Annotated in this window: 49 protein-coding genes and 1 other RNA gene (1 of these 50 running past the window's edge); 36 read left to right on the top strand and 14 right to left on the bottom strand. The window is 59.6% G+C overall.

The genetic code is table 11. The annotated features are described in order from the left end of the window. The 7 genes from M5G26_RS26970 to M5G26_RS26940 form a co-directional block, all read left to right on the top strand. A protein-coding gene (locus M5G26_RS26970) for an MFS transporter (protein ID WP_273916962.1) crosses the window boundary here: on the top strand, window positions 1-1,101 show its 3' portion. It extends 84 nt beyond the left edge of the window; only the last 1,101 of its 1,185 coding nucleotides appear in the window; its start codon lies off the left edge, out of view; it ends in the stop codon at window positions 1,099-1,101. A 147-nt stretch (window positions 1,102-1,248) separates the two neighbouring features. Then, a complete protein-coding gene (locus M5G26_RS26965; RefSeq protein WP_150693155.1) occupies window positions 1,249-2,931 on the top strand; it encodes a fatty acid--CoA ligase in 1,683 nt (560 codons plus the stop codon). Between the two features lie 337 nt (window positions 2,932-3,268). Next, on the top strand, window positions 3,269-5,158 hold the full coding sequence (locus tag M5G26_RS26960) for a DUF1302 domain-containing protein (protein ID WP_038361021.1): 1,890 nt from the start codon (window positions 3,269-3,271) through the stop codon (window positions 5,156-5,158). 26 nt (window positions 5,159-5,184) lie between these two features. Further along, the gene (locus M5G26_RS26955) at window positions 5,185-6,549 is read left to right on the top strand and encodes a DUF1329 domain-containing protein (RefSeq protein ID WP_273916961.1); all 1,365 of its coding nucleotides are present in this window, start codon (window positions 5,185-5,187) and stop codon (window positions 6,547-6,549) included. A gap of 315 nt (window positions 6,550-6,864) precedes the next feature. Beyond that, window positions 6,865-9,597: a LuxR C-terminal-related transcriptional regulator gene (locus tag M5G26_RS26950; protein ID WP_273916960.1), complete on the top strand. Its 2,733-nt coding sequence runs from the start codon at window positions 6,865-6,867 to the stop codon at window positions 9,595-9,597. Between the two features lie 63 nt (window positions 9,598-9,660). After that, window positions 9,661-10,305 (top strand): MBL fold metallo-hydrolase, encoded by a 645-nt coding sequence (locus M5G26_RS26945; protein WP_273916959.1) that lies wholly within the window; start codon window positions 9,661-9,663, stop codon window positions 10,303-10,305. Window positions 10,306-10,422: 117 nt separating this feature from the next. Next, window positions 10,423-11,160 carry an OmpA family protein gene (locus M5G26_RS26940; RefSeq protein ID WP_273916958.1) on the top strand — a complete coding sequence of 246 codons (738 nt, stop codon included), beginning with the start codon at window positions 10,423-10,425 and terminating at the stop codon, window positions 11,158-11,160. Between the two features lie 225 nt (window positions 11,161-11,385). Here M5G26_RS26940 and M5G26_RS26935 read toward each other — a convergent pair whose 3' ends face one another. Then, window positions 11,386-11,820, bottom strand: coding sequence for a YhcB family protein (locus tag M5G26_RS26935; RefSeq protein ID WP_007917055.1), 435 nt, complete (start codon window positions 11,818-11,820; stop codon window positions 11,386-11,388). 144 nt (window positions 11,821-11,964) lie between these two features. Between M5G26_RS26935 and M5G26_RS26930 the strand changes: the two genes are divergently transcribed. The 3 genes from M5G26_RS26930 to zapE all read left to right on the top strand — a co-directional run bounded on the left by M5G26_RS26930 (window position 11,965) and on the right by zapE (window position 15,159). Next, on the top strand, window positions 11,965-12,594 hold the full coding sequence (locus M5G26_RS26930; protein WP_273916995.1) for an alpha/beta hydrolase: 630 nt from the start codon (window positions 11,965-11,967) through the stop codon (window positions 12,592-12,594). Between the two features lie 24 nt (window positions 12,595-12,618). Next, window positions 12,619-13,974 (top strand): tryptophan--tRNA ligase, encoded by a 1,356-nt coding sequence (locus tag M5G26_RS26925; protein WP_077574485.1) that lies wholly within the window; start codon window positions 12,619-12,621, stop codon window positions 13,972-13,974. Between the two features lie 90 nt (window positions 13,975-14,064). After that, window positions 14,065-15,159, top strand: a complete 1,095-nt coding sequence (gene zapE / locus M5G26_RS26920; RefSeq protein ID WP_034156483.1) for a cell division protein ZapE — start codon at window positions 14,065-14,067, stop codon at window positions 15,157-15,159. A gap of 191 nt (window positions 15,160-15,350) precedes the next feature. Here zapE and M5G26_RS26915 read toward each other — a convergent pair whose 3' ends face one another. Then, the gene (locus tag M5G26_RS26915) at window positions 15,351-16,247 is read right to left on the bottom strand and encodes a GlxA family transcriptional regulator (RefSeq protein ID WP_176091778.1); all 897 of its coding nucleotides are present in this window, start codon (window positions 16,245-16,247) and stop codon (window positions 15,351-15,353) included. Between the two features lie 250 nt (window positions 16,248-16,497). Between M5G26_RS26915 and M5G26_RS26910 the strand changes: the two genes are divergently transcribed. Then, entirely contained in the window at window positions 16,498-17,634 is a 1,137-nt protein-coding gene (locus M5G26_RS26910) for an acyl-CoA dehydrogenase family protein (RefSeq protein WP_273916957.1), read from the top strand. 157 nt (window positions 17,635-17,791) lie between these two features. Here the strand turns inward: M5G26_RS26910 and M5G26_RS26905 are convergent, their stop codons facing one another. Next, complete coding sequence (locus tag M5G26_RS26905) at window positions 17,792-18,832, bottom strand: NADP(H)-dependent aldo-keto reductase (protein ID WP_007917033.1); 1,041 nt, start codon at window positions 18,830-18,832, stop codon at window positions 17,792-17,794. Between the two features lie 245 nt (window positions 18,833-19,077). Here M5G26_RS26905 and rplM point away from each other — a divergent pair, with 245 nt between their 5' ends. From rplM to M5G26_RS26870, 7 genes are all read left to right on the top strand, one after another. Continuing rightward, on the top strand, window positions 19,078-19,506 hold the full coding sequence (rplM, locus tag M5G26_RS26900; RefSeq protein ID WP_007917032.1) for a 50S ribosomal protein L13: 429 nt from the start codon (window positions 19,078-19,080) through the stop codon (window positions 19,504-19,506). Between the two features lie 14 nt (window positions 19,507-19,520). Then, on the top strand, window positions 19,521-19,913 hold the full coding sequence (gene rpsI, locus M5G26_RS26895; RefSeq protein WP_008080273.1) for a 30S ribosomal protein S9: 393 nt from the start codon (window positions 19,521-19,523) through the stop codon (window positions 19,911-19,913). A 270-nt stretch (window positions 19,914-20,183) separates the two neighbouring features. Continuing rightward, window positions 20,184-20,777 (top strand): ubiquinol-cytochrome c reductase iron-sulfur subunit, encoded by a 594-nt coding sequence (petA, locus tag M5G26_RS26890; RefSeq protein WP_007917031.1) that lies wholly within the window; start codon window positions 20,184-20,186, stop codon window positions 20,775-20,777. Continuing rightward, window positions 20,777-21,988, top strand: a complete 1,212-nt coding sequence (locus tag M5G26_RS26885) for a cytochrome b (RefSeq protein ID WP_038361054.1) — start codon at window positions 20,777-20,779, stop codon at window positions 21,986-21,988. The genes petA and M5G26_RS26885 overlap by 1 nt, the downstream gene beginning before the upstream one ends. Beyond that, entirely contained in the window at window positions 21,988-22,770 is a 783-nt protein-coding gene (locus M5G26_RS26880) for a cytochrome c1 (protein ID WP_273916956.1), read from the top strand. Before M5G26_RS26885 ends, M5G26_RS26880 begins: the two co-directional genes overlap by 1 nt. 145 nt (window positions 22,771-22,915) lie before the next feature. Continuing rightward, the gene (locus tag M5G26_RS26875; protein WP_007917025.1) at window positions 22,916-23,533 is read left to right on the top strand and encodes a glutathione S-transferase N-terminal domain-containing protein; all 618 of its coding nucleotides are present in this window, start codon (window positions 22,916-22,918) and stop codon (window positions 23,531-23,533) included. A gap of 16 nt (window positions 23,534-23,549) precedes the next feature. After that, a complete protein-coding gene (locus M5G26_RS26870) occupies window positions 23,550-23,963 on the top strand; it encodes a ClpXP protease specificity-enhancing factor (RefSeq protein WP_273916955.1) in 414 nt (137 codons plus the stop codon). Between the two features lie 141 nt (window positions 23,964-24,104). Here M5G26_RS26870 and M5G26_RS26865 read toward each other — a convergent pair whose 3' ends face one another. From M5G26_RS26865 to M5G26_RS26850, 4 genes are all read right to left on the bottom strand, one after another. Beyond that, window positions 24,105-24,683 carry a BON domain-containing protein gene (locus tag M5G26_RS26865; RefSeq protein ID WP_007917023.1) on the bottom strand — a complete coding sequence of 193 codons (579 nt, stop codon included), beginning with the start codon at window positions 24,681-24,683 and terminating at the stop codon, window positions 24,105-24,107. After that, window positions 24,680-25,273: a phosphoheptose isomerase gene (locus M5G26_RS26860; protein WP_007917022.1), complete on the bottom strand. Its 594-nt coding sequence runs from the start codon at window positions 25,271-25,273 to the stop codon at window positions 24,680-24,682. Before M5G26_RS26860 ends, M5G26_RS26865 begins: the two co-directional genes overlap by 4 nt. A 104-nt stretch (window positions 25,274-25,377) precedes the next feature. Beyond that, window positions 25,378-25,740, bottom strand: a complete 363-nt coding sequence (locus M5G26_RS26855; protein WP_016985145.1) for a YraN family protein — start codon at window positions 25,738-25,740, stop codon at window positions 25,378-25,380. After that, a complete protein-coding gene (locus M5G26_RS26850) occupies window positions 25,740-27,551 on the bottom strand; it encodes a penicillin-binding protein activator (protein ID WP_273916954.1) in 1,812 nt (603 codons plus the stop codon). The genes M5G26_RS26855 and M5G26_RS26850 overlap by 1 nt, the downstream gene beginning before the upstream one ends. 177 nt (window positions 27,552-27,728) lie before the next feature. On the opposite strand from M5G26_RS26850, the gene rsmI reads away from it, so the two are divergent. The 18 genes from rsmI (at window position 27,729) to lpxC (ending at window position 47,303) form a co-directional block, all read left to right on the top strand. Then, a complete protein-coding gene (gene rsmI, locus M5G26_RS26845; protein WP_034156477.1) occupies window positions 27,729-28,634 on the top strand; it encodes a 16S rRNA (cytidine(1402)-2'-O)-methyltransferase in 906 nt (301 codons plus the stop codon). A gap of 73 nt (window positions 28,635-28,707) precedes the next feature. Next, an RNA gene (gene rnpB, locus M5G26_RS26840) (RNase P RNA component class A) lies at window positions 28,708-29,061 on the top strand. 402 nt (window positions 29,062-29,463) lie between these two features. Further along, on the top strand, window positions 29,464-29,919 hold the full coding sequence (mraZ, locus tag M5G26_RS26835) for a division/cell wall cluster transcriptional repressor MraZ (protein ID WP_103396242.1): 456 nt from the start codon (window positions 29,464-29,466) through the stop codon (window positions 29,917-29,919). Further along, window positions 29,916-30,863 (top strand): 16S rRNA (cytosine(1402)-N(4))-methyltransferase RsmH, encoded by a 948-nt coding sequence (gene rsmH, locus M5G26_RS26830; protein ID WP_166675004.1) that lies wholly within the window; start codon window positions 29,916-29,918, stop codon window positions 30,861-30,863. Before mraZ ends, rsmH begins: the two co-directional genes overlap by 4 nt. Then, complete coding sequence (gene ftsL / locus M5G26_RS26825) at window positions 30,860-31,153, top strand: cell division protein FtsL (protein ID WP_007917008.1); 294 nt, start codon at window positions 30,860-30,862, stop codon at window positions 31,151-31,153. The genes rsmH and ftsL overlap by 4 nt, the downstream gene beginning before the upstream one ends. Continuing rightward, the gene (locus M5G26_RS26820) at window positions 31,153-32,892 is read left to right on the top strand and encodes a peptidoglycan D,D-transpeptidase FtsI family protein (RefSeq protein WP_191625156.1); all 1,740 of its coding nucleotides are present in this window, start codon (window positions 31,153-31,155) and stop codon (window positions 32,890-32,892) included. Before ftsL ends, M5G26_RS26820 begins: the two co-directional genes overlap by 1 nt. Then, a complete protein-coding gene (locus tag M5G26_RS26815) occupies window positions 32,892-34,355 on the top strand; it encodes a UDP-N-acetylmuramoyl-L-alanyl-D-glutamate--2,6-diaminopimelate ligase (protein WP_134177974.1) in 1,464 nt (487 codons plus the stop codon). Before M5G26_RS26820 ends, M5G26_RS26815 begins: the two co-directional genes overlap by 1 nt. Further along, on the top strand, window positions 34,348-35,715 hold the full coding sequence (locus M5G26_RS26810) for a UDP-N-acetylmuramoyl-tripeptide--D-alanyl-D-alanine ligase (RefSeq protein ID WP_273916953.1): 1,368 nt from the start codon (window positions 34,348-34,350) through the stop codon (window positions 35,713-35,715). The genes M5G26_RS26815 and M5G26_RS26810 overlap by 8 nt, the downstream gene beginning before the upstream one ends. Next, complete coding sequence (gene mraY, locus M5G26_RS26805; RefSeq protein WP_273916952.1) at window positions 35,715-36,797, top strand: phospho-N-acetylmuramoyl-pentapeptide-transferase; 1,083 nt, start codon at window positions 35,715-35,717, stop codon at window positions 36,795-36,797. Before M5G26_RS26810 ends, mraY begins: the two co-directional genes overlap by 1 nt. Before the next feature lie 5 nt (window positions 36,798-36,802). After that, entirely contained in the window at window positions 36,803-38,149 is a 1,347-nt protein-coding gene (gene murD / locus M5G26_RS26800; protein ID WP_273916951.1) for a UDP-N-acetylmuramoyl-L-alanine--D-glutamate ligase, read from the top strand. Then, a complete protein-coding gene (ftsW, locus tag M5G26_RS26795; RefSeq protein ID WP_016987575.1) occupies window positions 38,146-39,363 on the top strand; it encodes a putative lipid II flippase FtsW in 1,218 nt (405 codons plus the stop codon). The genes murD and ftsW overlap by 4 nt, the downstream gene beginning before the upstream one ends. Further along, window positions 39,353-40,423, top strand: coding sequence for an undecaprenyldiphospho-muramoylpentapeptide beta-N-acetylglucosaminyltransferase (gene murG, locus M5G26_RS26790; protein WP_064392864.1), 1,071 nt, complete (start codon window positions 39,353-39,355; stop codon window positions 40,421-40,423). Before ftsW ends, murG begins: the two co-directional genes overlap by 11 nt. Next, complete coding sequence (gene murC / locus M5G26_RS26785) at window positions 40,416-41,876, top strand: UDP-N-acetylmuramate--L-alanine ligase (protein ID WP_038361090.1); 1,461 nt, start codon at window positions 40,416-40,418, stop codon at window positions 41,874-41,876. The genes murG and murC overlap by 8 nt, the downstream gene beginning before the upstream one ends. Then, on the top strand, window positions 41,873-42,832 hold the full coding sequence (locus tag M5G26_RS26780; protein ID WP_273916950.1) for a D-alanine--D-alanine ligase: 960 nt from the start codon (window positions 41,873-41,875) through the stop codon (window positions 42,830-42,832). Before murC ends, M5G26_RS26780 begins: the two co-directional genes overlap by 4 nt. Window positions 42,833-42,836: 4 nt before the next feature. Continuing rightward, complete coding sequence (locus M5G26_RS26775; RefSeq protein ID WP_134177978.1) at window positions 42,837-43,703, top strand: cell division protein FtsQ/DivIB; 867 nt, start codon at window positions 42,837-42,839, stop codon at window positions 43,701-43,703. Window positions 43,704-43,718: 15 nt separating this feature from the next. After that, window positions 43,719-44,978, top strand: a complete 1,260-nt coding sequence (gene ftsA, locus M5G26_RS26770; protein WP_273916949.1) for a cell division protein FtsA — start codon at window positions 43,719-43,721, stop codon at window positions 44,976-44,978. 104 nt (window positions 44,979-45,082) lie between these two features. Next, complete coding sequence (gene ftsZ, locus M5G26_RS26765) at window positions 45,083-46,279, top strand: cell division protein FtsZ (RefSeq protein ID WP_007916986.1); 1,197 nt, start codon at window positions 45,083-45,085, stop codon at window positions 46,277-46,279. A gap of 112 nt (window positions 46,280-46,391) precedes the next feature. Further along, window positions 46,392-47,303: a UDP-3-O-acyl-N-acetylglucosamine deacetylase gene (lpxC, locus tag M5G26_RS26760; protein ID WP_007916984.1), complete on the top strand. Its 912-nt coding sequence runs from the start codon at window positions 46,392-46,394 to the stop codon at window positions 47,301-47,303. Between the two features lie 148 nt (window positions 47,304-47,451). Here the strand turns inward: lpxC and M5G26_RS26755 are convergent, their stop codons facing one another. The 7 genes from M5G26_RS26755 to M5G26_RS26725 all read right to left on the bottom strand — a co-directional run bounded on the left by M5G26_RS26755 (window position 47,452) and on the right by M5G26_RS26725 (window position 57,445). Continuing rightward, a complete protein-coding gene (locus M5G26_RS26755) occupies window positions 47,452-48,957 on the bottom strand; it encodes a sensor domain-containing diguanylate cyclase (RefSeq protein WP_273916948.1) in 1,506 nt (501 codons plus the stop codon). Window positions 48,958-49,099: 142 nt separating this feature from the next. After that, window positions 49,100-50,416 (bottom strand): OprD family porin, encoded by a 1,317-nt coding sequence (locus M5G26_RS26750; protein ID WP_273916947.1) that lies wholly within the window; start codon window positions 50,414-50,416, stop codon window positions 49,100-49,102. Between the two features lie 194 nt (window positions 50,417-50,610). Next, complete coding sequence (locus M5G26_RS26745) at window positions 50,611-50,832, bottom strand: hypothetical protein (protein WP_016986472.1); 222 nt, start codon at window positions 50,830-50,832, stop codon at window positions 50,611-50,613. 313 nt (window positions 50,833-51,145) lie between these two features. Continuing rightward, window positions 51,146-52,510 (bottom strand): heavy metal sensor histidine kinase, encoded by a 1,365-nt coding sequence (locus M5G26_RS26740; RefSeq protein WP_273916946.1) that lies wholly within the window; start codon window positions 52,508-52,510, stop codon window positions 51,146-51,148. Continuing rightward, window positions 52,500-53,177, bottom strand: a complete 678-nt coding sequence (locus M5G26_RS26735) for a heavy metal response regulator transcription factor (RefSeq protein WP_007916978.1) — start codon at window positions 53,175-53,177, stop codon at window positions 52,500-52,502. The genes M5G26_RS26740 and M5G26_RS26735 overlap by 11 nt, the downstream gene beginning before the upstream one ends. A gap of 9 nt (window positions 53,178-53,186) precedes the next feature. Then, window positions 53,187-56,288 (bottom strand): multidrug efflux RND transporter permease subunit, encoded by a 3,102-nt coding sequence (locus M5G26_RS26730; RefSeq protein ID WP_273916945.1) that lies wholly within the window; start codon window positions 56,286-56,288, stop codon window positions 53,187-53,189. Continuing rightward, window positions 56,285-57,445: an efflux RND transporter periplasmic adaptor subunit gene (locus M5G26_RS26725; protein ID WP_273916944.1), complete on the bottom strand. Its 1,161-nt coding sequence runs from the start codon at window positions 57,443-57,445 to the stop codon at window positions 56,285-56,287. Before M5G26_RS26725 ends, M5G26_RS26730 begins: the two co-directional genes overlap by 4 nt. Window positions 57,446-57,671: the final 226 nt, after the last annotated feature.

Here is a 57,671-nt window from a genome sequence, read left to right as displayed (position 1 = left end):
GTGCTCGGTATGACCCAGGCTTTCGGCCTCGATTACGCCACACTGATCGGCTTGTCACTGGGCGGTTTCATTGCCTTCGGCGCTTGTTCACTACCCGCTGGTTGGCTGGGTGATCACTGGAGTCGGCGGCAGATGATGCTGGTGTTTTTCTTCGGCATTGGTGCTTCGGCGATCTTCACCGGGCTGAGCAACAGCCCGACGATGCTGGTGATCGGCCTGACCCTGATCGGTATTTTCGCGGCGATTTATCACCCGGTCGGCACGGCAATGCTGGTGGCCTATGCGCAAAACCGTGGCCGCGAAATCGGCATCAACGGCATGTGGGGCAATCTGGGCGTGGCGTTTTCGGCACTGATCACCGGCTTGCTGGTGGCGCAGTTCGGCTGGCGCTCGGCGTTTCTAATGCCGGGCGCAGTGGCGATTGTGCTGGGTTTTGGCTTCGCCTTGCAGGTGCGTGAGGAACCGATTCCGAAGCGTGCGCACACACCACTCAAAGGCGCCGCCGGTCAGCGCATCTCGATGGTGATGGTTTTCGGCGTGCTGGCGTTGGCCACAGCCACTGGCGGCGTGGTGTTCAACGCCACCACCATGACCTATCCAAAGCTGTTTCAGGAACGCTTGCATGAGCTGTTCGCTTCGCCGCAAACCCTCGGCGTGGTGGTCAGTCTGGCGTATGCCTTTGGTGCGGTTGCGCAGTTGAGCATCGGTCGAGTGCTGCATCGGCTCAGCCTGAAATGGCCGTTCATTGCCCTGACGCTGTGCCAGGCACCGCTGCTGTTTGCGCTGGCCTATGCCGACGGCTGGGCGGTGATCGCCCTCGGTGCAGCGTTCATGTTCGTGGTGTTCGGGCAGGTAACAGTCAACGATGCGATGGTTGCCAACTTCGTCGCCCCGCAATGGCAATCACGGGTGTTCGCCCTGCGTTACTGTTTATCGTTCGGTGCCAGTGCGACGGCGATTCCGCTGATTTCCTATGTTGAACCGCGCCATGGTTTTGTAGGCTTGTACTTGATTCTCGCGGGTTTCGGCGCATTGACCTTCCTTGCAGCGGTCGTATTCCCACGGACGCCTTCCGAGGAGGCTGTAGGGCAAACGGCCTGACCTGAGACGAAAACCGGCAAATGCTGGCGCAAAGCTAGCATTTGTACGGCTTTGCAAATCATTCCTTTGGCTGATTTGGCTGGCGTATAAGGGTTCTAGAGTACCGATCTCTACGCCCAACACCGTGCAGTCAGAAAAGGGATTCTTATGTTGCAGACTCGCGTCATTCCCCCGGCCGATGGGGCCTACCAGTATCCATTGCTGATCAAGCGGCTGCTGATGTCCGGCGCCCGTTACGAGAAAACCCGCGAGATCATTTACCGCGACCAGATTCGCTATAGCTACCCGACCCTGATCGAGCGCGTGGCGCGGTTGGCCAACGTGCTGACGGCGGCCGGTGTGAAGGCCGGTGACACGGTGGCGGTGATGGACTGGGACAGTCACCGTTATCTGGAGTGCATGTTCGCGATACCAATGATTGGCGCGGTGATCCACACCATCAACGTGCGTCTGTCGCCTGAGCAGATCCTCTACACCATGAACCACGCCGAGGACCGCTTTGTGCTGGTCAACAGCGAGTTTGTCGGTCTGTACCAAGCGATCGCGCCGCACCTGACCACGGTCGAGAAAACCCTGCTGCTGACCGATCTGCCGGAGAAGACCGCCGAGCTGCCGAATCTGGTTGGCGAGTACGAGCAACTGCTGGCCGCCGCGAGTGCGCAGTACGACTTCCAGGACTTCGACGAAAACTCGGTCGCCACCACGTTCTACACCACTGGCACCACCGGCAACCCGAAAGGCGTGTATTTCACCCATCGGCAACTGGTGCTGCACACCATGGGCGTGTCGACGATCATGGGCTCCATCGACAGCGTGCGCCTGCTTGGCACCAACGATGTGTACATGCCGATCACGCCGATGTTCCATGTTCACGCCTGGGGTCTGCCGTACGTGGCGACCATGTTGGGTCTGAAACAGGTTTATCCGGGACGCTACGATCCGGAATTTCTCGTGGAGTTGTGGCGCAAGGAAAAGGTCACCTTCTCCCACTGCGTGCCAACCATTTTGCAGATGCTGCTTAACGCCAAAGGCGCACAAGGCACCGATTTCGGCGGCTGGAAAATCGTCATTGGCGGCAGCGCGCTCAATCGCACGCTCTACGAAACCGCCAAGGCGCGCGGCATTCAGCTGACCGCCGCGTACGGCATGTCGGAAACGGGTCCGTTGGTGTCCTGTGCGCACCTCAATGACGAGTTGATGGCGGGCACCGAAGACGAACGCACCACCTATCGGATCAAGGCCGGTGTGCCCGGGCCGCTGGTGGAAGCGGCGATTGTCGACGCCGAGGGTAACTTTCTCCCGGCCGACGGCGAAACCCAAGGCGAATTGGTGTTGCGTGCGCCATGGCTCACTGAGGGCTATTTCAACGAGCCGCAGAAGGGCGCCGAACTCTGGGCCGGCGGCTGGCTGCACACCGGCGACGTCGCCACGCTCGACAGCATGGGCGTGATCGACATCCGCGACCGCATCAAGGACGTGATCAAGACCGGCGGCGAGTGGATCTCCTCGCTGGACCTCGAAGACCTGATCAGTCGTCACGTCGCGGTACGCGAAGTAGCAGTGGTGGGCATCGCCGATCCGCAGTGGGGCGAGCGTCCGTTTGCCTTGCTGGTGATCCGCGAAGGGCACGTGATCGGGGCGCGGGAGCTCAAGGAACACCTCAAGCCGTTCGTGGAATTGGGCCACCTGAGCAAGTGGGCGATTCCGAGTCAGATCGCCCTTGTTACCGAAATTCCCAAGACCAGTGTCGGCAAGCTCGACAAGAAGCGCATCCGCCTCGACATCACCGAATGGCAGGCCAACAACAGCACCTTCCTCTCGACACTTTAAGTGTCTGCTGGCGCGCCGAAAACGGCGCGCCAGACCCACCAAGCAAGCGCTTGGCTTGTGAAATCGAAAAAATCAGCCATCCTTGCCGTGCCGACATGCGTCGGACTGGCGAAAGGACTGTTCCAGAGTGGTTGGCAGCTGCAAATCACACTTTAGAGGGATCAAGCAGTACCACCTGCTGGCTATAGTCCGCTCAAGGATTTTTAAGAACGGGGCACACGCACAAAACGGGGCGATGCATTTTTGGAGTGATTTCGGGTTGTCTCTGGCACCCGGTCCTTCAGGCGTTTTTAAAAGTACTCACTGCCATAACAATAATGCACATGGAGTAGCGTCGATGACCTCAGTAAACCAGTTCTGGCGCCGGGCGAAACTGCCTCTGGCAGTCAGTCTTGCCTCTTCGCTCGCCGGGCCCGCATTCGGCGTCAGTTTCAACGTCGGTGAAATCGAAGGCCAGTTCGACTCGTCCCTGTCGATCGGTGCCAGTTGGTCTACTCAGAGCCCGAACAAGAACCTGATCGGCGTCAACAACGGCGGCCACGGTCTGTCGCAGACGTCCGATGACGGTCACGCCAACTTCAAGAGCGGTGAAACCTTTTCGAAGATCTTCAAGGGCATCCATGACCTTGAACTGAAATACGGCGACACCGGCGTGTTCGTCCGTGGCAAATACTGGTACGACTTCGAACTCAAGGATGAAAGCCGCGAGTTCAAGGACATCAGCGATTCGGGCCGCAAAGAGGGCGCCAAGTCGGCCGGCGGACAGATCCTCGACGCCTTCGTTTACCACAACTACGCAATCGCCGATCAGCCGGGTTCCGTACGTCTGGGCAAGCAGGTGGTGAGCTGGGGTGAAAGTACCTTCATCGGCGGCGGCATCAACTCGATCAACCCGATCGACGTTTCCGCGTTCCGTCGTCCCGGCGCCGAGATCAAGGAAGGCCTGATCCCGGTCAACATGTTCTACGTGTCCCAGAGCCTGACCGAAAACCTTTCGGCCGAAGCGTTCTATCAACTGGAATGGGACCAGACTGTCGTCGATAACTGCGGCACGTTCTTCTCGCAGCCGGACATCGTGGCTGACGGTTGCAACGACAACCTGCGCGTGCTGAACAAGCGTTCGCAAATCCCGGCCATCGCTTTGGGGCCATTGGCCGCCAACGGTGTCAACGTCAATGAAGAAGGTGTTCTGGTGCGCCGTGGTCCGGACCGCGATGCCCGTGACAGCGGCCAGTGGGGCGCGTCCTTCAAGTACATGTACGAGCCGCTCGACACCGAGTTCGGCGCCTACTTCATGAACTATCACAGCCGTGCGCCGATCTTCAGCGCCACCGGTGCTCCGCAATCGGTCTACAACACCGCGCGTGCGCTGCCGGGGCCGTTTGCCGCACTTGCACCACTGTTGGTCGCGGGTAACTCGAATTACTTCATCGAATATCCAGAAGACATTCGCCTCTACGGTCTGAGCTTCTCCACCACCCTGCCTACCGGTACGGCGTGGAGCGGTGAGATCAGCTACCGTCCGAACGCGCCGGTACAACTGAACTCCACTGACATTCTGTTCGCCGGTGTGCGTCCGATCGGCGGCGCACTGACCAACGCTTCGATCCTCAATGGCGTGCCGGGTCAGGATCTGCACGGTTATGAGCGCAAGGAAATCACCCAGATCCAGACGACGTTCACGCACTTCTTCGATCAGGTCATGGGCGCCAGCCGTCTGACCCTCGTCGGCGAAGTCGGCGCGACCTATGTCGGCGGGCTGGAAAGCCGTTCCGACATGCGTTATGGCCGCGATCCGGTTTACGGCCCGGGCGAGTTGCCAGCCACTGGCGGTGTGAATACCTGCGCCAACATTCTCAACGCCAGCACCATCAATGGTGCCGGGCCGGGTTCGCCGCAGAACAATCGCAGCCGCAATTGCGACAACGACGGCTTCACCACTTCGATGTCGTGGGGCTATCGCGGTCGCGCGATCTGGGAATACAACGACGTCTTCGCCGGTGTGAACCTCAAGCCGAACGTGGCCTGGTCCCACGACGTCAGCGGTTACTCGCCAGGCCCTGGCGGCAACTTCGAGGAAGGTCGCAAAGCGGTCAGCCTGGGTGTCGATGCCGAATACCAGAACACCTACACCGCGAGCCTGGCTTACACCAACTTCTTTGACGGCAAGTACACCACTGTGGATGACCGCGACTTCGTTGCGCTCAGCTTCGGCGTGAACTTCTAAGCACTGCATTCAGGACGAACGAATTTATGAAAATAACAAAGAGTCTGTTCCACGCCGGTGTTCTGGGCCTGTCGCTGCTGGCGACAGGTGTCATGGCGGCGGTTCCCGCTGCCGAAGCGGACAAGCTGGGTAAAAGCCTGACCCCGATGGGCGCGGAAATGGCCGGCAATGCCGACAATTCGATCCCGGCGTGGAAGCCGCTGCCGAAAAATGCCGGCAGCGTCGATGCGCGTGGCTTCCTGTCCAACCCTTACGCCAGCGAACAACCGCTGTTCACCATCACCGCCAAGGATGTCGACAAGTACAAGGACAAGCTGGCGCCGGGTCAGTACGCGATGTTCAAGCGTTACCCGGAAACCTTCAAGATGCCGGTCTACCCATCCCATCGCGGGGCGACCGTGCCGGATGACGTGTTCGCCGCCATCAAGAAAAATGCCACCACCACTAACCTGGTGTCTGGCGGCAACGGTCTGGAAAACTTCGACACCGCCGTACCATTCCCGATTCCTAAAACCGGCGTGGAAGTGATCTGGAACCACATCACCCGCTACCGCGGCGGCAGCGTGACCCGTCTGGTGACCCAGGCCACGCCGCAACCGAACGGCTCGTACAGCCTGGTGTACTTCCAGGATCAGTTCGTGTTCCGCGACAAGATGAAGGACTACGATCCGGCGAACCCGGGCAACATCCTGTTCTACTTCAAGCAGAAAGTGACTGCGCCGGCGCGTCTGGCCGGTGGTGTGCTGCTGGTGCACGAAACCCTCGATCAGGTGAAGGAACCACGTTCGGCGTGGGTCTACAACGCCGGCCAGCGTCGTGTGCGTCGTGCGCCACAAGTGTCCTATGACGGCCCGGGTACTGCGGCGGATGGCCTGCGTACCTCCGACAACCTCGACATGTTCAACGGTGCGCCGGATCGCTACGACTGGAAACTCGAAGGCAAGAAAGAGATGTACATCGCCTCCGACAGCTACAAGCTCGACGATCCGAAGCTGAAGTACGCCGACATCATCAAGGCCGGCCACATCAACCAGGACCTGGCGCGTTACGAGCTGCGTCGCGTCTGGCATGTGGTAGCAACCCTGAAGGAAGGTCAGCGTCACATCTACGCCAAGCGTGACTTCTACATCGACGAAGACACCTGGCAAGCAGCGGTGATCGATCACTACGACGGTCGTGGCCAACTGTGGCGCGTCGCTGAAGCACACGCGGAGAACTACTACGACAAGCAAGTGCCGTGGTATGCCCTGGAAACCCTCTACGACCTGCAGTCCGGCCGCTATCTGGCACTGGGCATGAAGAACGAAGAGAAGAGTGCGTATGACTTCGGCTTCACCGCCACCACCAGCGATTTCACCCCGGCCGCACTGCGTCAGGATGGCGTTCGCTAACCCGCTGTAACCCGAGGCCGCATCCTCGTGAAAACGCCCCGACTGGTTCGGGGCGTTTTTTTTGCTTTTTCTGGCGCACTGTTGAACCGCTTTTGTAGGAGTTGCCGAAGGCTGCGATCTTTTGACTTTGACTTTTCAACGGCAAAAGCCAGATCAAAAGATCGCAGCCTTCGGCAGCTCCTACAGGGGGGGAGCCACAGGAGGGTGTAGCCTTTTTGTAGCCATTTGTAGCAGCAACCTTCATAACCGGTTCGTTTAAGGCTAGTCTGCGGACATCTGCAACGCCGCCAACAGCAATTCGAACAAGAGCCGGCCATGACTGATCTGTCCCCACTTCCGGGTCCCGCAAGCGTTGCCGTCGCGGCATTGGACGGGCGTTTTTTTCGCCCGCCATTGCCCGACGGCTACGTCTTGCGACCACGCCTTTGCGAGCGCCTGCAGGCCGGGCTCGGTGGGCGCCTGTTGCTGGTCAGCGCCCCCGCCGGGTTCGGCAAGAGCTCGCTGGCGGTGGAGTTCTGTCAGAGTCTGCCGGCGCACTGGCAAAGCCTCTGGCTGGGCCTGAGTCCTCGCGACAGCGACCCTGGACGCTTTCTCGAACGTTTGCTCGAAGGCTTGCAGGACTACTTTCCGCAACTGGGCAGTCGCGCACTCGGCCTGCTGAAAATGCGCCAACGCCATCAGCCCTTTGCCTTCGAAGAATGGCTCGACGGCTTGCTTGATGAACTGACTTTGCACCTCGATCCCGGCGCACCGCTGCTACTGGTGCTCGACGATTACCATCTTGCGCAAGGCCCGGTGCTTGACCGTTGCCTGCAATTTTTCCTCAATCATCTGCCCGATGGCTTGCTGGTGATGGTCACCAGTCGCCAGCGCCCGGACTGGCATCTGGCGCGTTTGCGTCTGTCCCGGCAGTTGCTCGAGTTGCACGAGCAGGATCTGCGCCTGACCCACGACGAAGCCCTGACCTTGCTCGATCGCCACAGCAGCTCGTTGCGCGGTGAAGCACTGGAAAGCCTGATCCAGCGCAGCGAAGGCTGGGTCGCCGGTTTGCGTTTCTGGTTGCTGGCGGTGTCCGAAGCGGGCAGCGATGCGGCGCTGCCACAAGCGCTGAACGGCGGGGAAGGGCTGATCCGCGATTATCTGCTGGAAGAAGTCATCGATTGCCTGCCCGCCGAAGTGCAGGCCTTTCTCTACGACACCGCACCGCAAGAGCGTTTTTGCAGCGAACTGTGCGATGCCGTCCGTGAAGCTCACGACAGTGCCGAAATTCTGCGTTTCCTGTTGGCGCATCAAGTGTTTCTGGTGCCGCTGGACGAACACGGCCACTGGTATCGCTATCACCACCTGTTCTCGGATCTGCTGCGTAGCCGGCCGATTGCCCAGGCGATGGTGCCGACGGCCACGCTGCACCTGCGCGCCTGTCGCTGGTTCAACGCGCAGGGGCTGCTCGATGAGGCGGTGGAGCAGGCGTTGCGCGCCGGTCACCTCGATGTCGCCGCGAACCTGGTGCAGAACCTCTCGGAGGAGCAACTGCTGGCCGAGCAAAACGTCGGCATGCTGCTGCGCTGGAAAATGGACCTGCCAGACAGCCTGTTGATCAGCACCCCGCGCTTGATCGTGTTGTACAGCTGGGCACTGGGACTGGCCTGTCAGCTGGATGCCGCCGAGGAGTTGTCCAGCCATCTGAGCCGGTTCCTGCCGGCACCTTCCGCTACCGCGCAAAAGTCGATGCTGGCGCAATGGCTGGCGTTGAGCGGGATCATCGCTCGGGGGCGTGGGCATCGGGAGTTGACGATCAGATATTGCACCGAGGCCCTGGAAAGCCTGCCGGCCAAACGTTATGGCCAACGGCTGATGTGTCTATCGACCTTGTCCAATCTGGCCATTGCCGATGGCGATCTGTGGCGCGCACGCGGTCTTAACCGCGAATCCCTGGAGCTGGCGCAGCGGGTCGGCAATCCGCTGTTCGAAGCTTTGGCCCATTACGACCGTGCACGGGTGTTGCAATCGCGTGGCGAAATCCTGCGCGCACTCGATGAAGTCCATCAGGGCCTGGAGCGCTTGCGTGGCTTGTCGCCACAACGCCTGTACGCGGTGCGCGCTCGGCTGACGTTGTATGAGGGCTTTCTGTTGGCCATGCGCTTGCAGCCTCAGGCGGCACGCGTGCGGTTGTTGGCCGGAATCGGCGAGGCACGCGCCTGTCGCGATATCAGCGTGTTGATCGGCCATTGCGTGATCGCTCGACTGGATGGCAGCAGTGGCGATTTCGCCAAGGCCTTTGCCGAACTCGCTGAAGCCGAACGCCTGATGCACATCTGGGATGTGCCGCCGATCTACTATCTGGCGATGATCACGCTGGTCAAATGTGAACTGTGGCTGGCGCAGGGCCGAACCGATCTGGCCGAAGCGTGGCTGGCACGGTTGGGTCAGACTTACACGGGCGAACGTGCCGCCGCACCACCAGAGTTTCATCCACAGCTGCCGCTGCATGTGGAACTGCAACAAGCGCTGCTCGACCTGATTCAAGGGCAACCGATGCTCGCCGAAGGGCGGTTGAATGTGTTGCATGAGAATGGACAGCAAACCGGCCGGCAATTGCTTAGCGTGATGGCGTTGACCCAGAAGGTGGCGTTGCTGCTGGTGGGTGGGCGTGAGCCGGAGGCCAGAAAAACACTGAGTCAGGCGCTGGAGGCGGCGGCCGGAGGCGTGCTGCAGCCGTTCGATGTGTTGATGAAAGAACATGCCGACTGGTTACGCGGACAGTTAAAGGCTTCACCAGCGTTGGCGGGGCAACAGTTACTGGAACACTTTCCACCAGCCACACCCCGACCAGCCGTCGAGTCCGCCCCCACCGAACAACTCAGTAGCCGCGAACTCGCGGTACTGCGCCTGATCGCCCAAGGCTGCTCAAATCAGGAAATCAGCGAGCAGCTATTCATTTCCCTGCACACCGTGAAAACCCACGCCAGCCATATCAACAGCAAGTTGGGGGTTGAACGGCGTACGCAAGCGGTGGCACGGGCCAAAGAACTGGGGTTAATGATCTAGCGACGGTAAAATCCCGGTTTGTCCGGTTCCGACCGTTGTTGACTATTTTTCCAGGATTTCTCCATGACCGTTCCAGGCTCAGCGCTGATCCGTGAAACCTTCCCCGTCGGCCCGCTCCAGTGCAACTGCACGATCATCGGCGATCCAATCACCAAGAAAGCCATTGTCGTCGACCCGGGGGGCAACCCCGATCTGATCATGGCGCGGCTCGATGCGCATGGCCTCAAAGTCGTCAGCATCATTCACACCCACGCCCATCTCGATCACTTCCTCGCTTCCGGGCAGATGAAAGAAAAAACCGGCGCGACCCTGCATTTGCACAAGGAAGACCAGTTTCTTTGGGACAACCTCGAAATGCAGTGCCAGATGTTCGGTGTGCCATACACTCCGGTGCCATCACCGGATCGCTGGTTGAGCGACGATGAAGAGCTGGCCTGTGGTTGCGGCGTTGCCCTGCATACGCCGGGACATACACCCGGTTCCATGAGCTTCTGGTTTTCCGAGGCTAAGCTGTTGATTGCCGGCGACACGTTGTTTCGTCGCGGCGTAGGGCGCACGGATTTGTGGGGCGGCGATCAGGCGACCATCGTGCGTTCGATCAAGCAGCGGCTATATACGCTGGACGAGGATGCGACCGTGGTGACCGGTCACGGGCCGGATACGCGTCTGGGTGATGAAATGCGCGAAAACCCGTTTGTGCGCGCCTGAATATTTTGTCACGAGTGCTCCGCGGAATTTTTGTGCATTGTCATGATCCAACGCCCGCACAGGTCCATTACTCAGTGGCCGCTGCACCACAGAATGCAAAAAAAGTAGGAGCTCTCCATGTTCACCACGCGTCGTTTGATTATTGTCGCTACTGCCGTGGCCTTGCTGTCCGGCTGCGCCTCGCCCAACCCGTATGACAATCAAGGGCAGGCCGACGGTGGCTCGCAAGGCATGAGCAAAACCGCCAAGTACGGCGGCCTCGGCGCGCTGGCCGGTGCGCTGGCTGGTGCCGCGATCGACCACAACAATCGCGGTAAAGGTGCCTTGATCGGTGCCGCCGTGGTTGGCGCTTCTGCTGCCGGTTACGGCTACTACGCCGACCAGCAGGAAAAGAAACTGCGCGCGAGCATGGCCAACACCGGTGTTGAAGTGCAGCGCCAAGGCGATCAGATCAAACTGATCATGCCGGGCAACATCACCTTCGCGACTGATTCGGCGAACATCGCGCCAAGTTTCTACCAGCCGCTGAACAATCTCGCGAGCTCGTTGAAAGAGTTCAGCCAGAACCAGATCGAAATCGTTGGCTACACCGACAGTACCGGCAGCCGCCAGCACAACATGGATCTGTCCCAGCGTCGTGCGCAGAGCGTGGCGACTTACCTGACGTCACAAGGTGTCAGCGGTGCCAACCTCTCGGCCCGTGGCGCCGGTCCGGATAACCCGATTGCCAGCAACGGTGACGTGAATGGCCGGGCGCAGAACCGTCGGGTTGAAGTCAACCTGAAAGCGATTCCGGGTCAGCAGTATGGTGGTCAGCAGCAACAGCAGCCGGGTACGGTGCAACAGTATCCGTAAGCGCTTGCCCGAATGAAGAAATGCCCGGTCCTGTGATCGGGTATTTTTTTGTCTGGCCTGTGCCGGCCCCTTCGCGAGCAAGCTCGCTCCCACATTTGAAATGCATTCCCCTGTGGGAGCGAGCCTGCTCGCGAAGGGGCCGCTACAAACACCGAAGATTACAGACACAAAAAAGCCCCCGGACACATCACTGTCCGGGGGCTTTTTGTTTTCAGCGAAGACTGATTACTTCTTCAGACCATAGTGCTCATCGAGCATGCCCGGCGAGTTCGGGGTCTTCGGTGCGTAATCACGTGGCGGCTCCTGATCGCGCGGTGGCGTCAGGCGTTCGCGTGGCGCGACTGCCGCGTCGGCGTGCAGGGCAGCGATCAGGCGCTGGCGGGTCTGCTCGTCCAGGGCCAGACGATTGGCGCCCTCGGCGAGATGATCCTGCACTTCCTGATAGCTCTGGGTCAGCTTCTTGACCAGCATAGCGGTGCTGTTGAAGTGGGTGACCACCTCGTTTTGATAACTGTCGAAACGCTCCTGGATATCATCCAGTTGACGCTGCGTACGGCTCGGCGCGGCGTTCGGCGCAACGCGCGCGATCAGGAATCCAATGGCGACACCCACAACCAGGGCAAGAGTCGGTAACAACCAAACTAAGAGCGAGTGTTCCACGAGTCCTTCCTCTATAAACGGCTTTGCTTTACGTTAACGGCTCGAACCTGCGCTGTATACCGCGATTCACTCGCAATAGATTGGCACAGACAATTTGCTAGACGAGTCGACCCGATTCGAGGTCACGGAGTTCCTTCCTTGCTGATGCGTGAAACCCCTGTAGTGATTGACGGCCCGGTGGGTCAACTTGAGTCTCTGTACCTGGATAACGAGCAGCCAATCGGCATCGCGCTGATCTGCCATCCGAACCCGGTGCAGGGCGGCACCATGCTCAACAAGGTTGTCTCGACCCTGCAGCGCACCGCGCGCGACGCTGGTCTGATTACCTTGCGTTTCAACTATCGCGGCGTTGGTGCCAGCGAAGGTTCTCACGACATGGGCACCGGCGAGGTCGACGATGCTCAGGCTGCCGCTGCATGGCTTCGCGAGAAACATCCGGATCTGCCGCTGACCCTGTTCGGTTTCTCCTTCGGCGGATTTGTTGCAGCAAGTCTCGGCGGCCGTCTCGAAGCCCAGGGCGTGCAGCTCAAGCACCTGTTCATGGTCGCGCCAGCGGTGATGCGTCTGAGCGAGCAGGATCAACTCCCGCAGCACGGCGAACTCACCGTGATCCAGCCGGAAACCGACGAAGTCATCGACCCGCAACTGGTCTACGACTGGTCGGACAAACTCCAGCGCCCCCATGAGCTGCTGAAAGTGGCAGAATGCGGACACTTTTTTCATGGCAAGTTGACCGATCTCAAGGATCTGATCCTGCCGCGTCTCTCGAATTGATTGCAGTCTGACAAGCGATTACCCATGACGAACCGTACCCGTATCCTCACCGGCATCACCACCACCGGCACGCCGCACCTAGGCAACTACGCCGGCGCTATCCGCCCGGCGATACTTGCCAGCCGCGACAGCAATGCCGATTCGTTCTACTTTCTGGCCGACTACCACGCCCTGATCAAATGCGATGACCCGCTGCGCATTCAGCGCTCGCGTCTGGAAATCGCCGCGACCTGGCTGGCCGGTGGACTCGATGTCGACCGCGTGACTTTCTACCGCCAGTCCGACATCCCGGAAATCCCTGAACTGACCTGGCTGCTGACCTGCGTTGCCGCCAAGGGCCTGCTCAACCGTGCGCACGCCTACAAGGCGTCGGTCGACAAGAACGTCGAAACCGGTGAAGACCCGGACGCCGGCATCACCATGGGCCTCTACAGCTACCCGGTGCTGATGGCGGCGGACATCCTGATGTTCAACGCGCACAAGGTGCCGGTTGGTCGCGACCAGATCCAGCACGTTGAGATGGCCCGCGATATCGGCCAGCGTTTCAACCATCTGTTTGGTCAGGGCAAAGAATTCTTCACCATGCCCGAAGCGTTGATCGAAGAAAGCGTGGCGACGTTGCCGGGCCTCGACGGTCGCAAGATGTCGAAGAGCTACGACAACACCATCCCGTTGTTCTCCAGCGCCAAAGAGATGAAGGACGCGATCTCGCGCATCGTCACCGACTCCAAAGCGCCAGGCGAAGCCAAGGATCCGGACAACTCGCACCTGTTCACGCTGTTCCAGGCCTTCGCCACCCCGGCGCAGGCTGACGAATTCCGCAGCGAACTGCTCGGCGGTCTGGGTTGGGGCGAGGCGAAGAGCCGTCTGTTCCAGTTGCTCGACAACGATCTCGGCGAAGCTCGCGACAAGTATCACCAGTTGATCGAGCGCCCGGCTGATCTGGAAGACATCCTGCAGATCGGGGCCAAGAAGGCTCGTGCCGTCGCGACGCCGTTCCTCAACGAACTGCGCGAAGCGGTTGGCCTGCGTTCTTTCGTCAATCAGGTGCAAGTCGCTGCGACCACCAAGAAGAAAGCCGCGAAAGCCGCGCGCTTCGTCAGCTTCCGCGAAGACGACGGCAGCTTCCGTTTCCGTTTGCTGGCGGCTGATGGCGAGCAACTGCTGCTGTCGCGCAACTTCGCCGACGGCAAAACCGCCGGGCAGGTGACCAAGCAACTGCAATCCGGCCAGCCGCTGGACGTGCGCAGCGAAGACCTGAGCTTCAGCGTCTGGCTGGAAGGCGAGTGCGTCGGTGACAGCCCGGCGTTCGCCGACGCTGCTGCGCGGGACGCGGCCATCGAGGCTCTGCGCGTCGCGCTGACCCCGGTTCAGGACTAATCGGCGGCACGGTCCGACCAAGGGCCGATTGCCATTCCCACGGGCCGTCGCTACAGTGACGGCCCGTTTTTGTTGCCTTGCTAACGAATTATGACGCCCCTAGAACGATACCAAGCTGATCTGAAACGCCCGGACTTCTTCCATGACGCCGCGCAGGAAACTGCTGTGCGTCATTTGCAGCGTCTGTACGAGGATCTGATCGCCGCCGATCAGAACAAGCCGGGTCTGCTGAGCAAGCTGTTCGGCAAAAAAGATCAGACACCGGTCAAGGGCCTGTATTTCTGGGGCGGCGTAGGTCGCGGCAAAACTTACCTGGTCGACACCTTCTTCGAAGCGCTGCCGTTCAAGGAGAAGACCCGCACCCACTTCCACCGCTTCATGAAGCGCGTGCACGAAGAAATGAAAACCCTCGGCGGCGAGAAAAACCCGCTGACCATCATCGCCAAGCGCTTCGCGACCGAGTCGCGGGTAATCTGCTTCGATGAATTCTTCGTCTCCGACATCACCGACGCGATGATCCTCGGCACGCTGATGGAAGAGCTGTTCAAAAATGGCGTGACCCTGGTCGCGACCTCGAACATCGTGCCGGACGGTCTGTACAAGGACGGCCTGCAACGTGCGCGCTTCCTGCCAGCCATCGCCCTGATCAAGCAGAACACCGAGATCGTCAACGTCGACAGCGGTGTCGACTACCGTCTGCGTCACCTCGAACAAGCGGAACTGTTCCACTATCCGCTCGACGAAGCCGCTCACGAAAGCCTGCGCAAGAGCTTCAAGGCTCTGACGCCAGAGTGCACCGCAGCGGTCGAGAACGACGTGTTGATGATCGAAAACCGCGAGATCCGTGCGCTGCGCACGTGTGACGACGTGGCCTGGTTCGACTTCCGCGAACTGTGCGACGGCCCGCGTAGCCAGAACGACTACATCGAACTGGGCAAGATTTTCCACGCCGTGCTGCTCAGCGGTGTCGAGCAGATGAGCGTCACCACCGACGACATCGCCCGCCGCTTTATCAACATGGTCGACGAGTTCTACGACCGCAACGTGAAGCTGATCATTTCTGCAGAGGTCGAGCTGAAGGATCTGTACACCGGCGGCCGTCTGAATTTCGAGTTCCAGCGCACGCTGAGCCGTTTGCTCGAGATGCAATCGCACGAATTCCTGTCGCGGGCTCACAAGCCTTAAACAGATTCGGCAAATAAAAAGGGCCTGCAATTGCAGGCCCTTTTTTATGCGCTGAAGAAACTCGAATGCACTGCGATCCCTGTGGGAGCTGGCTTGCCAGCGATGGCGTCGTGTCAGGTGATATTTCTTTCTCTGACAAACCGCTATCGCTGGCAAGCCAGCTCCCACAGGTTTAGTACTTGCTTCGGGGGTTATGCAGCCTGCTGAAACTGCTGCCGATACTGGTTCGGCGACAGCTCCGTGTGCTGACGGAACAGCCGCGCAAAGAAACTCGCATCGTCGTAACCGACCTCATAACTGATGGTCTTGATGCTCTTGCGGCTACCGGACAGCAGGCCTTTCGCGGTTTCGATACGCAGCCGTTGCAAGTAATGCAGTGGCTTGTCGCCGGTGGCGGTCTGGAAGCGCCGCATGAAGTTGCGGATGCTCATGCCATGCTCGCGCGCCACGTCTTCGAAGCGGAACTTGTCGGCGAAATGCTCTTCGAGCCAGTGCTGGATCTGCAGGATGATCACGTCCTGATGCAGCTTCTGCCCACCGAAACCGATGCGTCCCGGCGCATAGCTGCGCTGTACTTCATAGAGAATGTCGCGGGCGACGGCTTGCGCGACATTGGCCCCACAGAAACGCTCGATCAAGTAGATGTAAAGGTCGCAGGCTGAGGTGGTGCCGCCGGCGCAGTACAGGTTATCGGCGTCGGTCAGGTGTTTGTCCTGATTGAGATAGACCTTGGGAAAACGCTCGGCAAAGGCATTGAAGAAGCGCCAGTAGGTGGTCGCTTCCTTGCCGTTGAGCAGGCCAGCCTCGGCCAGCCAGAACACCCCGGTGGCTTCGCCGCACAATACCGCGCCACGGGCGTGCTGTTCACGCAGCCACGGCAGGACTTGTGGGTAACGGCTGCACAGCGTGTCGAAATCGTCCCAGAACGCCGGGAGGATAATGACATCGGCGTTTTCCAGGCCGCCGTCGACCGGCATCACAACGTCACTGAAACTGTTCACTGGTTTGCCGTCGGGGCTGACCAGGCGCGTTTCAAACGCCGGTGTCAGGCCGTGGCCCAGCTGTTTGCCATAACGCAGGCTGGCCAGATGGAAGAAATCCTTGGCTTGCATGAGAGTGGAAGCGAAAACCCGGTCGATTGCCAGGATGCTGACGCGCCGCAAGGGCGTGGAGACTTGCTTGGACATAATTCAACTTTTGTTTTGTTTTTATAAGGGAAAGTGGTCACCAGACGGCTGGATCGTCTTATTTTTTGTCGGATGTGTCCAGTGTCCTGTGTCAGAGGGGAGGCTTAGTCTCTGAAGGTCATCTCCCTCCAACAAGAAAGAAAGGTGCCGCATGATCCCCAGAACCTTGTTCAGCTCCGAGCACGAATTGTTTCGCGACAGCGTACGAACCTTCCTCGAAAAAGAGGCGGTGCCGTTCCATGCGCAATGGGAGAAACAAGGCTATATCGACCGCAAACTCTGGAACAAGGCAGGGGAGGCGGGGATGCTCTGCTCGCACCTGCCGGAAGAGTACGGCGGGTTGGGGGCGGACTTTCTTTACAGTGCGGTGGTGATCGAGGAGGTCGGTCGACTGGGCCTGACCGGTATCGGTTTCTCGCTGCATTCGGACATCGTCGCGCCGTACATCCTGCATTACGGCAGTGATGCGCTGAAGCACAAGTATCTGCCGAAACTGGTTTCGGGCGAGATGGTAACGGCCATCGCGATGACCGAGCCGGGGGCCGGTTCCGATCTGCAAGGCGTGAAGACCACGGCCGTGCTGGACGGTGACGAATATGTGATCAACGGCTCGAAAACCTTCATTACCAACGGCTTTCTCGCGGACCTGGTGATCGTTGTTGCCAAGACCGATCCGAAGGCCGGGGCCAAGGGCACCAGTCTGTTTCTGGTCGAAGCGAATACGCCGGGCTTCGACAAGGGTAAGCGCCTGGAGAAGGTCGGCATGAAGGCGCAGGACACCTCGGAGCTGTTCTTCCAGGATGTGCGTGTGCCGAAGGAAAACCTGCTGGGCCAGGCTGGGGCTGGGTTCGCTTATCTGATGCAGGAGCTACCGCAGGAGCGTCTGACGGTGGCGATCGGTGGCCTGGCTTCAGCTGAAGCGGCGTTGCAATGGACGCTTGATTACACTCGCGATCGCAAGGCCTTCGGCAAAGCCATTGCCGACTTCCAGAACACCCGCTTCAAGTTGGCGGAGATGGCCACCGAGATTCAGATCGGCCGGGTGTTCGTCGATAAATGTCTGGAGCTGCACCTGCAAGGCAAGCTGGATGTGCCAACAGCGGCGATGGCGAAATACTGGGGCACCGACCTGCAATGCAAGGTGCTCGACGAATGCGTGCAGTTGCATGGCGGCTACGGCTTCATGTGGGAATACCCGGTGGCCCGGGCGTGGGCGGATGCGCGGGTGCAGCGGATTTATGCCGGCACCAATGAAATCATGAAGGAGATCATTGCGCGGTCGCTTTGATGATCGTTCCCACGCTCTGCGTGGGAATGCCGCCGGGGACGCTCCGCGTTCCGCTTTGGTGGTGCTCTGATCGGCCTCTTCGCGAGCAGGCTCGCTCCCACAAGGATCACGCTGTACCTGTGGGAGCGAGCCTGCTCGCGAAGCTTTTAGCGTTCAATCAAGGCGCAGGATTCGGATGATCCTTGTGAATCGCTTCGATCCCCGCCAGCACCTCATCCGACAGCTTCAGATCAAAACTGGCAATGTTGCTGTCCAGTTGTTCAAGCGTGGTCGCACCAATGATGTTGCTGGTGACAAACGGTTGCTGCGTCACGAACGCCAGCGCCATCTGCGCCGGATCCAGACCATGTTCACGGGCCAGCGCCACATAACGGCTGCAGGCTGCTTCCGACTGCGCATTGAAATAGCGGCTGAAGCGGCTGTAGAGGCTCAGGCGGCCTTTCGGCGGACGGGCGCCACCTTCGTACTTGCCTGACAGGAAACCAAACGCCAGCGGCGAATAGGCCAGCAGACCGCATTGCTCGCGAATGGCGATTTCTGCCAGACCGACTTCAAAGCTGCGGTTGAGCAGGTTGTACGGGTTCTGGATCGACACCGCGCGTGGCCAGCCACGGGCTTCGGCCAGCGCCAGAAAACGCATGGTACCCCACGGGGTTTCGTTGGACAGGCCGATGTGACGGATCTTGCCGGCCTTCACCTGCTCATCAAGCGCTTCGAGGGTATCTTCCAGCGGCGTCAGGTTGGCTTCGATCTTGTGTTTGTAGCCCAGCTGTCCGAAAAAGTTGGTGCTGCGCTCCGGCCAGTGCAGTTGGTACAGATCGATGTAGTCGGTCTGCAGGCGCTCGAGGCTGGCGTCCACCGCTGCGGTGATGTGCTGGCGGTTGTGGCGCAGGTTTTTGTCGCGGATGTAATCGATGGTGTTGCCGGGACCGGCAATCTTGCTGGCGAGGATCCAGTCGGCACGGTCACCGCGGCTTTTGAAGTAATTGCCGATGTAGCGTTCGGTGGTGGCGTAGGTTTCGGCTTTCGGCGGCACCGGGTACATCTCGGCGGTGTCGATGAAATTGATCCCGGCTTCTTTGGCCCGTTCGATCTGGGCGAAGGCTTCAGCTTCAGTGTTTTGCTCGCCCCAGGTCATGGTGCCGAGGCAGATTGCACTCACGTTCAGGTCGGTACGGCCTAGCTGGCGATAGTCCATCGGGTGCTCCTTGGGCAAAACAATCATAAAAGCAGGTTGAAATATTTTTCGCAATCTGCATAATTGCCGACCTCTTTCTGCAGTGGAAGTGATGCGCCGCCGCCGAAGAATCTTGCCGTTGAACGGACGCGCCGACCCGAGCCCCCGAAAGCGTCTGTATCCGGCTGCCTTTGACTTGTCAAAGTACGCACTATTCAGTAAGATCCGCCGTCTAATTTACAGGGCGGCCCCTGAGGCTATAAAGAATGAAAACTTTTACTGCTAAACCGGAAACAGTAAAGCGCGACTGGTTTGTCGTCGACGCTGCTGGTCAGACCCTGGGTCGTCTGGCCACCGAAATCGCGAGCCGTCTGCGTGGCAAGCACAAGCCTGAGTACACTCCTCACGTTGACACCGGCGACTACATCGTCGTAATCAACGCTGAGCAGATTCGTGTTACCGGTGCTAAAACCACTGACAAAATGTACTACTCCCACTCCGGTTTCCCGGGCGGCATCAAGTCGATCAACTTTGAAAAGCTGATCGCTAAAGCCCCTGAGCGCGTGATCGAGACCGCGGTTAAAGGCATGCTGCCTAAAAACCCACTGGGTCGCGACATGTACCGTAAGCTGAAAGTCTATGCGGGCGCTGCACACCCACATACTGCTCAGCAGCCCCAAGAACTGAAGTTTTAACGGAATAGTACATTATGTCGGCGACTCAAAATTACGGCACTGGCCGTCGCAAGACCGCAACCGCACGCGTTTTCCTGCGTCCGGGTACTGGTAACATCTCCATCAACAACCGTTCGCTGGAAAACTTCTTCGGCCGTGAAACTGCCCGCATGGTAGTTCGCCAGCCGCTGGAGCTGACTGAGACTGTCGAGAAGTTCGACATCTACGTCACCGTGATCGGTGGTGGTGTAAGTGGTCAAGCTGGCGCAATCCGCCACGGCATCACTCGCGCTCTGATGGACTACGACGAAACCCTGCGTGGCGCTCTGCGCAAAGCTGGCTTCGTTACTCGCGACGCCCGTGAAGTTGAACGTAAGAAAGTTGGTCTGCGTAAAGCGCGTAAGCGTCCGCAGTACTCGAAGCGTTAATTCCGCTTCCGCGTTCAAAAAGAACGCCCGCCTCCTCACGGAAGCGGGCGTTTTTTTATGCCTGCGATTTATCAAAGAATTGCGCTGCGACAACTTGCCACTTCCGTAGACCCCCTATACTGCAAGGCTTGAGGGTAGGAGCTCCGGGTAATTCCCTTGTCAGAATTGGGGCTTTTCATTACCATTCGGCAAAATTTTTATAAGTAGCATTTGATTTATTTAGTAGATGCCTGATTTAACAGGCCACAAAAGCTGATGGGAGAGGACTGAATGAGCAATGACGGCGTGAATGCAGGCCGGCGTCGCTTCTTGGTAGCAGCCACATCCGTGGTGGGTGCTGCAGGAGCGGTGGGGGCTGCGGTCCCGTTCGTGGGGTCATGGTTTCCCAGTGCCAAGGCGAAAGCCGCCGGTGCACCGGTGAAAGTGAATGTCAGCAAAATCGAGCCAGGACAGCAGATGATTGCTGAGTGGCGCGGCCAGCCGGTGTTCATTGTCCGCCGTACCGAGGAAATCCTGGGGAATCTCAAGAAGATCGAGGGCCAGCTCTCCGATCCGACCTCCAAAAACTCCACGCAACCCACCTATGTCGACCCTGAAGTGCGTTCGATCAAGCCGGAAATTCTGCTGCTGATCGGGATCTGCACACACCTGGGTTGCTCACCAACTTTCCGTCCCGAAGTGGCACCTGCGGATCTGGGCAAAGATTGGGTCGGGGGCTATTTCTGCCCTTGCCACGGTTCCCACTACGATCTGGCTGGCCGCGTCTACAAGTCGCAACCTGCGCCTTTGAACCTGCCAGTTCCCCCGCATTCCTATGAGACCGATGACCTGATTGTCATTGGCGTCGATACGGAGAAAGCGTGATGAGCAAGTTCATGGATTGGGTTGATGCGCGCTTTCCTGCGACCAAAATGTGGGAAGACCATCTCAGCAAGTATTACGCTCCAAAAAACTTCAACTTCTTCTATTTCTTCGGCTCCCTGGCGCTGCTGGTGCTGGTCAACCAGATCGTTACCGGTGTCTGGCTGACGATGAGTTACACGCCGTCGGCAGAAGAAGCCTTCGCTTCCGTTGAATACATCATGCGTGACGTCGAGTACGGCTCGATCTTGCGTCTGCTGCACTCGACCGGCGCCTCGGCGTTCTTCATCGTGGTTTATCTGCACATGTTCCGTGGTCTGCTCTACGGCTCATACCAGAAACCGCGTGAGCTGGTGTGGGTGTTCGGCATGCTGATTTACCTGGCGCTGATGGCCGAAGCCTTCATGGGTTACCTGCTGCCATGGGGCCAGATGTCGTACTGGGGTGCCCAGGTGATCATCTCGCTGTTCGGTGCGATTCCGGTTATCGGTAACGACCTGACCCAGTGGATTCGTGGTGACTATCTGATCTCAGGAATCACCCTGAACCGCTTCTTCGCTCTGCACGTTGTCGCGTTGCCAATCGTGATTCTCGGTCTGGTGGTGCTGCACATTCTGGCGTTGCACGAAGTCGGTTCGAACAACCCTGACGGCGTCGACATCAAGAAACACAAAGACGAAAACGGCATCCCGCTGGACGGCATTGCCTTCCACCCGTACTACACCGTGAAAGACATTGTCGGTGTCGTGGTGTTCTTGTTTATCTTCTGCTTCATTGTGTTCTTCTTCCCGGAAATGGGCGGCTACTTCCTAGAAAAACCAAACTTCGAGCAGGCTAACCCGTTCAAGACACCAGAGCATATTGCGCCGGTTTGGTACTTCACACCGTTCTACGCAATCTTGCGTGCGATCCCGGACAAGCTCATGGGCGTGATCGCCATGGGTGCGGCAATTGCGGTGCTGTTTGTATTGCCATGGCTGGATCGCAGCCCGGTGAAATCGATGCGCTATAAAGGCTGGATGAGCAAAATCTGGCTGGTGGTGTTCTGCATTTCGTTCGTGATTCTCGGCATTCTCGGTGTGCTTGCGCCGACGCCAGGGCGAACCTTGCTGTCGCAGGTCTGCACCTTCCTGTACTTCGCCTACTTCATTCTGATGCCGTTCTACACCAGGCTCGAGAAGACCAAACCGGTTCCGGAAAGGGTGACTGGCTGATGAAAAAGTTATTTTTTGCTCTGATTTTTGCTGCGTTGCCTGTCCTGTCTTTTGCCGCTGAACACGGTGGTCCGGAGCTGGAAAAAGTCGACATCGATGTCTCCGATAAAGCTGCCCTGCAGGATGGTGCGCGCACCTTCGCCAACTATTGCATGGGCTGCCACAGTGCCAAATTCCAGCGTTACGAGCGGGTTGCCGATGATCTCGGTGTTCCACATGAACTGATGCTGGAGAAGCTGGTGTTCACCGGCGCCAAGATTGGCGATCACATGAACATCGGTATGCAACCGGCTGACGCCAAGACCTGGTTCGGCGCAGCGCCGCCGGACCTGACTCTGGTGGCTCGTGTGCGTGGCACTGACTGGCTCTACGGTTACCTCAAGTCGTTCTACGAAGATCCGGCACGTCCGTGGGGCGTGAACAACAAGGTCTTCCCGAACGTCGGCATGCCTAACGTGCTGGTCGGTCTGCAAGGTCGCCAGGTTGTTGGCTGCAAGCAGGTACAGATCGTCGAAGACGGCAAGAAGCAATATGATCCGCTGACCGGTACGCCTTTGACTCATGAAGCGTGCGATCAACTGATCATCGTGCCGAAATCCGGTGCTCTGAACGAAGAGCAGTTCGATGAGAAGGTCAAGAATCTGGTAACCTTCCTGGCTTACTCGGCTAACCCGGTTAAGCTGCAACATCAGCGCATCGGTACTTACGTTTTGCTGTACCTGGCGTTCTTCTTTGTGTTCGCCTACCTGCTCAAGCGTGAATACTGGAAAGACGTGCACTGATACGCTTCAAGCATTGCTGTTAATCGCGCGCGCCCAAGGGCGCCTCCGATAGCGCAACTCTGGTCAGCCAGAGGTTGCGGGAGGCGCCCTCTGGGCGCGCGCGTTTTTCCGGTTCCGACAAATTCAACAAGCGAGGAGGATCGCCATGGGCGTGACCAATCGGTTGGCCTGTTACTCCGACCCCGCCGACCACTATTCCCACCGAGTGCGCATTGTGCTTGCAGAGAAGGGTGTCAGCGCCGAGATCATTTATGTGGAAGCTGGTCGCCAGCCGCCTAAACTGATTGAGGTAAACCCTTACGGCAGTCTGCCGACGCTGGTCGATCGTGACCTGGCGTTGTGGGAGTCGACCGTGGTGATGGAATATCTGGATGAGCGTTACCCGCACCCGCCGTTGATGCCGGTTTACCCGGTGGCGCGTGCCAACAGCCGCCTGCTGATTCATCGTATTCAGCGCGACTGGTGTGGTCTGGTGGATCTGATTCTGGATCCCAAGTCCAAGGAGGCCGCGCGTGTCGTGGCGCGCAAGGAATTGCGTGAAAGCCTGACGGGCGTGTCGCCGCTGTTTGCCGACAAGCCGTTTTTCCTCAGTGAGGAACAAAGTCTGGTGGATTGCTGCCTATTGCCAATACTCTGGCGTTTGCCGATTCTGGGTATTGAACTGCCGCGGCCAGCCAAGCCGCTGCTTGATTATATGGAGCGCTCGTTTGCGCGTGAGGCTTTCCAGGCGAGTCTGTCTGGTGTCGAACGCGATATGCGCTAAGGCTTAAGGAGCCGCTATGAACTCCAGTCGACCTTATCTGGTCCGCGCGCTCTACGAGTGGATTGTTGATAACGATTGCACACCGCACATGCTGGTCAATTCCGAATACCCGGCGGTGCAGGTGCCACAGGGTTTCGCCAGTGACGGGCAGATTGTCCTGAACATCTCGCCGAGTGCCGTGCGTCATCTGCATATGGACAACGACGTGGTGACCTTCGAAGGTCGCTTCGGTGGTGTCCCGCACAGCTTGTACGTGCCGATCAGCGCGATCCTGGGGATCTACTCCCGTGAGAACGGTCAGGGCATGGTGTTCGATCTCGAGTCGCCGATGGATGACGAGGAAGAGATCGAGTCGGATGACGACTTGCCGCCACCGGACAGCGAGCCGCCGCGCCCTAGCGGCCGGCCAAGCCTGAAAGTGGTGAAGTAATAAAAAAGGCGATCCAGATGGATCGCCTTTTTTATTGCCTGTTTTTCCCCTGTAGGAGCTGCCGAAGGCTGCGATCTTTTGATCTTGTTTTGAGAATCAAAAGATCGCAGCCTTCGGCAGCTCCTACAGAGGGAGGGTAAGTCAGTCGATGTACTCGAACAGCTTGACGATCTTCTGCACGCCGGAAACGCCCTGAACCAGATTGGTTGCCTGAGTGGCTTCCTGTTTGGTCAGCAGGCCCAGCAGGTAGACAATACCGTTCTCGGTCACGACCTTGATGCGCGAGCCAGGGATGCTGGCGTCGGTGAGCATCTGGGTCTTGATCTTGGAGGTCAGCCAAGTGTCGTTCTGGCGGGCCAGGAAGCCGGACGGCGGTATGACTTGCAGTTCGTTATGAACGGTTTTTACCCGTTGGACCGCCGCTGCTGCCTGTTCGGCTTTGGCTTTCAGGTCTGCGCGAGGTGTTTGGCCGGCCAGCAATACCACGCCGTTGAAGCTGGTGACGACGATGTGCGAGTCGTTGTCCAGTGCCGGGTCGGCCTTGGCCACGTTCACGCCCACTTTGGTTTCAATCAACGAGTCGTCGATCTTGCTGCCGAAGGTGCGGGTGCCACGATCGTCGTCGATCGGCGCCTCACGGCTGGCGTTTACCACCGAGGTGCAGCCGCTGATGCCGAGGCACAGGGTCAAGGCCAGAAGGCCAAGGCGATTAGGGGTCATTCTTCACTCCCGAACAGTTGGCTGTCGATCAGATCGCAAAGGCAATGGATCGCCAGCAAGTGGACTTCTTGAATACGTGCAGTGACATTGGCCGGGACGCGAATCTCGACGTCCTCGGGCAACAGCAGCGACGCCATGCCGCCGCCATCGCGTCCGGTCATAGCTACGACAATCATTTCGCGATCATGTGCGGCCTGGATCGCTTGAATAATGTTCGCCGAGTTGCCGCTGGTCGAAATCGCCAGCAAAACATCGCCTGGCTGACCGAGCGCACGGATCTGTTTGGAGAACACTTCGTTGTAGCTGTAATCGTTGGCGATCGAAGTGATCGTCGAGGTGTCGGTGGTCAGGGCGATGGCCGGCAGGCTCGGACGCTCGCGCTCGAAGCGGTTGAGCAACTCGGAGGAGAAGTGCTGGGCATCGCCGGCCGAGCCGCCATTGCCGCACGAAAGCATTTTGCCTTCGTTGAGCAGGGCGTTGACCATGATCTGGCTGGCTTGCTCGATGTGCGGTGCAAGTACGTCCATCGCCTGTTGCTTGGTGTCGATACTGGCCTGGAAAAGCTGGCGAATTCGGGATTGCATGTCCATCTGTGTGACCTTAAGTAGCGCGGCTGTCCGGCACATGAATGTGCAGCCCGCAAAGCAAAGAGCAAAATTTGTCGGTGGGATTGTCCGGGTCGCAACGCCGACGATCAACTGTCGAAAGCATTCTGCAACCAGTTCAGCTGATCCGGATGGCTGTCGATGGCCACCACGTCGAAGCGGCAAGGGGAATTGGCCCAACGCGACTCGCGCTGAAGAAAATACTGTGCAGCGAAAATCAGTTTCTGCTGCTTGCGCCCATCGATGCTAGCGAGCGCGCCACCCCATTGAGTGTTTTTTCTGTAGCGAACTTCAACGAATACTACTGTATCGCCATCAAGCATGACCAGATCAAGCTCGCCGCGTTTGCATAACCAGTTCTGCGCCAGCAGGCGCAGACCTTGTTGTTGCAGATGCTCGAGCGCCTGGCGCTCGGCATCCTTGCCGCTTTGCGAGCGTGACCTGTCAGGCATCAGCGCGGGGTGTCCGGCAGGCGCTGCACCTGGCCGCTGACGAACTGTGCCCAAGGCAATTGACGCACGACGCGTTGGGTCTGGGTCATGCCGAGGCTGCCCGACTCACCGTCGATGCGGCTGTCTGGCAGGGCCTTGAGTTGACCCAGACGCGGAGCCAGGCGATAGGCATCCACACCCATCGCGTACAGGCGCCCGAGGCTGCCGGCGGCTTGCGGCCACTGCGCAACCACTTGCTGACGCAGTGGATCGCTGGAGTCCAGCAGCCATGGGGTTTCGCAGAAGCGAATGCCGTTCATGTCGTTGTACTGATTCACGTCGCCGCTGGCGCTGTAAACGTGCGAGGTCGCGTAAACCGGAACGTCACCGGCGTACTGGAAGTTCAGGGTCGGTTTGATCTGTTGCGCCTGTTGCGGCGTGGCAGCGAGGAAGATGAACTCGATGTCCTGACGACGCGAAGGCTGCGCGGCTACGTTGGTGCCGGCGGCATTCTGCAGGCTCTTGGCGCGGGCTTCGCTCTGACGCAGCTGGAACATGTCGGCGATCTGCTGGGCCAACTGCACTGGCTGATCAACACGTTCGGTGGCGACGATGCTGCCACCATTGGCCTGCCAGTCCTGACTGAACGCGCGCAGTACGCGGTCGCCCCATTCGCCTTTCGGCACCATGATCGCGGCGCGGTGCAGGCCATCGGCACGGGCGCGGCGCGAAACTTCGCGGGCTTCGTCTTCAGCGGCCAGACCAAACTGGAACAGTTGCGCCGGACCTTGATCGCCTTCGCTGTAGTTCAGGGCGAGGGTGGTGATCGGCAGTTGCGGGCGGGTGCTCAGTTGTTTGACCAGTGGTTTTTCCAGCGGGCCGACGACCAGTTGCACGCCATCAGCCTGAGCCTTGCGGTAGAACTCGTCCATCGAGGTCAGCTTCGAGCTGTCGTAGAACTCGATCGCTGGCGGCTTTTGCCCGGCCTGTTGAGCCTGGTAGTGCGCAGCCATGAAGCCCTCACGCAGTGCCTTGCCGACGGCGGCCAATTGACCGTCCTGCGGCAGCAGCAGGGCGATTTTGCTCAGCGGCTGGCTGGCCAGTTCCTTGAGTTTGGTCAGCGGCAGCGGCAGGTTGATTGCGGCCGGGTGTTTTGGATTCTGCGCACGCCAGGTGTCGATCGCGGCTTGCTGCTGTTCCAGGGTGCCTGCGGATTTCACCGCCATGGCCAGGCCCATCCAGCCGCCGAGATCGTCGGTGCTGTTCGGTTGCAGTTGGTCGGTCGGCAGCGAACCAATCAGGGTCCAGATCGCTTCGTGGTTCTTGCTCGCGGCTTCGCCTTGCAGCATTGGAGCGATAAATACGCGCTCGCGGGCGGCGGCGAGTGTCTGGCCATCGGCTTCAAGGGCGCGGGCATGCACGGTGCCGGTGCGTACTTGCTGCTCTTCAGGCATCTCGCCCAAGTGTTGCAGGCTTGGATGGCTCAGGGCCGTCAGCGCGGCTTTCGGCTGATTGCGGGTCATGGCCAGTTCAGCATTCAGCGTGCTGGCAAAAATCTGCTGGCCGGGCTTGAGTTGCTCCATCGGCACTTGTTGCAGGATTTGCGCGGACTGACCGGCATTGCCTTGGCGATAAGCCAGATCTGCAGCGCTGAGGCGCAACAGGGCGGCTTTTTCCGGGGTTTTCGCCTGGGTAGCCTGTTCGAGCAATTGCTCGATGCTGGCATCCGGAGTCCGTGGAAGTTCGCCAAGGCTGGAGGAAGGGGAGCTGGCGCAAGCCGCCAACAGGGCAGCGAGGCAGAAGGCAGTGAACAGCCGCAGGCAAGCGATCATGTAAGTGTTCCTGATACTCGATCAAATTAGCGTCGAATTGTACCCAAGCACTGGCCGGGGCGCGATGTTACTGGTGTGAATCGGACGATTTAGCTGGAGTAAATGTTGCGGCGGCGCACAACTGCGCGCAAAACCAGGGTGGCTCGAAGCGCGTCGCAAGCCTCGTGTCGCGCTACAATGGCCGCTTTTACCGATCACGAGGTGTGCGCTTTGACTGCTCCAGGTTCCCTGAATTCCGCTGCTGGCTCGCTTTATGTGGTGGCGACGCCCATCGGCAACCTGGACGACATCAGCGCCCGGGCATTGAAGATCCTCCGTGAAGTCGCCTTGATTGCTGCCGAAGACACCCGTCACTCGGCGCGCCTGATGCAGCACTTCGGGATCGGCACGCCGTTGGCCGCGTGTCACGAACACAATGAACGAGATGAAGGTAGCCGCTTTATTACCCGCTTGCTGGCCGGTGACAACGTCGCGCTGATTTCCGATGCCGGTACGCCGCTGATTTCCGATCCGGGTTATCACCTGGTGCGCCAGGCGCGCGCAGCCGGGATCAATGTAGTGCCGGTGCCGGGTGCTTGTGCGTTGATTGCGGCACTGTCGGCTGCGGGGTTGCCGTCTGACCGTTTCATCTTTGAAGGCTTTCTGCCAGCCAAGTCGGTTGGGCGCAAGGCGCGTCTGGAAGCGGTTAAAGAAGAGCCGCGCACGCTGATCTTTTACGAAGCTCCGCACCGCATTCTTGAATGTCTGCAGGATATGGAAGCAGTGTTTGGAGGAGAGCGTCAGGCATTACTCGCCCGGGAAATCACCAAAACCTTTGAGACGCTAAAAGGTCTGCCGCTGGCTGAGTTGCGTGCGTTCGTCGAATCCGACAGCAATCAGCAACGCGGCGAATGCGTGGTGTTGGTGGCTGGCTGGACCGCGCCGGAGTCTGAAGACGCTGTGAGTAGCGAGGCGATGCGCATCCTCGATCTGCTCCTCGAAGAAATGCCGCTCAAGCGTGCCGCCGCGTTGGCAGCGCAGATCACCGGTGAACGTAAAAACGTCCTGTATCAGGTCGCGCTGGATAAACAGAAAGGCGTGTAAGCCGTCGCCCATAGCGGTCTTGAGGCTTTTAGCGCTTGTTCTTCGGGCGCTCTGCCGTTAACCTTCGCGGCGGAGAGTCGATCGGACAGTCGCTGCCCTCTATGGAAATTAGGGGGGGGAGGAAAGTCCGGGCTCCATAGGGCGAAGTGCCAGGTAATGCCTGGGAGGCGTGAGCCTACGGAAAGTGCCACAGAAAATAACCGCCTAAGCGCTTCGGCGCCGGTAAGGGTGAAAAGGTGCGGTAAGAGCGCACCGCACGTCTGGCAACAGTTCGTGGCTAGGTAAACCCCACTTGGAGCAAGACCAAATAGGGTCCCAAGGCGTGGCCCGCGCTGGGACCGGGTAGGTTGCTAAAGATGTCCAGTGATGGCCATCGTAGACGAATGACTGTTCAAGACAGAACCCGGCTTACAGATCGACTCTCCACCTTTTTCTTTCCCTGCTTGAATCAATGGCAACAGGGCTGTGTAATATCAGCAGGCCTGGGCTGAAAGTTCGGCAGCGGCAAACGCAGTAATAGCCATTTCCCACCTTGCTTCAATCAACAGCAGAAGCGCTTTTGTAATACCGAAAAAATCTTACTCTTAACAAATTACTTTAACTTTCGAGCGCAGCTATCAGTGCTGCATCAAGTTATGGGTCGAAAGTCTCCGCCAGATTGTCGTTACTCCTCCTTTTATGCTCCTAAATCTCCGTTCTGTAAGGGTTTTCCTTTAATCCGCGCCTTGACGGTGTGGTGGGCGCATTCCTATAGTGTGCGCAAGTGGCGGAAAGTGGCATGAAGTGGGTTTTTTGAGCTCAAAACGATAAAAATTGGAGAAACGCAGACGTGTTTCGCGGAGCTAACGCTATCAGTCTCGACGCAAAGGGCCGTCTCGCTATGCCGAGCCGGTACCGTGACGAGCTCGATTCGCGCAGTTCCGGCCAATTGATCGTGACCATTGATGCCGTTGATCCGTGTTTGTGTGTCTATCCGCTCGACGAGTGGGAAATTATTGAAACCAAGTTGCGTGCGCTTCCTTCGCTTCGCGAAGAGAACCGTCGCCTGCAACGTTTGCTGATTGGTAATGCCGTCGACCTCGAACTCGATGGCAGTGGTCGTTTTCTGGTTCCACCGCGTCTGCGCGAATACGCCAAGCTCGATAAGCGCGCGATGCTGGTAGGCCAACTGAACAAGTTCCAATTGTGGGACGAGGATGCATGGAACGCGGTATCTGCCGCTGACCTTGCTGCTATTCAACAACCGGGCGCGATGCCTGAAGAACTGCGTGATTTGATCCTGTGACTATTGATAGCGGCTTTAACCACATCACCGTACTGCTTGACGAAGCCGTCGAGGCTCTCGCCGTACGTCCTGATGGCTGCTATCTGGACGGCACGTTCGGGCGCGGCGGACACAGCCGGCTGATCCTCAGCCAGCTCGGCACGGACGGTCGGCTCATCGGATTCGACAAAGATCCACAAGCGATTGCCACCGGGCAAACGCTAGCGGCCGAAGACGGCCGCTTTGTCGTTGTGCAGCGCAGCTTTGCCGAGCTCGGTTCGGTGGTTGCCGAGCAAGGTTTGAGCGGCAAGGTCAGCGGCATTCTGCTTGACCTCGGCGTGTCCTCGCCGCAGCTCGACGACGCCGAGCGCGGCTTCAGTTTCCTCAACGACGGCCCGCTGGACATGCGCATGGATCCGTCCCGTGGCATCAGCGCTGCCGAATTCGTCAACACCGCGCCGGCTGAAGAAATCGCCCGGGTGTTCAAGGAGTATGGCGAAGAACGTTTCTCCGGTCGCATGGCGCGCGCCGTCGCCGAGCGCCGCGATATCAAACCGTTCGAGCGCACCGCCGACCTGGCTGAAGTGTTGAAAGTCGCCAACCCGGCATGGGAAAAGGGCAAGAACCCGGCCACCCGTGCATTCCAGGGTTTGCGTATTCACGTCAACAACGAACTGGGTGATCTGGAAGCCGGTCTCGAAGCCGCACTGGATGCTCTGGAAATTGGCGGCCGTCTGGTGGTGATCAGCTTCCACTCGCTGGAAGACCGCATCGTCAAACTGTTCATGCGCAAGCTGGTGAAAGGCGAAGCCGACAACCTGCCGCGCAACCTGCCGGTTCGCCACGTGGCGTTCGAACCGAAAATCAAAATCCATGGCAAAGCGCAGACGGCCTCCGACGCCGAACTCAAAGCCAACCCACGTTCCCGCAGCGCCGTCATGCGCGTCGCGGAGAAGCTGCGGTGAGCAAGCTTTTCGCCAAGCCACTGCCCGGCGGCAGCTTTCTGATGCTGCTGCTGTTTATCGGCGTGCTCGTGTCGGCCATCGCCGTGTCGTACAGCGCGCACTGGAACCGGCAGTTGCTCAACACCCTGTATAACGAACTCAGCGTGCGAGACAAGGCGCAGGCCGAGTGGGGTCGCTTGATTCTCGAGCAAAGCACCTGGACCGCGCACAGCCGCATCGAAGTGCTGGCCACCGAACAACTGAAAATGCATATCCCCGGCGCGGCTGACGTGAAGATGGTGGCGCCATGATGAAACTCGAAGGCGCACTGTTCCCATGGCGCTTCCGCCTGATGGTGGCGCTGCTTGGCGTGATGGTCGCGGCGATCTGCTGGCGCATCATCGACCTGCAAGTGGTTGACCGTGACTTCCTCAAAGGTCAGGGCGACGCGCGCAGTCTGCGTCACATTCCGATTCCGGCTCACCGTGGTCTGATCACCGACCGTAACGGCGAGCCGTTGGCCGTGAGTACCCCGGTGACCACCCTGTGGGCCAACGCCAAGGAAATGCAAACGGCGAAAGAGAAGTGGCCGGCACTCGCCGCCGCGCTGGGTCAGGATCCGAAAGCCCTGACCGAACGCCTCGAAGCCCAGGCCAACAAAGAATTCATTTATCTGGTGCGCGGGCTGACCCCCGAGCAGGGCCAGGCTGTGCTCGATCTGAAAGTGCCGGGCGTTTATGGCATCGAAGAATTCCGCCGGTTCTATCCGGCCGGTGAAGTCACCGCACATATGGTCGGTTTTACTGACATCGATGACCACGGTCGTGAAGGTGTCGAACTGGCCTATGACGAATGGCTCGCCGGGGTGCCGGGCAAACGACAGGTCATCAAGGATCGGCGCGGACGGCTGATCAAGGATGTCCAGGTCACCAAAAACGCCAAGGCCGGCAAGCCCTTGGCGTTGTCCATTGACCTGCGTCTGCAATATCTGGCCAACCGCGAACTGCGCAACGCGATCATCGAGAACGGCGCCAAGGCCGGCAGCCTGGTGATCATGGACGTCAAGACCGGCGAGATTCTGGCCATGGTCAACCAGCCGACCTACAACCCGAACAACCGCCGCAACCTGCAACCGGCGATGATGCGTAACCGCGCGATGATCGACGTGTTCGAACCGGGTTCGACCATGAAAGCCATCTCGATGGCTGCCGCGATCGAAACCGGTCGCTGGAAACCGAGCGACACCGTCGAGGTGTATCCGGGTTCCCTGCAGATCGGCAAGTACACCATCAAGGACGTTTCCAAGAGCGAAGGTCCGGTGCTCGACCTGACCGGCATTCTGATCAATTCCAGTAACGTCGGCATGAGCAAGGTCGCGTTCGATATCGGCGGCGAAACGATTTTCCGCCTCGCGCAGAAAGTAGGCCTAGGCCAGGACACCGGCCTTGGCTTCCCGGGCGAACGTGTCGGCAACCTGCCGAACTACCGCGATTGGCGTAAGGCTGAAACTGCGACCCTGTCCTACGGCTACGGTATTTCCGTGACCGCGATCCAGCTGGTTCACGCGTTCTCGGCATTGGCCAACAATGGTCGCCTCGCACCGCTGACGCTGATCAAAACCGACAAGCCGCCGCAGACCACACAAGTGCTGCCGGAAGCCGTGGCGAAAACCCTGCAAGGCATGCTCACTCAGGTGATCGAAGCGCCGCGCGGCGTGTTCCGTGCGCAGGTGCCGGCCTATCACGTGGCGGGCAAGTCGGGTACTGCGCGTAAGACCTCGGTCGGTACCAAGGGCTACGCGGAAAATTCTTATCGCTCGCTGTTCGCCGGTTTCGGCCCGATGAGCGACCCGCGTTACGCGATTGTTGTGGTGATCGATGAGCCAAGCAAGGCCGGTTACTTCGGTGGTCTGGTTTCCGCACCGGTGTTCAGCCGTGTGATGTCCGGCACCCTGCGTCTGATGAACGTGACGCCGGACAATCTGCCGACGACGCAACAAGCCAATGCCACCCCGGTCGTTCCGCTGAAAGCCAATGGAGGGCGCGGCTGATGTCATTAAGTCTGAACAAGATATTCCCCCACGCCGGCCACGATCTGTTGATCCGTGAACTGGCGCTGGACAGCCGCAACGTACGCGCCGGCGATCTGTTCCTCGCCGTGCCCGGCGGCAAATTCGATGGCCGTGCGCACATTGCCGATGCCCTGCAACGTGGCGCAGCTGCGGTTGCTTATGAAGTCGAAGGCGCCACCGTGCTGCCGATCACTGACGTGCCGCTGATTCCGGTCAAAGGCCTGGCAGCGCAGCTGTCGGACATTGCCGGGCGTTTTTACGGTGAGCCAAGCCATCATCTGAATCTGATTGGCGTGACCGGCACCAACGGCAAGACCAGCGTGACCCAATTGGTCGCGCAGGCGCTGGATTTGCTCGGCCAGCATTGCGGCATCGTCGGCACCTTGGGGTCAGGTTTCTATGGCGCACTGCAAAGCGGTCTGCATACCACGCCGAATCCGATCGCCGTACAAGCGACTCTGGGCGACCTGAAAAAGGCCGGCGCCAAAGCCGTGGCCATGGAAGTCTCGTCCCACGGTCTGGATCAGGGCCGCGTCACGGCGCTGGCGTTCGACGTCGCGGTGATGACCAACCTGTCCCGCGATCATCTGGATTACCACGGCAGCATGGAGGCCTACGCAGAGGCCAAGGCCAAGCTGTTCGCCTGGAATGATCTGAAATGCCGCGTGGTCAACCTCGACGACGATTTCGGCCGGCAACTGGCCGCTGAAAAACGTGAATCGCGCTTGATCACCTACAGCCTGCTCGACAGCAGTGCCTATCTGTTCTGCCGTGAAGCGCAGTTCGACGACCATGGCGTGCGCGCCACACTGGTGACGCCGCAGGGCGAACATCATCTGCGCAGCACCTTGCTCGGTCGTTTCAACCTGAGCAACGTTCTGGCGGCGGTCGGCGCCTTGCTCGGTCTGGATTACGCGCTCGACGAAATTCTCAAAGTACTGCCGAAACTCGAAGGCCCGGCCGGTCGCATGCAGCGTCTTGGCGGTGGCACTCAGCCGTTGGTGGTGGTCGATTACGCCCACACCCCGGATGCATTGGAAAAGGTTCTGACCGCGCTGCGCCCGCACGTCAAAGGTCAATTGCTGTGCCTGTTCGGCTGCGGCGGTGACCGTGATCGCGGCAAGCGTCCGTTGATGGCTGAAGTGGTCGAGCGTCTGGCCGATCAGGTGCTGGTCACCGACGACAACCCGCGCACTGAAGATCCGGCAGTGATTTTCGATGACATCCGCGCCGGTTTCACGGCTGTGGATAAAGTCACCTTCGTCGCCGGCCGTGGTCAGGCGATTGCACAACTGATTGCCGGCGCCTCGGCCGATGACGTGATTGTTCTGGCCGGTAAAGGTCATGAGGACTATCAGGAAATCAACGGCGAGCGCCACGCTTTCTCCGATCTGGTCGAGGCTGATCATGCCCTGACCGCTTGGGAGGTGGCCCATGCTTAAGGCCCTGAAACTCAGCGAACTGACCAACGCACTCGATGCGCGTTTGATCGCCGATGATGCCAGTTTCGACGGCGTCAGCATCGACAGTCGCGCGATCCAGCCCGGCCAACTGTTTATTGCGTTGACCGGCCCGCGATTCGATGGTCATGACTATTTGAACGACGTCGCCGGCAAAGGCGCCGTTGCCGCGCTGGTTGAGCGTGAAGTTGCCGACAGCACGCTGCCGCAACTGCTGGTCAAAGACACCCGTCAGGCCCTCGGCCAATTAAGTGCCTTGAACCGTGCCGCGTTCACTCAGCCAGTCGCTGCCATCACTGGCTCCAGCGGCAAGACCACGGTCAAGGAAATGCTCGCGAGCATCCTGCGCACGCGCGGTCCGGTACTTGCGACCCGTGGCAACTTGAATAATGACCTCGGCGCGCCGCTGACCCTGCTCGAACTGGCCCCGGAGCACACTTCGGCGGTCATCGAACTGGGCGCCTCGCGTCTCGGCGAAATCGCTTACACAGTCGGGCTGACCAAACCACACGTGGCGATCCTGAACAATGCCGGCACCGCGCACGTTGGTGAGTTTGGCGGTCCGGAAAAAATCGTCGAAGCCAAGGGTGAAATCATCGACGGCCTCGCGGCTGACGGCATCGCCGTGCTCAACCTCGATGACAAGGCTTTCGGCATCTGGAAGACCCGTGCGGGCGCGCGCAAAGTGCTGACCTTCGCCCTGAGCAACACTCAGGCGGATTTCTACGCCAGCGATCTGACCACTGATGCCCGTGGTTGCCCGGCCTTCAATCTGCACACGCCTGAAGGTGTCGAGCGCGTTCAACTGAACCTGCTCGGCACCCACAACGTCGCCAATTCCATGGCCGCCGCTGCTGCCGCTCACGCCTTGGGTGTGTCGCTGTTCGGCATCGCCACCGGGCTTGGCGCCGTGCAACCGGTCAAGGGTCGCACCGTCGCGCAACTGGCGAAAAACGGCATGCGCGTGATCGATGACACTTACAACGCAAACCCCACCTCGATGTGCGCGGCCGTTGATATACTCGCCGGCTTTTCCGGCCGCACCGTCCTGGTGCTCGGAGATATCGGCGAGTTGGGCGATTGGGCGGAGCAGGGGCACCGCGACGTGGGCGAGTACGCCCGGGGCAAGGTTTCCGCGCTTTATGCCGTCGGGCCAAACATGGTTCACGCCGTAAACGCTTTCGGTGAACAGGCGCATCACTTCGGCACGCAAGCCGAACTGATTCAGGCCCTCGACGCCGAGCAGGACACAAACACCACCATTTTGATCAAGGGTTCGCGCAGTGCAGCGATGGAAAACATCGTTGCGGCTCTGTGCGGGTCCAGTCTGGAGAAACATTAATGCTGCTGCTGCTAGCGGAGTATCTGCAACAGTTCTACAAAGGCTTCGCGGTCTTTCAGTACCTGACCCTGCGCGGGATCCTCGGTGTGCTGACCGCGCTGGTTTTGTCGCTGTGCTATGGCCCGTGGATGATCCGCACTTTGCAGAACCGTCAGATCGGTCAGTCCGTTCGTAATGATGGCCCGCAATCGCACCTGTCCAAATCGGGCACACCGACCATGGGCGGCGCACTGATTCTGTCTTCGATCGGCGTCAGCACTCTGCTTTGGGCTGACCTGAGCAACCGCTACGTCTGGACTGTTTTGTTGGTGACTCTGTTGTTCGGCGCCATCGGCTGGGTCGACGATTACCGCAAAGTCATCGAGAAGAACTCCCGTGGCTTGCCGAGCCGCTGGAAGTATTTCTGGCAGTCTGTGTTCGGCCTCGGCGCGGCGATCTTCCTTTATATTACCGCATCCACTCCGGTGGAAACCACGCTGATTCTGCCGATGCTCAAGGACTACAGCATTCCGCTGGGCCTCGGTTTCATCGTGCTGACTTACTTTGTGATCGTCGGTTCGAGCAACGCGGTCAACCTGACTGACGGCCTCGACGGTCTGGCGATCATGCCGACGGTGATGGTCGGCGGTGGCCTCGGCATCTTCTGCTACCTGTCGGGTAACGTGAAATTCGCTGAATATCTGTTGATTCCTTATGTGCCGGGCGCGGGCGAGCTGATTGTGTTCTGCGGCGCGCTGATCGGTGCCGGGCTCGGCTTCCTCTGGTTCAACACCTATCCGGCGCAAGTGTTCATGGGCGACGTCGGTGCACTGGCACTCGGCGCGGCACTGGGCACCATCGCGGTGATCGTCCGTCAGGAAATCGTCCTGTTCATCATGGGCGGCGTGTTCGTGATGGAAACCCTGTCAGTCGTCATTCAGGTTGCGTCCTTTAAGCTGACCGGTCGCCGTGTGTTCCGCATGGCACCGATACACCACCATTTTGAACTCAAGGGCTGGCCCGAGCCGCGCGTGATCGTCCGTTTCTGGATCATCACCGTGATTCTCGTGCTGATCGGCCTTGCCACCCTGAAGCTGAGGTAGAACGAGTGTCTCTGATCGCTTCTGACCACTTCCGCATCGTTGTCGGCCTCGGCAAGAGCGGCATGTCCCTGGTTCGCTTTCTGGCGAACCGGGGCACGTCGTTTGCTGTGGCGGACACGCGGGAAAATCCACCGGAACTGGCCACGCTCAAGCGTGACTATCCGCACGTGGAAGTGCGTTGTGGCGAGCTGGACGTCGAATTCCTGTGCCGCGCCGACGAGCTCTACGTGAGCCCCGGCCTGGCGCTGGCGACCCCGGCCCTGCAAGCCGCTGCGGCCCGTGGCGTGAAACTGTCCGGCGACATCGAGCTGTTCGCGCGTAACGCGCGGGCGCCGATCGTGGCCATCAGCGGTTCCAACGCGAAAAGCACCGTCACCACCCTGGTCGGCGAGATGGCGGCTGCGGCCGGCAAACGCGTCGCCGTCGGCGGCAACCTCGGCACCCCGGCGCTGGATCTGCTCAGCGACGACGTCGAGCTGTACGTGATGGAGCTGTCGAGCTTCCAACTGGAAACTACCGACCAGCTCAACGCTGAAGTGGCCACCGTACTGAACATCAGCGAAGACCACATGGATCGCTACAGCGGTCTGCCGGCGTACCACCTGGCCAAGCACCGGATCTTCCGTGGTGCCAAGCAGTTCGTGGTCAACCGTCAGGATGCGCTGACCCGTCCGTTGATGGGCGAGGGCCAGCCGTGCTGGACCTTCGGTCTGAGCAAACCGGATTTCAAAGCCTTCGGTATCCGCGAAGAAGACGGTGAGAAATACCTGGCCTTCGAATTCCAGAATCTGATGCCGGTGCGTGAACTGAAGATTCGCGGCGCGCACAACCAGTCCAACGCCCTCGCGGCGCTGGCGCTGGGGCATGCGGTCGGCCTGCCGTTCGACGCCATGCTCTCGGCCCTGCGCACGTTCGCCGGCCTCGAACATCGCTGCCAGTGGGTCCGTGATCTCAATGGCGTGGCGTATTACAACGACTCCAAAGCGACCAACGTTGGCGCCGCATTGGCCGCCATCGAAGGCTTGGGCGCGGACATCGACGGCAAGGTCATCCTGATCGCCGGTGGCGATGGCAAGGGTGCCGAATTCAACGATCTGCGTGATCCGGTGGCGGCCAACTGCCGCGCCGTGATCCTGATGGGCCGTGACTCCGACAAGATCGGCGATGCCATCGGTGATGCCGTGCCGTTGATTCGCGCGACCTCACTGGTCGACGCCGTTGCGCAATGCCGCGCCGCCGCCCAACCGGGTGACGTCGTGCTGCTGTCGCCGGCCTGCGCTAGTTTCGACATGTTCAAGAATTACGAAGACCGTGGTCACCAGTTCGTCCGCGCTGTGGAGGATCTGGCATGAGTCTGTTCAATATCATCAAGCCGTACCCGTCGCCGATCATCACCGGACGCGGCATCGATCTCGATTTCCCGATGCTCGCCGGTTGCCTGGCGCTGCTCGGTCTCGGCCTGATCATGATTGCCTCGGCGTCCACCGAAGTGGCAGCCGCGCAGTCGGGCAGTCCGCTGTATTACATGATTCGCCACCTTATTTATGTGGTGCTGGGCCTGGGCGCGTGCATCGTCACCATGATGATCCCGATCGCCACCTGGCAACGCCTCGGCTGGCTGATGCTGATCGGTGCGTTCGGCTTGCTGGTGATGGTGATCATCCCCGGCATCGGTCGCGAAGTGAACGGTTCGATGCGCTGGATCGGTTTCAGCTTCTTCAACGTGCAGCCGTCCGAGATCGCCAAAGTATTCGTGGTGATCTACCTCGCCGGTTATCTGGTGCGGCGTCAGAAGGAAGTGCGCGAAAGCTGGATGGGCTTCTTCAAGCCGTTCATCGTGCTGCTGCCGATGGCCGGTCTGTTGCTGATGGAGCCGGACTTCGGGGCCACCGTAGTAATGATGGGTGCTGCGGCGGCCATGCTGTTCCTCGGTGGGGTCGGACTGTTCCGCTTCTCGCTGATGGTGGTGTTGGCGGTCGGGGCCGTGGTCTTGTTGATTCAGATGCAGCCGTATCGTATGGCGCGTCTGACCAACTTCGCTGACCCGTGGGCTGACCAGTTCGGCGCCGGTTATCAATTGTCGCAAGCGTTGATCGCCTTCGGTCGCGGTGAATGGCTCGGCGTCGGTCTGGGCAACAGCGTGCAGAAGCAGTTCTACCTGCCGGAAGCGCACACCGACTTCGTGTTCTCGGTATTGGCCGAAGAACTCGGCGCGGTGGGTTCGCTGTGCACCGTGGCGCTGTTCGTGTTCGTGTGTATTCGCGGCATGTACATCGGCTTGTGGGCGGAGAAAGCCAAACAGTTCTTCGCCGCTTATGTGGCGTACGGTTTGTCGTTCCTGTGGATTGGTCAGTTCCTGATCAATATCGGTGTGAACGTCGGCCTGTTGCCAACCAAGGGTCTGACCTTGCCGTTCCTCAGTTATGGCGGCAGTTCGCTGGTGATCTGCTGTGCCTGCCTTGGCTTGTTGCTGCGGATCGAGTGGGAGAGTCGAACCCACCTAGGCAGTGAAGAGATGGAATTCCATGAGAGCGACTTCGCCGAGGAGCCGAATCATGGGCGCTAACGTATTGATCATGGCCGGCGGTACCGGCGGCCACGTGTTCCCGGCGCTGGCTTGTGCCCGCGAGTTTCAGGCGCGCGGCTACACCGTTCACTGGCTCGGCACGCCACGCGGAATCGAAAACGAACTGGTGCCGGCCGCAGGGCTGGAGCTGCACCGGATCAACGCCACCGGCCTGCGCGGCAAGGGCAAACTGTCGCTGCTCAAGGCGCCGTTCATGCTGCTGAAATCGGTATGGCAGGCGCGGGCGATCATTCGTCGCTTGAAGCCAGTGTGTGTGGTCGGCTTCGGTGGTTATGTGACTGGCCCTGGTGGTCTTGCCGCGAAACTGGCCGGCGTGCCGGTGATCGTTCATGAGCAGAACGCCGTGGCCGGCACCGCCAATCGGTTGCTGGTGCCGTTCGCCGCCCGGGTGTGTGAAGCGTTCCCCGACACCTTTACTCTGTCGGACACCCGCCGTACCACCGGAAATCCGGTGCGCAGCGAGCTGTTCCTCGACACATCGCGACCTGCGCTGGCCGGTCGCAAAGCACGTTTGCTGATCCTCGGCGGAAGCCTGGGCGCAGAACCGTTGAACAAGTTGCTGCCTGAAGCCCTGGCCCAAGTCGCTGCCGATTTGCGCCCGGAAGTGTTTCATCAGGCCGGCAAAAACCACGATGAAGTGACTGCAGAGCGCTACCGCGCCGCCGGCGTGGACGCGCAGGTGCAGCCGTTCATCAAAGACATGGCCCAGGCCTATGGCTGGGCTGACCTGGTGGTGTGCCGCGCAGGCGCGTTGACCATCAGTGAGCTGGCTGCCGCCGGTCTGCCCTCGATGCTGGTGCCTTTGCCCCACGCGATCGACGATCACCAGACCCGCAACGCCGATTATTTGGCCCGTGAAGGCGCTGCCTTCCTGATGCCGCAAAGAACGACTGGTGCCGCGGACCTTGCCGCGCGCCTGACAGAGGTCTTGATGCAACCGCAACGACTCGAAGATATGGCCCAAGCGGCCCGCCGTCTGGCGAAACCCGATGCCACCCGTAGCGTGGTCGATACCTGTCTGGAGGTGGCTCATGGTTGAGAATCAGAAAGCCATGCCGCAACCGGAAATGCGCCGCATCCGTCGCATCCACTTCGTCGGCATCGGCGGCGTGGGCATGTGCGGCATCGCCGAAGTGTTGTTGAACCTGGGCTACCAAGTGTCCGGTTCCGACCTGAAAGCGTCGCCGGTGACCGAGCGTCTGGAATCGTTCGGCGCGCAGATTTTCATCGGCCACCGTGCCGAGAACGCCGCTGCCGCCGACGTGCTGGTGGTGTCGAGCGCTGTAAATACCTCGAACCCGGAAGTGGCGAACGCGCTTGAGCGTCGTATTCCGGTGGTGCCGCGTGCCGAGATGCTTGCCGAACTGATGCGCTATCGCCACGGCATCGCCGTCGCCGGTACGCACGGCAAAACCACCACCACCAGCCTGATCGCTTCGGTGTTCGCCGCTGGTGGTCTGGACCCGACGTTCGTTATCGGTGGTCGTCTGAATGCAGCGGGCACCAATGCCCAGCTCGGCACCAGCCGTTACCTGATCGCCGAAGCCGATGAAAGCGATGCGAGTTTCCTGCACCTGCAACCGCTGGTGGCCGTGGTCACCAACATCGACGCCGACCACATGGCGACCTACGACGGTGACTTCAACAAGCTGAAGAAAACCTTCGTCGAGTTCCTGCACAACCTGCCGTTCTACGGTTTGGCAGTGATGTGCCTGGACGATCCGGTGGTGCGGGAAATCCTGCCGCTGGTGAAACGTCCGACCGTAACTTACGGCTTCAGTGAAGACGCTGACGTCCGCGCGATCAATATTCGCCAGCAAGGCATGCAGACGTTCTTCACCGTGCTGCGCCCGGATCGCGAGCCGCTGGACGTATCGGTGAACATGCCCGGCAACCACAACGTCCTCAACTCGCTGGCGACCATTTGCATCGCCACCGACGAAGGCGTCAGCGATGAAGCCATCGTTCAGGGCCTCTCGGGTTTCCAGGGTGTTGGTCGACGCTTCCAGGTTTACGGCGAACTGCCAGTGGACGGCGGCAACGTGATGCTGGTCGATGACTACGGTCACCACCCGACCGAAGTCGCTGCAGTGATCAAAGCCGTGCGCGGTGGCTGGCCGGAGCGCCGTCTGGTGATGGTGTATCAACCGCACCGCTACAGCCGCACCCGCGACCTGTACGACGACTTCGTCAATGTACTGGCCGACGCCAACGTGCTGCTGCTGATGGAAGTCTATCCGGCCGGTGAAGAGCCGATCCCTGGCGCCGACAGCCGCAAACTGTGCAACAGCATCCGCCAGCGCGGTCAGCTCGACCCGATCTACATCGAGCGTGGCGTCGATCTGGCGCCGCTGGTCAAGCCACTGCTGCGCGCGGGCGACATCCTGCTGTGTCAGGGCGCTGGTGATATCGGCGGTCTCGCGCCGAAGCTGTTGAAAAGTGAATTGTTCGCTGGCGCCGTGGCGGCGTCGGTCGAGGGGAAGTTGAAATGACTGCTGCCTACGCCAACCTGTTCTCCACTATCGCGCCGAAAGACTTCGGCCGTGTCGCCGTGCTCTTTGGCGGCCTGAGTGCCGAGCGTGAGGTTTCGCTGAAATCCGGTAACGCCGTGCTCGACGCACTGCAAAGCGCTGGCGTGGACGCGTTTGGCATCGACGTTGGCGACGACGTTCTGCAACGTCTGCTCAGCGAAAAGATCGACCGCGCCTTCATCATTCTTCACGGCCGTGGCGGTGAAGACGGCTCCATGCAGGGCCTGCTCGAAGTGGCGGGCATTCCGTACACCGGCAGTGGCATTCTGGCCTCCGCACTGGCCATGGACAAACTGCGCACCAAGCAGGTCTGGCACAGCCTCGGGATTCCGACGCCGCGTCACGCCGTGCTGTGCAGCGAAGCCGATTGTATTTCGGCCGCGACGGAACTGGGCTTCCCTTTGATCGTCAAACCGGCGCATGAAGGTTCAAGTATCGGGATGGCCAAAGTGAGTTCTGCGTCCGAGTTGATCGACGCATGGAAAGCGGCCAGTACCTACGATTCGCAAGTCTTGGTTGAGCAATGGATTCAAGGTCCGGAGTTCACCATCGCCACCCTGCGTGACCAGGTGTTGCCTCCTATTGCCCTGGGTACACCGCACACGTTCTACGACTACGACGCCAAGTACATCGCCAACGATACCCAGTACCGCATTCCGTGCGGGCTGGATGCCGCCAAGGAAAAGGAACTCATGGATCTCACGGCCAAGGCTTGTGAGGCGCTGGGTATTGCCGGTTGGGGCAGGGCGGACGTGATGCAGGACGCCGACGGGCAGTTCTGGTTCCTGGAAGTGAACACCGCACCGGGCATGACCGATCACAGTCTGGTACCGATGGCCGCGCGTGCGGCCGGTCTGGATTTCCAGCAACTGGTTCTGGCCATTCTGGCCGCCAGTGTTGAAGACGCTCGAGGTTAAGACGATGCAAGGCGCTCAGCTCAGACATCAGCCTCCCGCACCCGGCCGCAAGCCGGTGCCGCGGGGTGCCAGCCGAATGGTGGCGAAAGAGCCGATGTCCGCGCGCCTGCCGAAAGCCAATTTTGGTTTTCTGAAAAGTCTGTTCTGGCCGGTGCTGCTGGTGGCGCTGGGCTTTGGTACTTACGAAGGCGCGCAGCGTTTGCTGCCGTACGCCGACCGGCCGATCGCCAAGATCGCCGTGCAGGGCGACCTGAGCTACATCAGCCAGCAAGCGGTGCAGCAGCGAATCGCCCCGTATGTGGCGTCGAGCTTCTTCACCATCGACCTGGCCGGTATGCGCACCGAGCTTGAGCAGATGCCGTGGATCGCCCACGCCGAAGTCCGTCGCGTGTGGCCGGACCAGGTGGTGATCCGCCTCGAAGAGCAGCTGCCAGTGGCGCGTTGGGGCGACGAGTCGTTACTGAACAACCAGGGCCAGGCGTTTACGCCAAAGGAGCTGGCGAACTACGAACACCTGCCACAGCTGTTCGGCCCACAACGGGCTCAGCAGCAAGTCATGCAGCAGTATCAGGTGCTGAGCCAGATGCTGCGGCCGTTGGGCTTCTCGATTGCGCGCCTGGAATTGCGTGAACGCGGGAGTTGGTTCCTGACCACCGGTGCCGGCAGTTCCGGCCCCGGCATCGAGCTGCTGCTGGGACGCGGCAACCTGGTGGAAAAGATGCGCCGTTTTATCGCCATCTATGACAAGACACTTAAAGACCAGATTACGAACATTGCGCGCATCGATCTGCGCTACGCCAACGGCCTCGCTGTTGGCTGGCGGGAACCAGTAGCGCCGACGACAGCCCAACCCGCTGTCGCAAAGAATTAAGAAGAGGCAGGACCCATGGCAAACGTGCAAAGCGGCAAAATGATCGTCGGTCTCGATATCGGCACCTCCAAGGTGGTGGCGCTGGTCGGCGAGGTCTCCGGCGACGGCTCGCTGGAAATCGTCGGGATCGGTACCCACCCGTCCCGTGGCCTGAAGAAGGGCGTGGTGGTCAACATCGAGTCCACCGTGCAATCGATCCAGCGCGCGATCGAAGAAGCCCAACTGATGGCGGGCTGCCGCATTCACTCGGCGTTCGTCGGCGTGGCGGGCAATCACATCCGCAGCCTGAACTCCCACGGCATCGTCGCGATTCGTGATCGCGAAGTCAGCTCGGCCGACCTTGAGCGCGTGCTCGACGCCGCTCAGGCCGTGGCGATCCCGGCTGACCAGCGCGTGCTGCACACCCTGCCGCAGGATTACGTGATCGATAACCAGGAAGGCGTACGCGAGCCACTGGGCATGTCCGGCGTGCGTCTGGAAGCCAAGGTTCACGTGGTCACCTGCGCCGTCAACGCTGCACAGAACATTGAAAAATGTGTGCGTCGCTGCGGTCTGGAAATCGACGACATCATTCTCGAGCAACTGGCCTCGGCCTACTCGGTGCTGACCGACGACGAGAAAGAACTGGGCGTGTGCCTGGTCGACATCGGCGGCGGCACCACCGACATCGCGATCTTCACTGAAGGCGCGATCCGCCATACCGCGGTGATCCCGATTGCCGGTGATCAGGTGACCAACGACATCGCCATGGCGTTGCGCACCCCGACCCAGTACGCCGAAGAGATCAAGATTCGCTACGCCTGCGCCCTGGCGAAACTGGCCGGTGCCGGTGAAACCATCAAGGTGCCGAGCGTCGGCGACCGTCCACCGCGCGAACTGTCGCGTCAGGCCCTGGCCGAAGTGGTCGAGCCGCGTTACGACGAACTGTTCACCCTGATCCAGGCCGAGCTGCGTCGCAGCGGCTACGAAGACCTGATCCCGGCCGGCATCGTCCTCACCGGCGGTACGTCGAAGATGGAAGGCGCCACTGAACTGGCCGAAGAAATCTTCCACATGCCGGTACGCCTCGGTGTGCCGCACGGTGTGAAAGGCCTGGATGACGTGGTGCGCAACCCGATTTATTCCACTGGCGTTGGCTTGTTGATGTACGGCCTGCAAAAGCAGTCCGACGGGGTTTCGTTCTCCGGCATCGGCAGCCGCGACAGCTACAGCAACGAAGAACCACAGGCGCCGTTGCTGGACCGATTGAAGAAGTGGGTTCAAGGCAACTTTTAAAAGCAGCTGGAAGCGACAAGCTTCGAGCGGCAAGCAGTAGCAGTAGATGCACCGCAACAAAAATGCAGTAGGCGAAAAAACTAGAGAATGTAAGGAGAGGGAAAATGTTCGAACTCGTAGACAACATCCCCGCAAGCCCGGTAATCAAAGTTATCGGTGTTGGCGGTGGCGGCGGCAACGCTGTCAATCACATGGTCAAGAGCAACATCGAAGGCGTTGAATTCATCTGCGCCAACACGGATGCTCAAGCGCTGAAAAACATCGGCGCGCGTACCATTCTGCAACTGGGCACCGGCGTGACCAAAGGTCTGGGCGCTGGCGCCAACCCTGAAGTAGGTCGTCAGGCCGCTCTCGAAGATCGTGAGCGCATTGCCGAAGTCCTGCAGGGCACCAACATGGTGTTCATCACCACTGGCATGGGCGGCGGTACCGGTACCGGTGCTGCGCCGATCATCGCCGAAGTGGCCAAGGAAATGGGCATTCTGACCGTTGCTGTCGTAACGCGTCCGTTCCCGTTCGAAGGCCGCAAGCGTATGCAGATCGCCGATGAAGGCATCCGCATGCTCTCGGAAAGCGTCGACTCGTTGATCACCATTCCTAACGAGAAGCTGCTGACCATCCTCGGTAAAGACGCAAGCCTGCTGTCGGCTTTCGCCAAGGCTGACGATGTACTGGCCGGTGCCGTTCGCGGTATCTCCGACATCATCAAGCGTCCGGGCATGATCAACGTCGACTTCGCCGACGTACGTACCGTGATGAGCGAAATGGGCATGGCGATGATGGGCACTGGCTGCGCCAGCGGTCCGAACCGTGCACGTGAAGCCACCGAAGCGGCGATCCGCAACCCGCTGCTGGAAGACGTGAACCTGCAAGGCGCACGCGGCATCCTGGTGAACATCACCGCCGGTCCTGACCTGTCCCTGGGTGAGTACTCCGACGTGGGTTCGATCATCGAAGCCTTCGCTTCCGAGCACGCGATGGTCAAGGTCGGTACTGTTATCGATCCGGACATGCGTGACGAGCTGCACGTGACTGTGGTTGCCACTGGTCTGGGCGCGAAAATCGAGAAGCCTGTCAAGGTCATCGACAACACCGTTCACACCTCCATGGCTTCCGCCCAGGTGCAACAACCGGCTGCGGCCCGTCAGGAAGCGCCAGCGGTCAACTACCGTGATCTGGACCGTCCGACCGTCATGCGCAACCAGGCTCAGGCCGGTGCTGCGGCTGCCGCGAAGATGAATCCGCAAGATGATCTGGACTACCTGGACATCCCGGCTTTCCTGCGTCGTCAGGCCGATTGATGGAATGTATCAGGGCTATGAAGGTGATTGGTGTTCAGCAAAGGCATGGTCTGCTATCATCGCCAGCCTTTGTTGATACCAGTTCGCAATTTGCGCTGAAGCGGCCCAAGCCATGATTAAACAACGCACACTGAAAAATATTATCCGTGCCACAGGTGTAGGCCTGCACTCCGGTGAGAAGGTCTATCTGACCCTCAAGCCTGCGCCTGTCGACACTGGCATTGTGTTTTGTCGCGCTGACCTCGACCCTGTGGTGCAGATTCCTGCCCGCGCGGAAAACGTCGGTGAAACCACTATGTCGACGACGCTGATTAACGGCGACGTGAAAGTGGACACGGTAGAGCACTTGCTCTCGGCCATGGCTGGCCTGGGCATCGATAACGCCTACGTCGAGCTCTCCGCGTCCGAAGTCCCGATCATGGATGGCAGCGCTGGACCCTTCGTATTCCTGATTCAATCGGCAGGCCTGGAAGAACAGGACGCCGCCAAGAAATTCATCCGCATCCTGCGTGAAGTGACAGTGGAAGACGGCGACAAGCGCGCCACTTTCGTCCCTTTCGAAGGGTTCAAGGTGAGCTTCGAGATCGATTTCGATCACCCGGTATTCCGGGACCGCACCCAAAGTGCAAGCGTGGATTTTTCCAGCACTTCGTTCGTAAAAGAAGTCAGCCGCGCCCGTACCTTTGGTTTCATGAGTGATATCGAGTACCTGCGCAAGCACAACCTCGCACTCGGCGGCAGCGTTGAAAACGCAATCGTGGTCGATGCCGATGGCGTGTTGAACGAAGACGGCCTTCGCTATGAAGACGAATTCGTGAAGCACAAGATCCTCGATGCCATTGGCGACCTGTACCTGCTGGGTAACAGCCTGATTGGTGAGTTCAAAGGCTTCAAGTCCGGCCACGCACTGAACAACCAGCTGCTGCGCAAGTTGATTGAGCAGACAGATGCCTGGGAAGTGGTGACGTTCGAAGACGCCAGCACCGCACCAATCTCTTACATGCGCCCTGTTGCGGCAGTGTAAGTAAAAAACCTCTCTAGTTTTTTGAAGGCCATCCTCGGATGGCCTTTTTTTATGCCCTTTTACAATCAAAAGATCGCAGCCTTCGGCAGCTCCTACAGGGTGATCGCATTCTCATGTAGGAGCTGCCGAAGGCTGCGATCTTTTGATCTTAATAGCTGACGACGCGGTTACGCCCACCTTCCTTGGCCTGATACAACGCCTTGTCCGCAGCAAACAGCAACTGCTCCAGCGTCATCTCACTCGCCGCTGTCCATGTGGCGATGCCAATGCTCACCGTCATCGGCCGCTCGGCCCCGTCGACCAACGGCAACTGCTCCACCGCTTGGCGAATATGCTCGGCAATCTGCTGCGCGCCATGGCCGTCGGTCTCGGCGAGAATCACCGAAAACTCTTCACCGCCATAACGCGCGACCAGATCCGCCGGTCGCCGCACATTGTCCGTGATGACCTTGGCCAGGGTCTTCAACGCCTGATCCCCGGCCTGATGCCCATGTCGATCATTGAATGCCTTGAAGTGATCGGCATCAATCATCATCACCGACATCGGTTTGCCCGAGCGTTGGGCGCGAAACCACTCGTGACGCAGTGCCTGATCGAGCATTCGCCGGTTGGCCACACCGGTCAGAGCATCGGTGGCAGCCAGTTGCGCCAGTTCGCGCTCGGCCCGTTGGCGCAAACGCAACTCGCGGGCCAACAGCCAGGTCAGCCAAAGCAACCCCAAACACAGCACCCCCGTGGCACCGCTGATCAGAATCGCGGTGCGCCGCCAGGTGCCGAACACTTCATCGCTGGATAGCGCAACCATCACCGTCAACGGCAAATTGCCAACCCGCGAATAGGTATAGAGGCGCTGCTGATGATCCATGCTTGAGGTGCTGGTGAAACTGCCGCTGCCATCCTTGTCCCCGAGGATGCGCACGACATTCGGTCGGTTGCCGAAGCTTTTTCCGATGGAATCGCTTTGCAGATAGGGCTTCTGCGCGAGCAGGACGCCGTCACTGTTGATGATGTTCAGCGTGCTGTCTTTGCCGATGTCGAGGCTGTTGAACAACTGATCGAAGTAGTCGAGTTTCATCGACGCCACGGCCACACCAGCGAACTCACCGGTTTCCGAAGAAATCCGTCGACTGAAACTGATTCGCCATTGATTGGCCTCGTCGCAGTCGCAACGGGTCTTGAACGGCCGACTGATAAACATGCCGACATCGCGGTTGAACGCGTGGGCGAGGAAGTAATCGCGGTCGGCGAAGTTGCCCGGTTTCGGCTCGATTCGCGAAGAATCGGCAATCACATTCCCATGTTTGTCGAGCAACAGAATGTCGCCCTTGAAGCGTGCCGTGGTCGAGCGGTCGAACAGCGCCAGATGGCGGATCTGCGGCGAAACGTCTTGCAGGTCATCGCGCTGGGCGGCGGCGATCAGGCCTTGCAATATCAAATCGTATAGCTCGACCGTGCGCAGCACATCGGCGTCGATCAGTTGCGCGATGGTGGTAGCGCTGCGGGTGGCTGATTCCTGAGCATTGGCGTGCTCGCGGATCAGCAGGAACGTGACGATGCACAGAATCGCGATCACGGTCAGCAAACTGCCGCAGATCAGCAGCAGCTCGGGGCGTCCGGTCTTGCCCGCCATGGGTGGGGTACGGCTCGCGATCATGATTGGGCTGTCGGTTGGGGGAGTCTTATAAGCGTAGTAGGCCAAACACCACAGCCGAAGCCAGAAACCATTCCCAATGTGGGAGCAAGCTCGCTCCCACAGGGTGATTCACTGAATTCAAGACGGTGTTATGGCGCCGATCTTAGAAGACGTTGATCGGGTAGTCGATGACCACACGGTATTCATCTGTATCCGAATCAATCACGCCGTAACCGTTGCCACCGCGGTTGGTCGCCCATTGCAAATGCACCGCCAGGTCTTTGGCCTGACCGCTTTGCACCACGTACTGCAAATCGAGATCGCGTTCCCAATGCTTGGCGTTGCGGCCATCGGCGCTGTACCAGTTGGAATAGCCTTTGCTGTCGGGATCAACCTTGGTCAGGTCCACAGTGCCGCGCGAGTAGGACACAGACGAGGTCAGTCCCGGCATGCCGACACCGGCGAAGTCATAGGCGTACTTGAGCTTCCACGAGCGCTCGTTCGGGCCGTTGAAGTCGGAATACTGCTGCGAGTTGTCGAGATAAACGCTGTCGCCCTGGCTGATGTAGTCGAACGGTGTGTTGCCGTTGACCCGCTGATACGCGGCGGTAACGCTGTGATTACCGACGCCAACAGTGAAATGCAGGCTGTAGGTGTTGTTGTCGATGTTGCCCAGCAGGGCATCGCCGGTGTCTTGCGTGTGATAGAAATGCAGGCCCGGGTTGAGGCTGACCAGATCGTTCAACTGCCAGGTGTAATCCAGGTCGTAGTAGTACTGGTTCCAGATGTCCTTCAGCTCGGAGGCATAAAGACTGCTGGTCAGGCCTTCGACACCGCTCCACGCCACGCCGGCCCAGTTCAGGTGCTGGCTCTCATCGCCGTCGGCAAGGGTGCCGTAGGAAGTGCCGATGCGCGTGTGACCGCTCTGGTTGTACGGCTTGGTAAAACTGGCCTGGCCACCTTCGATCAACCAGCCGTCGAAGCTGTGGTTGGTCAGGCTCACACCACGGAAAGTCTGCGGCAGCATGCGTGTGTCACCGCCAGCGATGACCGGGTTGGTGAGAAAGAGATCACCGGCCTTCAATTCGGTATCGAACGCACGCATTTTCAACGTGCCGCCCGCCGTGGAGAACGAACCCGGCGCTTTGCCGCCGTTCTCTCTGACCGGCAGGATGCTCGACCCGTCCGTGCCGCCACCGCCATCCAGCTTCAACCCAAGCATGGCGTGGGCATCAATGCCGAAACCGACCGTGCCTTCGGTGTAACCCGACTTGAAAATCCCGAGGAACCCTTGGCCCCACTCGATGTTGTCGTCCGCTTTCTGCAAGCGGTTGCGATTCATGTAGTAGTTGCGGGCGTTGAGGTTGAGGCTCGAACCTTCGACGAAACCTTCTTTCGCAGGTTCTTCAGCGTGAGCGATGGGGGCAATAGTTGCGGCAATTGCAATGAACAACGGAGTGAAGCGGACTGGGTAACGCACGTGCAATGGAGCTCCTTGGGTCAACTGGCGCCTCTATATCTTGAGGCGCTCGATGTTTCTTGTTGTTACAGACGAACCAAACGGCTTTCAGACCACAACGAAAAAAGGCCGCTGAAAGGCAGCGGCCTGGAATGACGACGGTTGAACGGGAAGAGCCAAACAACCGCGTCGAGGGAAACGGTGCGGTGCGCGACTCAGCTGTCTTTTTCCAGCGATTGAGCCTGGGAAGTTGCAGCCTGAGGGGCCTGCGTCGCGTCTTTGGCCTTGGCCATCATTTCTGCCTGATGCTGGTCATACGCTTGAGCGCGCGCGGTGTTCTGCGCCACGAACGCGTGGGATTCTTCAGCCATCGCCATTGGCGACAGGATCAATGAGGACAAAACAAAAGCGCTGGCAATACCCATACTGTTGGACATCTTGAAAACCTTCTCGCTTGGCGAGTGCTGTTTGGTGCGGGCAAAGATAAGGTTGCCGGGCGTAGGGAAACAGCGTGATTTTCATAAATGACTGTTACAGCAGGAGCAAAAATCACCCCCTCACCCCAGCCCTCTCCCGGAGGGAGAGGGAGCTGACCGAGGTGTCTGGCGTTGTACATCGACGTGAAAGATCGAGTCGATTATGGATTCGGTGAATCAAGATCAGGTCGGTGCACATTTGCAGCATCCCCCAATCAGTCCCCTCTCCCTACGGGCGGTCCGACGTTTCGGGAGGGTTAGGGTGAGGGGCTTTTCAGACCGGTAAATAAATCCCGAAGGTATTCATCCCCCGATCACTGCGCACAAACACATCTCCGCCATGCATCAGCGCAATCGCCTTGACGATCGCCAGCCCCAAGCCATGGTTATTGCCACTGTTGCTACGCGACGCATCCACCCGATAAAAGCGCTCGAACAGCCTTGGCAAATGCTCGCTGGCAATCGGCGAGCCGGGGTTGGCCACGCCGATACTCACCTGATGTTCCTCGACCTCGATGCGCACCTCGATCACCTGACCCGCCCCGGTGTGCTGCACCGCATTGCTCAACAGGTTGATCAACGCCCGACGCAAATGCGCGACCTCGATTTGCACCAGCGCATCACCGCTGACCCGCACTTCAACCTGCGCATCTTCAAGGATGAAATCCAGATACTCCAGCGTCGTCGCCACCTCATCCGCCAGCGACGTCGAGGTCAGTTTGGTCGCCTTGTTGCCCTGATCGGCACTGGCCAGAAACAGCATGTCATTGATGATCGAACGCAGCCGCTCCAGCTCTTCAAGATTGGATTGCAGCACTTCGAAATAGTGTTCGGCAGAGCGCCCGCGAGTCAGCGCCACTTGCGTCTGGCCAATCAAATTGGTCAGCGGTGAACGCAGTTCATGGGCGACGTCGGCGTTGAACGATTCCAGTCGCGAATAGGCTTGTTCGACCCGTTCCAGCGTCGAGTTGAATGAGTCGACAAACTGCTCCAGCTCCGGTGGCAGCGGCGACAGACGCAAGCGCCCGGCCCGTAACGGAGGCGCCAGTCGTTGAGCTTCATGGGACAGTTTGATCAGCGGTTTGAGACCAATCCGCGCGACCCAATAGCCCAGCGCCGAAGCCATCAGCACACCGACAATCGCCAGCCCGATCAGCGCGATCAGCAAGTTGTGTTGAGTCTCATGGAAGGTCTCGGTATCAATGCCGATCATGAACCGTAGCGGCGGGCGCTGATCCTTGGCTGGCAACTCGGTCAGCAACACCTTCAGCGGATAAGGATGGTCGGCCAACTGCAGGTCATGCATGCCCAGCGGCCCTTGGGCGAAGGCGCGAATCGCTGTATCGGGCTGACCGTATTCGTATCCCGGATCGCCGCTCACCACCCAGAAACGAATACGTTTGTCCTCTTCGCCGAGCAGCTTCAACTTGGCGTTTATCTTCACCCAGTGCTCGGGCGTACCGAAGCGATTGAGCGCCGATTCGAGCACGCTGTAACGCGCATCCAGCTCGGCTTCCGGCAGTAATCCCAGGCCTTTGTCGACCTGCTGATACAGCGCGCCGCCGATCAACAGAAACACCAGCAGCGCCACCAGCGTGAACATGCCGCTTAAACGCAGGGCAATCGAGTTACTGGACACCACGGCTCTCCAGCACATAACCCATACCGCGAATGGTGTGCAGCAGTTTCTCGTCGAACGGCCCGTCGAGCTTGGCGCGCAGGCGTTTGATCGCGACTTCGACGACATTCGCGTCGCTGTCGAAATTGATGTCCCAGACCATCTCGGCGATGGCGGTTTTCGAGAGGATTTCACCTTGCCGGCGGGCCAACACGCTCAACAGCGAGAACTCTTTGGCGGTCAGATCCAGACGCGTGCCGGCGCGGGTCGCCTTGCGGCTGATCAAATCTATCCACAGGTCGGCGATGCTCACCTGCACCGGTTCATGGCCGCCGCTGCGCCGGGTCAGCGCTTGCAGGCGCGCGACCAGTTCAAGGAAGGAAAACGGTTTGCCGAGGTAATCGTCGGCACCGTCGCGCAGGCCTTTGATGCGGTCTTCGACGCGCTCGCGGGCGGTGAGCATGATCACCGGGGTCTGCTTGCGTGCACGCAATGCGCGCAGCACGCCGAAGCCATCGAGGCCCGGCAACATGACGTCGAGGACGATCACCGCGTAGTCGCTTTCCAGCGCCAGATGCAGGCCCTCGACGCCGTCGCGGGCCAGATCCACGGTGTAACCCTGTTCCGTCAGACCGCGGTGCAGATAGTCCGCGGTTTTTTCCTCGTCTTCGATAATCAGAACGCGCATGACCCTGCCTCAGTCTGTGGTCGCCAATGCCGGTGAGGGCATCGGTTTGGGCCGGTGGAATAGCCGCTCGAGCCATAAGTATATGACCGGCGTGGTGAACAACGTCAGCATCTGGCTGACCAGCAGGCCGCCAACCACCGCGATCCCCAACGGTTGGCGCAGTTCGGCGCCGGTGCCGTAACCGAGCATCAGCGGCAGCGCGCCAAGCAGGGCGGCGAGGGTGGTCATGATGATCGGCCGGAACCGCGTGATGCATGCTTCGAAAATCGCATCCTGCGGCGACAGGCCTCGGTGGCGCTGCGCCTCCAGGGCAAAGTCGATCATCAGGATGCCGTTTTTCTTGACGATACCGATCAGCAACACCAGGCCGATCAAGGCCATGATCGAAAAGTCCTGGCCGCAGATCCATAGCATGATCACTGCGCCCAACCCCGCCGCTGGCAACGTCGAAATGATCGTCAGCGGATGTACGAAGCTTTCATAAAGCACACCGAGAATGATGTACACCGCCACCAGCGCCGCAAGAATCAGCCACGGCTGGCTGGCCAGTGAACTCTGGAACGCCTGCGCTGCGCCCTGGAAATTGCCGCTGATCGCCGTCGGCATGCCGATCTCGGCCTTGGCCTGATTGAGCAGAATCACCGCATCACCCAACGCCACGCCAGGCGCGAGGTTGAACGACAGGTTGGCGGCCGGGAACATGCCGTCATGCGCAATCGACAACGGGCCAATGGTCGGCGCGTCAAATTTGGCCAGCGCTGACAGCGGCACCATCTCGCCACTCAGCGGTGAGCGCAGGTAGAAATAGTTGAGGCTTTCGGCCTTGCCGCGTTGTTTGGTGTCCAGCTCCAGAATCACGTTGTACTGATTGACCTGAGTCTGGAATTCGTTGATCTGCCGTTGCCCGAAGGCATCGTACAGCGCCTCGTCGACATCGCTGGCGGTCAGGCCGAAACGTGCGGCGGCGCTGCGGTCGATGCTGATGTGGGTGATGCTGCCGCCCAGTTGCAGGTCGTTGGAAATATCGCGGAACGCCGGGTTGCTGCGCAGTTTTTCCGTGAGGCGTTGCGTCCATGTGGCGAGGGTCGCGCCGTCGTTACTCTTCAGCACGTATTGGTATTGCGCGCGGCTCGGACCGGAGCTGAGGTTGATGTCCTGGCCGGCGCGCAGGTAGAGGACGATGCCGGGGACTTTCATCAGTTGCGGACGGATACGGTCGATGAACTGGCTGGCGCTGACGTCGCGGTCGCCACGTTTTTTCAGGGCAATCCAGAAGCGGCCGTTGGCGATGGTCTGGTTGCTGCCGGACACACCGACCGAGTGGGAAAACGCCTGCACGGCGGGGTCGGCTGCGACGATTTCGGCCATCGCCAGGTGTTTTTTCACCATGTCACCGTAGGAAATATCCGCAGCGGCTTCGGTGGTGCCGAGTACGAAACCGGTGTCCTGCACCGGGAAGAAACCCTTGGGGATGAAGATGTAACCGCCGATGGCCAGCGCCAGCGACAGACCGAACACGCCAATCATCAATTTCTGATGGGCGAGGGCGCGGCGCAATCCTTTCTCATACCAGCCGAGCAGACGTTCGCTGAAGCCCGGTTTGGCGTGGGCGTGATGCACCGGTTTGCGCATGAACAGTGCGGCCAGTGTTGGCGCCAAAGTCAGCGACACCACCACGGAAATCATGATCGTTGAGGTCGCAGTCAGGGCGAATTCCTTGAACAGTCGCCCGACCACACCGCCCATGAACAGCAACGGAATAAACGCCGCCACCAGCGAGAAACTGATCGAGACCACGGTGAAGCCGATCTCGCCGGCGCCCTTGATCGCCGCTTCGCGCATATCGTCGCCGGCCTCCAGATGCCGGTGGATGTTTTCCACCACCACGATCGCATCGTCGACGACGAAGCCGACCGCGACGACGATCGCCACCAGCGTCAGGTTGTTCAGGCTGAAGCCGAGGATGTACATCAAAGCAAAACTGGCGATCAGCGACACGCCGAGCACCGCCGACACAATCAGGGTCGCCGACAACTGACGCAGGAACAGCGCCATCACCGCCACCACCAGCAGGATCGCGATCAACAGGGTGATCTCGACCTCATGCAGCGAGGCACGAATGGTCTGCGTGCGGTCGATCAGGGTTTTCACTTGCACCGAGGCCGGCAGCATCGCTTCGAGGCCGGGCAGGGCGGCTTGAATGCGGTCGACGGTTTCAACGATGTTCGCGCCGGGCTGGCGCGAGATCACCAGGTTCACCCCCGGGCGATCACCGGCCCAGGCTTGCACGTAGGCATCTTCCGAACCGTTGACCACTTTGGCGACATCACGCAGGTGAACCGGGGCGCCATCCTTGTAGGAAACGATGAGTTGGCTGTAGTCCTCGGGGTGGAACAACTGGTCGTTGGTCGACAGTGTCGAGATGCTTGATTCGCCGTACAGCGCCCCTTTGGCGAGGTTGAGGCTGGTCTGCTGAATCGCCAGTCGGATGTCGGCGAGGGTCAGGCCGATCGCCGCCAGTTTGTCCGCCGAGGCTTGTACGCGAATCGCCGGACGTTGCTGACCGGTGATGTTGATTTGTCCCACGCCGTCGATCTGACTGATCTGACGCGAGAGCAGGGTTTCCACCAGGTCGCTGAGTTCGGTGCCGGGCATTTGCGTCGAGCTGACGCTGAGGATCAGCACCGGGCTGTCGGCCGGGTTGACCTTCTTCCACGTTGGCAGCGTCGGCATGTCCTTGGGCAGTTTGCCGGCGGCGGTGTTGATCGCCGCTTGTACTTCTTGCGCGGCGGTGTCGATGCTTTTATCGAGGGTGAATTGCAGGGTCAAAAGGCTGGAGCCGAGCGCACTGCTGGAGGTCATCTGGGTCATGCCGGGGATGGCGCTGAATTGCACCTCCAGCGGCGTGGCCACGGACGAGGCCATGGTGTCGGGGCTGGCGCCGGGCAACTGTGCGGAAACCTGAATCGTCGGAAATTCCGCTTCCGGCAGAGGGGCAATCGGTAACCGCGGGAAGGCAATCAAACCGACCAGCACCAGCGCGATGGTCAGGAGAATGGTTGCGACCGGGTGATCGATGCACCACGTCGAGACGCCTTTGTGCGCCTTCATGGTTTCGGCTCCGCCTGCACTACCTGCGCCGGCTCGCTCATGACTTGCACCGTTGAACCCGGTTTAAGCCGCGACTGGCCATCGGTGACCAGCACGTCGCCGGCCTTCACGCCTTTGATGATGTCCTGGCCGCTGCCTTGATAAACCATCTGCACTTGCACGGCTTCGACCTTGTCGCCGTTGACCCGGTAAACGAAGTGTTGATCGAGGCCACGTTGTACGACGGTGGGCGGGACCACCAGCGCATCTTTGTCGAGGGCTGTCTGAATTTTTACCGTGACCAGCAGGCCAGGCCAGAGCTTCTGGCTGGCGTTGTCGAATTCGGCCTTGGCGCGGATGGTGCCGGTGTTGGCGTTGATCTGGTTATCGATCAGGGTCAGGTGACCTTCGCCGAGCAGGTTGCCGGTTTCGCCGTCGGTGTCTGCGCCGATGTAGGCCTTGACCTGTGCGCGTTGCGGATCGTTGATCAGGCCTTGCAGGGTCGGCAGCATTTGCTGGGGCAGGGAAAACTCGACGGCGATCGGGTCGATCTGGGTGACGGTGAACAGGCCGGCGGTGTCGGTCATGCGCAGGAAGTTGCCTTCGTCGACTGTGCGAATACCGACGCGGCCGGTGACTGGGGAGCGGATTTGCGTGTAGGAAAGTTGTACTTGCGCGGCGTCGATCGAGGCTTGGTTGCCTTGGGCGGTGGCTTTCAGTTGGTTGACCAGGGCTTGTTGCTGGTCGTAGGTCTGCTTCGAGATGCCGTCGTCGACGGTGAGCAGTTTGTAGCGTTTGAGGTTGACCAGGGCGACTTGCAGTTGCGCCTGGCTTTCGCCCAGTTGGGCGCGGGCCTGATCGAGGCTGGCGCGGATGGAGCGGTCGTCGATGGTGGCCAGCAGGTCGCCTGCTTTGACGAGTTGGCCTTCTTTGACGAGGATTTTGGTGAGGATGCCGTCGATCTGGGGGCGCACTACGACGCTGTGTAATGAGAGGACGGAGCCGATGCCGCTGGTGTAGCGGGGGACGTCTTTTGCGCTGACCGCTATGACTCGCACCGGGATTGCTGTGGGGGTGGCGAGTTTGGTCGGGGCGGGTTTCAGGGCGTACCACAGACCTGCGCCTGCGAGGACGATCAATAGGGTGGCGAGCAGGGCTTTGTTCTTTTGGATTCGCATGCGGGGTGGGCGCCGGACGGAGTTTGGGCAGGGTTAGGGTCTTTATAAACTTGTTTGGGGGTCAGGAGGGTGACGGCTAGCTGTCGGCGCTGTCAGTTTCGTTGGGTACATATCCGTTGTTGCGGTAACGGCGGCTTAGGGTTCCGCCCTTACGGCGGGTCACTTTTTCCAGACGCCCGGAGTGCCGGCCCAGAAAAAAGTAACCAAAAAGGCTTGCTCCTGCGTG

It is taken from the genome of Pseudomonas sp. TNT2022 ID642, from assembly GCF_028656995.1.
Taxonomy (GTDB): Bacteria; Pseudomonadota; Gammaproteobacteria; order Pseudomonadales; family Pseudomonadaceae; genus Aquipseudomonas.
This window is presented reverse-complemented; position numbering and strand designations above follow the sequence as displayed.

Excerpts from the sequence above, each read along its gene's own strand:
- M5G26_RS26965 (WP_150693155.1), top strand. The coding sequence starts at position 1,249 with ATGTTGCAGACTCGCGTCATTCCCCCGGCCGATGGGGCCTACCAGTAT.
- M5G26_RS26960 (WP_038361021.1), top strand. The coding sequence starts at position 3,269 with ATGACCTCAGTAAACCAGTTCTGGCGCCGGGCGAAACTGCCTCTGGCA.
- M5G26_RS26955 (WP_273916961.1), top strand. The coding sequence starts at position 5,185 with ATGAAAATAACAAAGAGTCTGTTCCACGCCGGTGTTCTGGGCCTGTCG.
- M5G26_RS26950 (WP_273916960.1), top strand. The coding sequence starts at position 6,865 with ATGACTGATCTGTCCCCACTTCCGGGTCCCGCAAGCGTTGCCGTCGCG.
- M5G26_RS26945 (WP_273916959.1), top strand. The coding sequence starts at position 9,661 with ATGACCGTTCCAGGCTCAGCGCTGATCCGTGAAACCTTCCCCGTCGGC.
- M5G26_RS26940 (WP_273916958.1), top strand. The coding sequence starts at position 10,423 with ATGTTCACCACGCGTCGTTTGATTATTGTCGCTACTGCCGTGGCCTTG.
- M5G26_RS26930 (WP_273916995.1), top strand. The coding sequence starts at position 11,965 with ATGCGTGAAACCCCTGTAGTGATTGACGGCCCGGTGGGTCAACTTGAG.
- M5G26_RS26925 (WP_077574485.1), top strand. The coding sequence starts at position 12,619 with ATGACGAACCGTACCCGTATCCTCACCGGCATCACCACCACCGGCACG.
- zapE (WP_034156483.1), top strand. The coding sequence starts at position 14,065 with ATGACGCCCCTAGAACGATACCAAGCTGATCTGAAACGCCCGGACTTC.
- M5G26_RS26910 (WP_273916957.1), top strand. The coding sequence starts at position 16,498 with ATGATCCCCAGAACCTTGTTCAGCTCCGAGCACGAATTGTTTCGCGAC.
- M5G26_RS26905 (WP_007917033.1), bottom strand. The coding sequence starts at position 18,832 with ATGGACTATCGCCAGCTAGGCCGTACCGACCTGAACGTGAGTGCAATC.
- rplM (WP_007917032.1), top strand. The coding sequence starts at position 19,078 with ATGAAAACTTTTACTGCTAAACCGGAAACAGTAAAGCGCGACTGGTTT.
- rpsI (WP_008080273.1), top strand. The coding sequence starts at position 19,521 with ATGTCGGCGACTCAAAATTACGGCACTGGCCGTCGCAAGACCGCAACC.
- petA (WP_007917031.1), top strand. The coding sequence starts at position 20,184 with ATGAGCAATGACGGCGTGAATGCAGGCCGGCGTCGCTTCTTGGTAGCA.
- M5G26_RS26885 (WP_038361054.1), top strand. The coding sequence starts at position 20,777 with ATGAGCAAGTTCATGGATTGGGTTGATGCGCGCTTTCCTGCGACCAAA.
- M5G26_RS26880 (WP_273916956.1), top strand. The coding sequence starts at position 21,988 with ATGAAAAAGTTATTTTTTGCTCTGATTTTTGCTGCGTTGCCTGTCCTG.
- M5G26_RS26875 (WP_007917025.1), top strand. The coding sequence starts at position 22,916 with ATGGGCGTGACCAATCGGTTGGCCTGTTACTCCGACCCCGCCGACCAC.
- M5G26_RS26870 (WP_273916955.1), top strand. The coding sequence starts at position 23,550 with ATGAACTCCAGTCGACCTTATCTGGTCCGCGCGCTCTACGAGTGGATT.
- M5G26_RS26865 (WP_007917023.1), bottom strand. The coding sequence starts at position 24,683 with ATGACCCCTAATCGCCTTGGCCTTCTGGCCTTGACCCTGTGCCTCGGC.
- M5G26_RS26860 (WP_007917022.1), bottom strand. The coding sequence starts at position 25,273 with ATGGACATGCAATCCCGAATTCGCCAGCTTTTCCAGGCCAGTATCGAC.
- M5G26_RS26855 (WP_016985145.1), bottom strand. The coding sequence starts at position 25,740 with ATGCCTGACAGGTCACGCTCGCAAAGCGGCAAGGATGCCGAGCGCCAG.
- M5G26_RS26850 (WP_273916954.1), bottom strand. The coding sequence starts at position 27,551 with ATGATCGCTTGCCTGCGGCTGTTCACTGCCTTCTGCCTCGCTGCCCTG.
- rsmI (WP_034156477.1), top strand. The coding sequence starts at position 27,729 with ATGGCCGCTTTTACCGATCACGAGGTGTGCGCTTTGACTGCTCCAGGT.
- M5G26_RS26820 (WP_191625156.1), top strand. The coding sequence starts at position 31,153 with ATGAAACTCGAAGGCGCACTGTTCCCATGGCGCTTCCGCCTGATGGTG.
- M5G26_RS26815 (WP_134177974.1), top strand. The coding sequence starts at position 32,892 with ATGTCATTAAGTCTGAACAAGATATTCCCCCACGCCGGCCACGATCTG.
- M5G26_RS26810 (WP_273916953.1), top strand. The coding sequence starts at position 34,348 with ATGCTTAAGGCCCTGAAACTCAGCGAACTGACCAACGCACTCGATGCG.
- mraY (WP_273916952.1), top strand. The coding sequence starts at position 35,715 with ATGCTGCTGCTGCTAGCGGAGTATCTGCAACAGTTCTACAAAGGCTTC.
- ftsW (WP_016987575.1), top strand. The coding sequence starts at position 38,146 with ATGAGTCTGTTCAATATCATCAAGCCGTACCCGTCGCCGATCATCACC.
- murG (WP_064392864.1), top strand. The coding sequence starts at position 39,353 with ATGGGCGCTAACGTATTGATCATGGCCGGCGGTACCGGCGGCCACGTG.
- murC (WP_038361090.1), top strand. The coding sequence starts at position 40,416 with ATGGTTGAGAATCAGAAAGCCATGCCGCAACCGGAAATGCGCCGCATC.
- M5G26_RS26780 (WP_273916950.1), top strand. The coding sequence starts at position 41,873 with ATGACTGCTGCCTACGCCAACCTGTTCTCCACTATCGCGCCGAAAGAC.
- M5G26_RS26775 (WP_134177978.1), top strand. The coding sequence starts at position 42,837 with ATGCAAGGCGCTCAGCTCAGACATCAGCCTCCCGCACCCGGCCGCAAG.
- ftsA (WP_273916949.1), top strand. The coding sequence starts at position 43,719 with ATGGCAAACGTGCAAAGCGGCAAAATGATCGTCGGTCTCGATATCGGC.
- ftsZ (WP_007916986.1), top strand. The coding sequence starts at position 45,083 with ATGTTCGAACTCGTAGACAACATCCCCGCAAGCCCGGTAATCAAAGTT.
- lpxC (WP_007916984.1), top strand. The coding sequence starts at position 46,392 with ATGATTAAACAACGCACACTGAAAAATATTATCCGTGCCACAGGTGTA.
- M5G26_RS26755 (WP_273916948.1), bottom strand. The coding sequence starts at position 48,957 with ATGATCGCGAGCCGTACCCCACCCATGGCGGGCAAGACCGGACGCCCC.
- M5G26_RS26745 (WP_016986472.1), bottom strand. The coding sequence starts at position 50,832 with ATGTCCAACAGTATGGGTATTGCCAGCGCTTTTGTTTTGTCCTCATTG.
- M5G26_RS26735 (WP_007916978.1), bottom strand. The coding sequence starts at position 53,177 with ATGCGCGTTCTGATTATCGAAGACGAGGAAAAAACCGCGGACTATCTG.
- M5G26_RS26730 (WP_273916945.1), bottom strand. The coding sequence starts at position 56,288 with ATGAAGGCGCACAAAGGCGTCTCGACGTGGTGCATCGATCACCCGGTC.
- M5G26_RS26725 (WP_273916944.1), bottom strand. The coding sequence starts at position 57,445 with ATGCGAATCCAAAAGAACAAAGCCCTGCTCGCCACCCTATTGATCGTC.